A 47,829-nucleotide genomic window follows, 5' to 3' on the forward strand; every position below is an offset into this window, starting at 1 on the left:
GCGCAGGCTGTCTCCCGAGCACCGAGCCGTGCTGGTGCACCTGTACCTGTACGACCGCAGCGTCCAGGAGACCGCGGGCATCCTCGGAGTACCGGCCGGCACGGTGAAGAGCCGCCAGCACAACGCCCTGCGCAAGTTGCGCGCGGTCGCCCGGCCCGAGGTGCGGTGACCGTTCGCGATCTCCGTACGGCCGGGCGGCAGCTCCGCGCCGGCATCTCCGACGGAGATGCCGGCGCGGAACCGGTTGGGCCTCTGCGGAAGGTCCGCTGAGGGTCCTGTCAACGCTTGACGTCGTAGACGCGGTTGGTGAGGGTTTCGACGGCGAGTGCCCAACTGCTGAGACCCACCTCGGCGGCGATGTCCTTCAGGGCGTCCTGGCCCGGGTGATTGCCGAGCGCGTGGGGACCGCCCTGCGCCATGGCTGCCGGCAGACAGAGAACCGCGGAGGTGGAGGCGAAGGACCTGCCGATCGGGTGGATGTTCTCCCCGGGCTCGGCCGATACGTTCGGCTCGACGACCAGACAGCTCCCGTCGTCGGCGAGGGCCGCCTCGGCGCGCCGGAGTGCCGCACCGGGATCGCCGAGGTCATGGAGGCAGTCGAAGAACGTGACGAGGTCGTAGTCGCCGCCGGGGAAGTCGTGCGCGGCGGCGACGTCGAACGTCACGCGATCGCCGAGGCCTGCCTCCTCGGCCAGCTCCCGGGCTGCTTCGATGGAGGGCGCATGGGTGTCGAAGCCATGGAAGCGCGACTGCGGGAACGCCTTGGCCATGAGTACGGTCGAGTGGCCGAAGCCGCACCCCACATCGGCGACCGACGCGCCCCGCCGAAGCTTGGTTTCGACGCCGTCCATGGCCGGCAGCCACTCCTGGACGAGAGCCGATTCGTATCCGGGCTTGAAGAAAGCAGCGACGCCCTCCGAGAGTTCCGGTCCGTAATCCTGCCAACTCACACCGCCACCGTTCCGGTAAGCGCTCGCAATCGCCTCTTCGGCGCCGTAGAGGGCTTTCAGCATGGTGAATCCGCCGCCGACATAGGTCGGCACAGAGGAATCGGCCAGCACGGCCGCATGCTCGTCCGGCAGAAGATAGGTGTCCGTCTCGGGGTCGTGCAGCACGTAGGCACCGGCGACCTGCGCGGCCAGCCACTCCCGGACGTATCGCTCGACGAGTCCCGCCCTCTGGGCCACTTCCCCCGAGGTGAGGGCCCCTGCCCCCGACATCGCCTGGTACAGGCCGAGGCGGACACCCAGCGACGTCGACAGCCCGGCGAACGCCGCCGCGTTGTCGGCGACCACCCGCTCGAGGAATTCCATGACGCGATTCTCATCCGACATGTGCGACCTGCCTTTCCCTAGTGATCTGACTCTTCTGTAACGAAGGAAGGAGGGCGATCGGTTCACTCGGCTTTTGAGGGCTGCGGCGGCCTGTGTGAGCGGATTACGAATTTGCGGTGGCACTGTGCGTGCATGCTGCACCGTGTTGCGGAAAGCGGCGATCGGGCAGACCGCAGAAGGTGGGTCCAGGTGCGCGCTTCTATCGCCGTCCGCCGAGGGGCGGCGCTTGGACCGCACTTGACATGCACTGCCTATCTTGACATGCAGCTGCTCGGCTGCATATGGAGGCTCGGGGATGGACGAGGTGTTCAAGGCGCTGGCGGACGCGAGCCGGCGCCGGTTGCTGGACAGCCTCAACAATCGCAACGGACAGACCCTGTCGGAGATGTGCGTGGGTCTGTCCATGGCCCGGCAGTCGGTCAGCAAGCACCTGGCCGTCCTGGAGGGTGCCCATCTGGTCACCACGGTCAGGAGCGGCCGGGAGAAGTTGCACTACCTCAACGCCGAGCCGATCAACGCCATCGCGGACCGGTGGATCAGCCGCTACGACCGTGCGCGTGTGCACGCGCTCGCCGACCTGAAACAAGCACTGGAGACACCACCCATGGGTGACACCGAATTCCTCTACACCACCTACATCAAGACGACGCCGGACAAGCTCTGGCGGGGTCTGACCGATCCCGCTTTCACACGTCGCTATTGGGGCGTGGAGATCGTCAGCGACTGGAAGGCCGGCTCGCCCATGACCTGGGTCGGTCAGGGGCCGGCGGACGCGGACCCCGAGCAGGTCGTCCTGGAATCGGATCCCTACCGGCGGCTCTCCTACACCTGGCACACCTTCACCTCCGACTGGGCCCGGGCGGCCGGCGTGGAGGACGAGACCTTGGCCAGGATCACCGCGGAACCGAGGTCCCGCGTCACCTTCGACATCGAGCCCCTCGGCGCGATGGTCGAACTCACCGTGCGCCACGACGGTTTCGAACCCGGCAGCACCGTGCTGCAGATGCTGCAGAGCGGGTGGCCGGCCGTCATCTCCAGCCTCAAGAGCCTGCTCGAGACCGGAAGCGAACTTCCCGGGCCGGCCCCCGCGGAGCCGGAGCAGGAGCCGGAGCACGAGGACACGGACGCGGCGAGCTGACGTCCACCCCGCCGCGGCGCGCCCCGGACCGACTTACGTCGCGGGCCAGGTGCCCAGAGCGCGGGCCAGCCGGTCGCTCTGCTCCCGGGTGATGCCCTGGGCGATGCGGATGCCGCACCGCGGGCTCATGGGCTCGTCGCACTGCAGGATTCCCCGGAAGGGCTCCTGGCTGCCCGAGAGCGGGGACGGGGCGAGGGGCGTCCACTCGACCGGCTCCCACAAGGGGTGGTCGGTGAGGAGGGATTCGGCGAGTCCCCGGCTCGGGAGGATGCCCACGTGGCTCAGCGCCTTGCCGACGTGGTCCGCGGCGTCCTCGGGTGTGTCCTGGTCGCCGAGTGCGGGGAGCAGGAGGAGCAGGCGGGCGTGCTCGTCGTGGATCCCGGGGGCGTCGTGGTCGGGCCTACGGGCGATGTGGTGGAGTTCCCGCCAGGAGAGCCCCGGGCCGGCGTGGTGGCCGCCGACGGAGGCCAAGTGGCCGCGCCGTCCCCATGCGGGATGGGTGATGAAGTACTCCGTTCCCGGGTCGTCGGGGATGTTGACGCCCAGGACCGTCGCCGTGTGGCCGCCGGTGAAGGGGATCCGGAAGACGGGCCAGCGATCCTCGTCGTTCAGGGCGTCGTAGGCCGCGTCGGCATCGGCCCCGTCGACGTTGAAGTACGACAGCTCCGGGTCGTAGTCCTCGGTCTGACTCAGCCACAGGAGGTAGGCCGCCCAGAAGCCGGGCAGCGCCAGCAGTTCCTCCCCGGCGACGACGGGGGCCTTCTCGAATCCATCTATCAGCACCGGACCAGGTTCTCATCCGCCGTGCCGCACCGACGGACCGTGGGGCGACACAGCCGTGAACGGACGGGGGCGGGGGAGAGGCCGGCGGGCGCCGATGTCCCGTGGCCGTCACAGAAGGGCAACCACCTGTCGCCGAGGACGGGGATGCCGGTCAGCAGGGACGCATCATGGTGCCGGTGGGGAACGACAAGGGGGGCGGGGAGCAGTGGAGTTCACGGTCGAGCGAACGCTGAGAAGACGCGGGAGGCTGTGGGTCGGCTGGGGCATCGCCCTGGCGACGGGCGCGCTCGTGTGGCTGTTCGCCTCCCGCAGCGCCGACCCCGGTCAGGCGCTCCTGGGAGTCCTTTCGGTACCGGTCACCGGGTACGGGTGGATGCAACTGCGCCGGGTGCGACGGCCGTTCCGGCTGCGCATCGACGCCCACGGGCTCACGTTGCACGACGCCGCGCTGTCCTGGGAGCAGGTCCACGCGGTCTCCCTGTGGCACGAGAAGGCGGCCGACAGCGACACCACGCCGCCCCCGCCGCGCCTGCTGCTGTGGACGGTGCCGGGGGTCACGCTGCCGCGCGTACAGGACCGGAGCCTGGACGCCTGGAACCGCTACACCCTGGTGAACTGCGCGGACCTGGACCAGCATGTCGGGCAGCTCACCGCTGCCCTCGCCGAACACGCCGGCGACCGCTTCGAGACGGCACCGCGCGCGGTACGACCGCCGATCCCGGTGACCGTCTCCGGACCCGAACTGAGCGTCCCCGGCGGGGAGCGGAGGTTCACGGCCGACCTGGGCGACGGCCGGCGGACGCGTGTCCGGACGGCGTGGGCGCTGGCGTTCAGCGCGCTGTTCGTGTCGGTCTACCTGTACGTGATCCTCAACCACGACCGGATCGACGGCGACTCGGGAATCGGGATCCCCATCACGGTGTCGATGCTCGGCACGCTCGTCTGCTGGATCCAGGTGCGCTTCGCGTACGTCCGCTGGCGCAAGCCGATGGAACTGCGGATAGGTGCCACCGGCATCGGAATGCGCGAGGTGGCAGGCGAGGAGCGGTTCTTCCGGTGGACCCAGATCGCCACCGTCACGGTCGGCCGGCGGCCGTACGGCGCCGACTCCCACCCCGCGCTGACGGTGTGGGTGCTGCCGGGCGCGCATGCCTCCGCTCACCCCGAGCACTTGATCGACGGTCACCGGGCCTACGTCCTGGACCGGATCGACCGCCTGCCGGGTGGCGCGGAGGCGGTCGTACCCGTGCTGCGGGCGTACGCGGGGGAGCGGTACACCGAGACGGCCTGATCGCCCGGCGGGACCGAAGAAGTCGTCGCCGCGCTGAAGGACACCGTCCCGGCGATCAGCCCTGGGACTCCTTCCGTGCGAGGTCGGTGACGTAGGCCGCCAGGTTGCCCAGGGTCTGTCGACCGCCCTCGATCGCGTGGTACTTCTCGACCGCCTCGTCGCGCAGTTCCCTGGTGGGGAACACCGTGCGCATCACGATCCGGGTCGCCGCGCCGTCCGGTGCGAAGGTCAGGAACGACTCGAAGGCGTTCGGGTCGTCGCGGTACTCACCGTGCAGCAGCGCGATCCGCTCGGGCGGGGTGATCCGCTGCCAGCGGATCCACTCGGGGTAGTCGGTCCCGTCCGGCCCGTGCAGGGTGAAGTCCCACTTCCCGCCCTCACGGAACTCGAAGGACCGCGTGGTGGTGGAGAACCCTTCCGGACCCCACCAGCGAGACAGGTGCCGGACGTCGGTGAACGCCTCGAACACCGGCTCCCGCGGGGCGTCGATGACCCGCGAGATGACGATCTCCCGGTCGGCCGTCTCCTGCTCCGCGGGCGTTTCCTGTCCTGACGCTGCCATCGGTCATTCCTCCTGCTGTGTCTGCTTGAGGTCCTGCACGTAGGTGTCCAGCCGGTCGAAACTCTCGTTCCAGAACCGCTCGAATCCGCCGACCCACTCACGGACCGGGCGCAGCCCGTCCGCGTCCAGGCCGTACAGGCGCTGCTTGCCCGCCTCGCGGACCCGCACCAGCCCCACCTCGCGGAGCACCCGCAGGTGCTTGGACGCCTGCGGCTGGCTCATGCCCAGTTCCCGGGCCAGCTCGGTCACCGGCCGCTCACCCGTCCGCAGCAGCGCCAGGATGTCCCGGCGCTGCGGCTCGGCGATCGCGTTGAACGCGTCCGACGTCGTCGCAGCTCGTGCCATGACCGCCATCGTATGCCTATATCGGCATGCGTCAAGGCCGGGAGTACGGGTGATGTTCCGGGCTGCCCGAAGATCGAACGGCGCTTTCGGGGGATGCCTCAGGACATGAGGAAATGCTCGGGTCGCGGCGGTCTCTCACGGCGCGGGCTGCTCGGTGCCCTCGCGGCCCTCGCCCCCGTCGCTGCCGCCCCGGTCGTGTCGGTGCCCGGCACGGCCGCCGCGGCAGCGGAGCCGTACGCGGGTCTGGGGGAGGAGGCGGTGGCCGCGTTCCGCGGTGCCTGGGACGCGTACCGGCGGCTGGCCTGGGGCCGGGACGAGCTGCGGCCGCTCAGTGGCCGCGGCGCGGACTTCTTCGCCCCGGGTCACACCTTCGGCCTGACGATCGTGGAGGCCCTCGACACGCTGTACCTGATGGAGCTGGACGAGGAGCTGGCCACGGCCGTGCGGTGGGTGAAGGACGAGCTCACGCTCGACCAGGACGTCTCCGTCCAGGTCTTCGAGACGGTCATCCGGATGGTCGGCGGGCTGCTGTCGGGGCACCTCGCGACCGGGGACCCCGCGCTGCTCGACCTCGCCCGTGACCTCGCGGACCGGCTGATGCCGGCCTTCTCCCGATCGCCGACGGGCGCGCCCTACCGGTACGTCAACCTCGCCACGGGTGCGGTGAGCGGCCGGGTGAACTTCGTCGCCGAGATTGGCAGCTGCGTCACCGAGTTCGGCGAGCTGTCCCGGCTCACCGGCGACCGCTCCTACTACGAGGCGGCCAAGGAGGCGCTGCGGGCCGTCTGCGAACGCCGCTCACGGCTGGACCTGGTGGGCACCGCCCTCGACGTCGAGACCGGCGTGTGGACCGGGACGACCGCCACCCTCAATCCGCCGGTCGACTCCTTCTTCGAGTACCTGTGGCACGGCTGGAAGCTGTACGGCGACCAGGAACTGCACCACTGGTACACGAAGCTCACCGCCGGGGTCTTCAGGTACCTCGCCGACCGGGGGACAGGGCGGCTGTGGTTCCGGCAGGCGGAGATGAACACAGGCCGCGCCACCGGCAGGCTCGAGTCCGAGCTGACCGCCTTCTACGCCGGACTGCTGGCCCGCAGCGGCCGTGTCGCCGACGGCGAGAGCTACCACGACAGCTGGACGGCCGTCCTCGACACCTACCGCCTGCCGCCGGACCTCGTCGCCTACCGGACGCTGCGCGCGACCGACCCGTCCTATCCGCTGCGCCCCGAGTACGCCGACGCCTGTCTGTCGTTGTGGCTGATCACCGGGAAGGAGCTGTACCGCGCACGCGCCCGCGAGATGTTCCGCCGTCAGGAGCGGTATTGCAAGGTCGCCAACGGGTACACGGTCGTCCGCGACGTGACGGCGAACCCGGTGAAGCTGGGGGACCTCACTCCGGCGTACTGGTTCAGCGAGAACGCCAAGTACTACTACCTGCTGTTCGCTGAGGCGCGGCGCTTCGACTACGGCTCCGCCTATCTGACGACGGAGGGCAATGTGCTGCGCGGGCTGCTGGACCCCGCTCCCGCGCCGGGCAACGGGGGCGCCGTCGGGAAGTGACCTTGCCGTCGAGTGGCCGGGAAGGCAGTGGCAGGGCAAGGTGGGCGGCACGTGAGCCGGCCGTCGGCGTGACCTGGCGGCCGGGCCGAGAGCGGGAAGGGGTTGGCGTCGCTGTGATCGACACGGACGAGCTGGTCAGGCGGAATGCCGGGTTCTCCGACACCGGGGCATTCGCCGGTCTCAAGCTCTCTCCGAGCGGCAGTCTGCAGGTCATCGGATGCGTCGATCCTCGTGTCGACCCGTCCGACGTGCTCGGGCTCGAGCTCGGCGAGGCAGCCGTGATCCGCAACGTCGGAGGGCGGGTCACGCCTGCGACGCTCCGGACGATGGGGATGCTGTCGAAGGTCGTGCAGGCCCGGACCGGCGCCACCGGACGGCGCGTCATCCACTATGCCGGTCATGCACCACACCGACTGCGGGATCACGGACCTGGTCCCCTTCCCCGAGCTGCTGGCCGACTACTTCGAAGTGCCGGCCGCAGAGCTGGACGCCAAGGCGGTCACCGACCCGGTCGCCGCGGTCCGGGTCGACGTGGAACTCCTCAAGCAGCGGATCCAGGCCAGAGCGTTCGTGTCAGGGCTCGTGTACGACGTGGCCACCGGGCTCATCGACGTCGTCGTCCCGACCGCGCAAGTGGAGTGACCCACCACGCGGCGACCGCGTCCGGCGTGGTCGTGCGGCGTGCGCCGGAATCCTCCTCGTCGTGCCGGGCGGGTGCTGAGCGGTGACGACGTCCCGCGGGTGACACGAGGCGGGCTGAGCAGGCCGCCCTGCCATGCGGCCCACGACCATGCAGGTCCGGATGAGCCTGCCCGGATCATCAACCGTACGACGGGCCTCAAGCCTGTCCGCTCGGCGTGTTTGGAACGCCGCCCGTCGATGCGCGATCGTGTCTCTCCCGCGGGACGTTGCGGCGACCCATCTTCCGAGAGGCACGGCATGAAGCGCATCATCGCTGGATTGTGGCGGATGATTCGGGGGCCCCTGCAGTGGCGGATCATGTGGTTGACGAACAGCACGTACATGGTCGGCGTCACTGGCGTCGTCCGCGACGCCGAGGGTCGCGTGCTGCTGCTGCGCCACCGGCTGTGGCCCGAAGACCGCCAGTGGGGCCTGCCCACCGGCTACGCCAAAGCGGGTGAGGACTTCCGCGACACGGTCGCCCGCGAGGTCCGTGAGGAGACCGGCCTCGAAGTCGAGGCCGGCGAGTTGGTCCACCTCAAGAGCGGATTCAAGCTGCGGGTGGAAGTGGCGTACGACGCGAGGCTCGTCGGCGGCACCTTGACGATCGACTCGTTCGAGGTCCTCGAGGCCAGGTGGGCGACGCCGAACGACCTGCCGGCGGGGTTGCAGGAGTCGCACCGCATCCTGATCCAGGGCGGGCCCGGCGCCTGACCCGCCGCGCCGGTCCACCACGTGTCGGCGGGCTCCGGTCGCAGCGTCCGGCTCCCGCACCCGGTCGTCAGCGGTCCTGGGAGAGTTCCAGGAGTTCGGCGAAGGTTCCGCCGGCGTGGAGGAGTTCGTCGTACCGTCCCTGTTCGGTGATGCGGCCGTGCTCCATCACGACGATGTGGTCGGCGATCCTGGTGTTCTCCAGACGGTGCGTGACGACGATCGTGATGCGGTCGGCGGCGATGGCCTTGATCTGCTCAAAGACCTGGTGCTCGCCGCGCGGGTCCATCTGGGAGGTCGGCTCGTCCAGGATCAGCAGCCCCGGGCGCCGGTACAGGGCCCTTGAGCAGGCGATGCGCTGCCACTGCCCGCCGGAGAGCTCCGTGCCGCCGAAGACGTCGCGGGCCAGGAGGGTGTCCAGGCCCGCGGGGAGGTCCTCGACGGCCTCGCGCAGACCGACCGCGTCGATGGCCTCCCACACGGGGGTGTCGTCGTGGGTGCGGGGCTGGCCCAGGGTGACGTTCTCGCGGACCCGCAGCGGCCACTGGGCGAAGATCTGCGGCACCAGGCCGGTGTTCGCCCACACCGTGGCGGGGTCCACGTCGGCCAGGTCGGCGCCGTTCCACGTGACCTTGCCCTTGTCCGGCAGGTAGATTCCGGTGAGCAGCCGGGTGAGCGTGGACTTCCCCGAGCCGTTCGCGCCGACGATCGCGAGGATCTGGCCGCGCCGCAGGGAGAGGGAGACACCGTCCACGGCGGGCTTGTCCTTGCCCGGGTACTGGTAGACGACCTCGTCGAGCCGGATCTCCTCGGTCGGCGCGGCGTGCACGCGCGGGCCGCGCCTCGGGGCGCGGGCGGCGGCGTCGTCGAGGAAGGCCTGCAGGTCGCCCAGGTACAAGCTGGTGTGGAAGACCGCGGCGCCGTTGACGACCACCTGGGAGAGCGCGGCGAGCGTGGTCTGCACGGCGATGACAGCGGTTGCTGCGACCGCGAGTTCGATGCGGCCGGACACGGCCAGCCACGCCAGCGCGCCCCAGGTCGCGACGAAGAAGACGCCGCCGGCCAGCGCGGTGAGCAGGGCGATCCGCAGGGTACGCGGTGCGGCGGCCAGGGAACGCCGGTCACACCGGTCGGACAGGGCCCGGTACCAGTGGATGAGGTAGCCGGTCATCGAGTTGGCGCGGACCTCGTCGCCGTACTTCGACTCGGTCGCCCACCAGCGCATCATGCCGCGCACGTTGCGGTCGGCGATGTTGGCGTAGTGGATCTCGTAGTCGACCCGGGCGGTGAGCACCGCGCCGACACCGGCCGGCAGCACGGCCAGCAGGAGCGGGGGCAGCATCAGCGGGTTCAGCACCGACAGCACGCCGCCCGAGGTGACCATGCGGATCAACGCCGACAGGAACCGCTGGGCGTCGGTGACCATGACGTGCGTGCGGATCACCCCCATCTCGGCTGCCTCGTGCCGGTCCGAGAACCCGTCCTCCGCGTACGCCGCCGCCTCCACCCGGCACACCGCCTCGACCAGCGCGGAGTCCGTCTCGGTGGTCAGCCGCGGAGTGATCCGCCGTTCGGCGTACGTGGCCACCGCCCCCGCCGCGCGGCCGAGCGCGGCGGCGAGCGCCACGACCAACAGCGCCGGAAGGGCCCCGCGCAGCCGTTCGCCGGCAGTGCCGTCCCCGAGGACGGGTTCCATGGCGCGAGCGGTGGCGGCCAGCAGTACGGCGGCCGCGAGACCGGTGACCGCCTGGCAGCCGACAAGGAGCTGCACGGCCCGCCGGTCGGTCCGCCACGACAACCGGGCGATCCGGGTGAGGACGGCCGGGATCTGTGCGCACATCCGCCGGAAGGAGACCTCGGCGAGCGGATTGACGGAGTACTGCCCGCTGTAGGTGATCTGTGCGGGCGGTGGTGGAGACGGCGCGGTGTGCTGCTGCTCGTTCGTGTCGGCCGAGGTCAACGTGGTTCCCCCCAAAGGGTCGTCCGGCGTGGTCGTGAGGCTCAACGAGCCCGCCCGGATATCGAACTGGTGTATTTCGGTCGCCTCCGGAACCCCGGGACAGGGCGCGTGTCGGAGCGTGGCGGATGCACTGACCCGTCTCCTGCAACAGGACTACGCGGAACCAGGATTGGCCGAATCGCCGACGGTGCCCGGGCGGTCACGGCCGCCGGTGCGGGGAAGGCTGCGGTTGCCGGTGGCCGCCACTGACCCGATCACTCGATCAGGTGAAGGGCGGGATCCGTGCGGAAGCGGCAAGCCGGCCGACGGCAAAGTGTGGTCTCCGGGATGAGTTCCTCATGTTGCCCGGGCCTGAGCCGGTGGCCGGGCGGCTCCGGTCAAGGCCTCGAACGCCGCTGCCGGCCCCTTGTGGACCACGGAGAGTGGCGGACTGTGAAGAGTGGTACTGGTGTCTCCGACTTCTACTGCAACCAGGCGCTGTCAGGGAAGGTGCAGGTGGAGAAGGTCGCGGAGACGGATCGCGCTCTCGCCTTCCACCACACCAACCCGTCCTGTCCGGTGCACATCGTGGTGACCCCGAAGGAGCACGTGCCGTCGCTGACCGATCTGGGTAACTCCGGCGAGGACCTGCTGACCGAGGTCGTCCACCTGGTGCGCACGGTGGCCGCCCGGGTCGAACAAGAGCATGGATCGTGCTCGGTGACCACGAACGTGGGGCTGTACCAGGAGTCCAAGCACCTGCACTGGCACGTGACCTTCCGCGGCGAGACCGACGAACAGGTGCTCGCCACCTACGGACACCACGACGACTGAATCCTTGCCCGACGGCGCGAAAGGAGCGCTCGGGTACGGGCGGGCGCGATGCGTTGAGCCTGGGTGTGGCGCGATGGTCCACAGCACGTCGGCTTCCGGCCGGCGGCCTGCGGCCGGACGTCTACGAGGGGTGTCAGGGGCGGGCGTTAGGGTGCGTGGCCGTGGACGCTTCTGATCTTGATCACCGGGCCCGGACGCGGTCGGGTTGCATCCCGCCGGAGCTCGTGTCGCGGTTGCGCGAGCGCGGCCGTGTCGATGTGGTGGAGCAGCAGGCCGGGCGCGGGGAGTGGTTCTGTGCGCTGGCGTGGGCGCGGTCGCTGGGTGAACAGGGGGGCGGCAGGACGAGGCGCTGGAGGTGCTCGCCCCGTACCTGGCCACCGGCTGGTGGACGGCCGTCGTGGCCGTGGCCGAGTTGCTGGAGGGCTGGGGCCGGGGCGCGGAGGCGATGGAGATCGCGCGGGTCCGCATGGTGGCCGGGCACCCGATGGCGCTGGAGTTCTACGCGCGCTTGCTCGCTCGCCACGGCCGCGCCGACGAGGCGTTCGCTCTGCTGCGTCCGCACCTCGGCGAGCTGTCCCTTGCCGTGGCGATGGTCGACGTCGCCTGCTCTGCCGGCCGCGACGAGGAAGCCGCCGCGCTGCTCGCCGCCCTCACCCGGCACGAGTGTTCCGACTTGCCGTGGTGCTGCCGGGGCCTCGACCGTGACACGGTGAACGGGCTGATCGCCACGATCCGCGAGCGCCAGGGCCGCATCGACGAGGCGATCGCCCTCCTGCGCACCGGCAGCACCACGCGCCTCAACAACCGCGAGCAACTGGCCGCGTTGCTGGCGCGGCGGGGCCGGCTCGACGAGCTGCGGGCGGCGGCCGGGGCCGATGACTCGGGGTTACGCCGCACGGCAGCTCGCTGGGTTCCTGGAGGACATCGGCGACGTGGAGGGGGCGATCGCGGCGTACCGCAACGCTGACCCCGTGGCCGGTGGCCCGAACCGCGCTTTCGACCTCGCGCGGCTTCTGGTACGGCACGGCCGGGGCAGCGAAGCGATCGACGTGATGCGCGTCCAGGCCGACGCCCACAGCGGGGACGACTGGATCCTCCACGCCCTGGCCGGCCTGTATCTCGACCACGGGCGCCCGGAGGACGGCTTGGCGCACCTCGATAACCTGGCCGCCGCCCGCGGGGGCGAGGAGGAGTGGGACCTGTACTGGATGCGGCTGCCGCTGATCGCCGCCCGCGACGGCGTCGACGAAGCGGTCGCACAGGCCGGCTCCCACCCCGAGGGCCCCACCTCGTACGCGGCGCCGCACATCGCCGAGCTGCTCGCCGGCGCCGGCCGCACCGAGGAGGCTGTCGCCGTCCTCGAACCGCACGCCTCCACGAACCGCCATGACCTGGCCGGGTACCTCATCGACCTCGGCCGCATCGAGGACGCCTTGGCCGTCCTCCAACGGCGCGACCCCCCGCTGCCTGGGCCGACGGGCGGCCCCTGGTAAGACGACCCCCCGTTCTGAGGCCGCAGTGCGCGGCCGCAGGTCGATGAGGGGCAGAGCTCACGTGTTGTAGCCGCCGTGGGCGACCAGCACCGTTCCTACCTAGTGATCGATTCCAGGTTGTCGCAACAAAGATTGTTACGGCAGTCGTCGTAACTGTACTGGTTACGATCGTGTTGTCGAACGTAGGGTGTCCCCGTCGAGAGGAGGGGCCCATGAGCGCCAACAGCAGGTTGACGATCGCGGCCCACGCGCTGGCCTGGATCGGCCTCTACCAGCGCCAGGGCAACGACGTCGCCACCTCCGAGCAGATCGCGACCAGCGCCAACACCAATCCCGTGGTGATCAGGCGCCTGCTGGGCGAGCTGCGCCGAGCCGGTCTCGTGGAGTCCCGGCGGGGAGTGGGTGCGGGCTGGGCGCTCGCACGCGATCTGGGGTCGATCAACCTGCTCGATGTGTACGAGGCTGTGGAGCCCGGGCCCCTTTTCGCGCTGCACCGAGCCACCCCGGACCACGAATGCGTCGTCGGCAACGGCATCCAGCCGGCGATGCGAAGCGTCTACGACGGGATCGAGGAGACCGTGCGACGGGAGCTCTCCCGCGTCTCACTCGAGGACGTGCTGCGGGACGTCCTTGCCGCGCCCCGCTAGCGGCGGCGGCGCGACCTCACAGCCCGCACCGGCACAGGCCCAGGGGCCGCGAGCCATTGATGTCCGGCCCCGGGGCGGTGGCGTGGGCGCCCGCGTGGGCGTACGAACGTGTGCGCTATCGTGCCGCGAGGGCTCGGACAGGGTTCGTAGGGGGCCGTATCCGGCGAGCCGTGCGGGCGACACGGCCGGACCGACCTCACCCGTACGCCATCTCAGGGGGAAAGCCACCGTGCGACGAAGCCTCATCCTGTCCGCCGCGATCTCGACGATGCTCGGTGCCTCGTTCCTCGGGGCGACCGGGCCCGCTCACGGTGCCACCCCCGAACTTCGCGTACTCCGCGCCTACGGCGACTCCCGGCACCCGGGCGTCCTGCATGTCCGCACCTACTCGGACAGCCCGATCACCAAAGTCACCACCCACTTCTTCCTCGTGGGCAGTCCGGAGGGGACGCCGGAGGCCGGTTCTGTCGACGTCTTCAGCCCGGTCGGGGAGCCGGCCGAGAAGACCGCCGACTGGGAGACCCCGGTGCACCTGCCGGAACACGGCATGTACCGGATGACCGTCGACCTCGAGGACGCCTCCGGCGCCAAAGCCACGGGTCTCGTCGCCAGCCCCCAGGGGGTGATCCACTACCGGACGATGATGAGGATCCCCGATCTCACCGTCGCGCCGGCTGCCCCGGACTACTCCCACCAGCAGGTCACGGTCTCGGGCACGCTCTACGCCGAACCGCCCGGCGAGCCGGACGTGTCCGTCCCCGCCGGTGGCGAGGCGGTCGACATCGACACCGGCCATGGAGTGATCACCGCGACCACGGGCGCGGACGGACGGTTCTCCGCCGACTACGTCCCCGTCGCCCACGTCAGCGCGGTGTTCGCCCGGCACCGCTCCTCAGCCGCCGACCCCTACACGATCAACGCGGCGACGCCGTTGACGGACATCACCACGGTGCAGTCCAACACCAGGGTGTCGGTGAACACCCATACGCTGAACCTCGCCCAGGGCGCCACCGGCACCGTCACCGGTCTCGCGGAGATCCAGACGCCCCTCGGCTGGCGGCCACTGCCCGGCGCGTGGATCTCGGGCACGAACGCCCAGGGCGGGACGGAGATCGGCGGCGCCTTCACCGACAGCCAGGGCCGCTACACCTTGAAGGTGCCATCGAACACCCCCGCCCCCGCCGGCGAGGTCGTCCTCGGCGGCGCTGACGACCCGTTCGCGGCGAAGTCGACGCAGCCCCTGACCGTCCACGTGGCTTTCGCGACCGTCCTCAACGTCAAAGCCGGCCTGGACAACCGGTCCCGGCTCCACGTGGACGGCTCGGTGAAGTTCCAGGACAGCCGTGGGCACTGGCCCGCCAAAACGGCCGTCACGCTCGAGTACTCCAAGGACGGGAAGACCGGCTGGAAGGCCGTCGCCACCCTCCCGGTGACGATCCGCCACAACGAGCCCGGCGTCGCCGAGACCTTCACCCACACCCGCACGGCACCCGCCGACGGCTACTGGCGCACCCGATTCCAGGGCAGCCCCGATCTGGCGGCCGCGGTCACCAAGGGCGTGCACCTCTCCCGGAGCGCCACCCGGATCACCGGGTTCAACGCCTCGCCGGAACCTGTGCGCAAGGGCGACCACATCAAGGTGGGAGGCACCGTCCAGTACCGGAGCGGCACTACGTGGAAGGCGCTTCGCGACCTCCCGGTGTCCCTGTACTTCAAGCCCCGCGGCGCGAAGAGCTACCGGTACGTGCACGCCCTGGGCGTCGACGGAAAGGGCCGCTTCTTCAACCTGGAACGGGCAACCCAGGACGGTACCTGGGCGGTGACCTTCGACGACGCGACCGGGACGGGCTACCTCCTCAGCAACACGGCCGCCGACTTCGTCGACGTCCACCCGTAGTCAGGGCGCCTGTCGCGACCATGTTCTCCCGTCGGCGAGGATCGCGCGGGGAACGACCGCAGCCGTTCCCCGCCGATGCGCTCACAGTGCCTCCCCCCTCATTCAAGGGCGGCACGTCCCCGCCATAGGATCGCGTAGTGATGCAGCATGCAATGCTCCGCAAACTGGACAGAGTCATCGACTGGGCAGGGTTGATCCCGGCAGGGCTGCTGCTCTTCGTCGGCATACGGGACTACCGTGACGGCGGATCCTTGGGATGGCCGCTCCTCGGTGCCTCGCTCGTCCTGGTCAGCGTCTGGACGATCTACCGCGGGATGTCGCACGGTGGCGGAGGCAAAGCCACCGAGTCGCCCGAAGGCCAACGATGAGGAGCAGCGCGGCTCGTCGACTGACTGTCCGACTGCGCTATGACGACCCTGTACCCATGCGGACGCCCAGCGACGGCGGCGACCGATGCTTCGGGATGAATGGACCGCTCCATTAGGGTGCTCCACATGACCGGCGATCTTCCCGCCTGCCCCGAGTGCGGACAGCTCATGAAGTTCGGCGGCCTGGTGCTCTCCCAGCGGGAGGACGACGGCCGGCGGGTCTGCCGGTCACTGTGGAAGTGCCCCGAACGGCACGTCTGGTGGGGATGGGCCGACCGGACGGACGAGCCGTTGGAGATCTGCCCGGTGCCGCAGTTGTTCCGCTGACATCCAACGACGACATCAACCGCCGGAGCGGACGACGGAGTTCACGCGAGAGCCATTCCGGGAATGCGCCGGCGGATGGCCTCCATCTCGGCCTCGTCGGACACGCCCTGCCAGTCGTACCGGGGCGTGTAAGGGGCCTCCAGGGCGCGTACCTCGGTGTCGGTGAGTTCGATGTCGAGGGAGGCCACGGCCTGGTCGATCTGTCCGGTCGCACCAGCGCCGACCAGTGGCGCGGTGACGACCGGCCGGCGTCGCAGCCAGGCCAGCGCGACCTGGGCGCGGCTGACGCCGTGGGCGTCCGCGACCTGTCCGACCGCGTCGATGATCGCGTGGTTGGATGCCTCCTGTTCCGGCGAGTAGAGCAGATCCGCGTAGGCGCCGTCCGTCTCGGAGCGCGCCGTCGAGCGGGCGTCGTCCCACGCGCGGGTGAGGCGGCCGCGGGCCAGAGGCGACCAGATGATCGTGCCGACGCCCTCGTCCAGGCACAACGGGATCATCTCCCGCTCCTCCTCGCGGGCGAGGAGGTTGTAGTGGTTCTGCATCGACACGAACCGCGCCCAGCCGTGCTGCTTCTGCAGGTTCAACGCCTTCGCGAACTCCCAGGCATGCATGGACGAGGCGCCGAGATAGCGCACCTTGCCCGCCTTGACCAGGTCGCTGAGGGCTTCGAGGGTCTCCTCCAGCGGCGTAGCGTGGTCGTTGCGATGCACCTGGTACAGGTCGATGTAGTCGGTTCCCAGGCGGCGCAGCGAATGGTCGACCTCGGTCATGATCGCCTTGCGCGACAGCCCCCGCCCGTTCGGCCCCAGCCGCATCGGATGGCGCAGTTTCGTGGCGATCACCACGGCATCGCGGTCGGCGAAGTCCTTGAGCGCTCGGCCGAGGATCTCCTCACTGGAACCGTTGGAGTACATGTTCGCGGTGTCGAAGAAGTTGATCCCCGCCTCGAGCGCGTGCCTGATGAGCGGGCGCGCGTCCTGCTCGCCCTTCGACCAGACGGGGTGACCGCGGTCGGGCTCGCCGTAGCTCATCGCACCGATCGCGATGGGGGACACGTCGAGACCGGTGGTGCCGAACTTGATGTAGCGCATGACGCTCCTTAGAGTATGTGGAGAACTCTCCATTTAACGTAGTGGAGAACTCTCCACTTAGCAATGTGAGGTCCCATGGCCCGTTCGGACGCCCGCGAGAACAGGGCGCGCATCCTGGCCGCCGCACGCGATGCGCTCGCGGCGGACGGCAGCACGTCCATGAACCAGATCGGCCGGAGCGCGGGGGTCGGCGCGGGCACCCTGTACCGCAACTTCCCCACACGCGAGTCGCTCGTCCTGGCCGTCTACCAGGACGAGGTGGCACGCATCGTCGACACCGTCCCCGACCTGCTCGCCGCGATGCCGCCGCTGGAAGCGCTCCGCCACTGGACTACCGACCTCGTCGAGGCCATGCGCAAGAAGCACGGCCTCGGCGACGCCCTGAGCCCGGGCGCCCACCAGACGATCAGCGAGCAGAGCTACGGTCCGGTCATCGCCGCGATCTCCGCACTCCTCGACGCCGGCAAGAAGGACGAGAGCATCCGCCAGGACGCCGACCCGGCCGATTTCCTCCAACTCACCGGCGCGTTGTGGCGTGCCGCGTCCAGCCCCGAGGACCGGGCACCCCACATGCTCGCGCTCATCCTCGACGGACTCCGCACGCGCCGGTAGACGACCCGCACGCGCCGCCTTGCAGGCAGTCGGCACCCCGGACTGTGGCGCCCTTCAACCGGTCGGCGACGCTCGCGCGCGAACCGTTCCGGTTATCAGCAGTGGTGTGAGGACTTGCCGGCCGGGGTCAGCCCGTGGCCGTGGTGCGTGCGCTTGCCGACGTTCAGGCCGGGGAAGATGCCCACGCGCCTGGTCACTTCGGGCCGTAGTGCAGCTGGAGGAAAGCCTCCATCGCCGCGTCGACGCCGTCGTGGTCACCGGTGGCGAGCAGGTCGAGCAGCAGGCCGCGGACGGTGGCGAGTCCCAGTCTGGCGCGGGTACGGGCCAGGGCGGGGTCGGTGCCCGTGGCGATCTCGGCGGCCGCTAGGGGCTCCAGCCAGTCGCTGACGAGCCCTTCGAGGGCGGGAACGGCTTCGGGCCGGCCCCGCAGTGCCTGTACGTAGATCTCGAAGAAGAGCTGCTCCTGATGGGCGAGCCGGGGGTCCGTCAGCTGTTGCCAGAGCAGACGCGCGGCGTCGATGGGCGGGAGGCCGGGTTGCAGGTGCAGCCGTGACAGCAGATCACGCTGGCGCTGCTCCGAGGTGCGGACGATCTCGACGAGGAGGTGTTCCTTGGAACCGAAGCATGCCGCGAGGGTACCGAACGAACCAGATCTTTACATCGAACGCATCCTCGCCCCGCCTGGTCGCCGGCTCCGCCCGCCTGTGACTCACTGACCTTGGCTGATCATGTCGTTGGTGCTATGCCGTATTCATGAGCACTGGGCGAGGGGCCGGTGACTTTCACGGGTGCGGGAGCAGAGGCGTCTGACGGCGGGCCAATTTTTCGAACAGGGTGGCCGGTCGGATGCGGAGATCGCCCGCCTGCTGGGGGTGAGCGCGCAGGCGGTGCACAACTGGCACCACGCCTGGAACCAGGGCGGTTCGGAGGCCCTGCTCGGGCACGGGATCGCCGGCGCGCAGTGCGCTCTGGACGAGAACCAGCGCCAGGAGTTGAGGGAACTGCTGCGGGCCGGCGCCAAGGACTACAGCTTCGCCACGGACGGCTGGACCCTGGCCCGGGTCCGCCGCGTGATCATCGAACGGTTCTCGGTGGTCTACGGCTCCCTGTCTGGAGTTAGCCGGCTGCTGCACCACATGGGCTTCACCCCGCAAGTGCCTGCCCGCCAGGCCGCCGAGCGGGACGCGGACGCGATCCAGGAGTGGGTGGAGACCCAGTGGCCGGAGATCGCAAAAGGGGGGCCTCCGGAGCCTGGTTCTGTTTCCAGGACGAGGCCGGAACCTCGCTGACCGGCGCCGTTGTCCGCACCTGGGCACCGGCCGGGCAGACCCCGGTGCTGACGGTCGTCAAGGGCCGCCAGCCGAAACTGTTCATGGCCGCGCTGGCCTGTTACCGCCCAGGCGAGCCCCCACGGCTGATCTACCGGACCCGCACCGGCTGGTACCGCGACCGCGACCTGATCCCGCTGCTCGACCAGGCCCACCAGGCCCTCGGCGCCCCGATCGTGCTGATCTGGGACAACCTGGCCGGACACCACAGCCGCTGGATGCGACGCTCGATCGACGGCCGCGACTGGCTGACCGTCCACTACCTGCCCGCCTACGCCCCCGACCTCAACCCCGTCGAACAGGTCTGGGCCCACCTCAAACGCACCGCCCTGGCCAACCTCGCCGCCCTCAACCTCGACGAACTCACCCACGCCGTTCGAACAGGACTCCGCCACATCCAGCACCGTCCCGCCCTGCTGACCGCCTTCCTCGCCCACACCGGACTCGAAATCCACCCAACATCAACCCGATCAGCAAAGCTCGGTCAGTCCCGAACGAAGCGCGCGGACTCGTTCCGTCACAAGTCGGTCCCGCTGAAGGGGTTGCGCTGCAGCCGCCCCTGGAAGGTACGTACCAGGAACTCCACGATGCCGCAGTCGTAGCGTGTCCACGCCGCTTCATCGGGACCGTGGTGTCTGCGTCGGACGACGACGGACCAGTCGTCCGGCTCGCCGGCGGTGGTCCAGAACGCGCCGTCGCCGTCGGGGGTGCCACCCCACAGGAGCAAGCCGCCCTTCACCAGGTACTCCGGGTAGATGCCCTGCACGCCTTCTTCCTGGTGGGCCTGATCCGGACAGACCCCGGGGCCCCTTCCGATCTCGGCGGCACGGACCGGCGGCATGATCACGAGGTAGTCGGAGATATCGCCCGTCCGTACGTCTCCATGAGCCACAGATAGTCAGTGGGCAACCCGGTCCCATAGCCCTGGACGATCTCCTGCGGACTCAGGAGTTCGGCCCACTTCCCGGCGGGCGGCTCGAGGAGCCGTACCAGCTCGTCCCTCAGTGACATCGACGCCCCCACTCCTCGCGCGACACCCGGTCACGTCGCCACCGGCTCCATCCCGGGGCCTGCCCAACCTACCCAACGGGCTGTGGCGGGCCGCTCGCGGCTGTGGTGACCGGAGCCCTGCCGGTCGCCGACGTGGGCGGCCGGTGCGCACGGCCTTGCGAGGGCCGCGGGCCCGGTGCCCGGGCTGGTGTGCGTGGCTGTCCGGGGACGGTACCCGGGCCCCGGGTATGGGGCAGGGCTGCGTGTCAGTGCATGTCCAGTCCGCCGTTGACCACGGCGGTGGTGCCGGTCATGAAGGCGTTGACCTCGGAGGCATAGAAGGCGACGGCCTGGGCGACGTCCGCGGGCCGTGCGAGCCGGCCGAGGGGGGTGGCTTCCACCTGCCGCTGCTTGAGCCTGTCGTCCAGGACGTCCGCGGAGATACGGGTGTCCTCCACGGGGCCGGGTGCGACGACATTGACGGTGACGCCCCGCGGTCCCAACTCCTGGGCGAGGTAGCGGGCGAACTGTTCCAGCGCGGCCTTGGCCGTGCCGAGTGCGATCATGCCCTCCCGGGGCCGGCGGCTGAGGCCGGTGCCGAGGTAGACGATGCGTCCCCACCCTTGTCCTGTCATCGCCGGCAGGACGGCCTTGGTGACGGTGAACGCGGCGTGCATCTCGGCGTCGATCTTGCCGCCCAGTTCCTCCCACGTCATGTCCTGGAACGACCTGACCGCATAGGGGATGAGCGCGTTGTGCACCAGCACGTCGATGCCGCCCCATGCCGCCTGCACCTGCTCCGTCAAACCCGCGACGGCCGCTTCCTCGCGCACGTCGGCCTGCACGGCCATGGCCTGGCCGCCCGTGGCTGTAATGTCCGCCACGACCTCCTCGGCACCCTTGGCGCTGTGGAGGTAGTCGACCACGACGCGCATCCCGCGTGCGGCCAGGAGGCGCGCGGTGGCTGCGCCGATCCCGCTGCTGGCGCCCGTCACCAACGCCACCCTCGCGTTCGCTGAAATCATGGCCCGGTTCCTCCTGGTGGTCGCGGCCTTAGGGGTCACAGCGCTGGGATGTTCACGGCCGACGGCGGGGCGGCTGTGCGGCGGTCCGGTGGATCGCCGCCTGGGAGCACGGGTGCCGGCGGTCGGCGGCGGTCGGTTCGCCGCAGTCCGGTCCGGTTCGCCCTCCATCTGCTGCATCATCCACTGACGTAGCATCACATCGTCGGACCCCGGGGCGAGCTGAGCCGCGCCGATCAACCCGAGCCCGCGTCGGGCGCGATGAGGGGCCGTCGGGTCCACGCGCCGTGCAGATGTCCTGCGCACCCTGGGTCGCCGGTACCCCGCGCGATGTGAACCCTGCTCCGTTGCCCCACCCTCACCCCTGCGCCAGGGCATCCGCTGTGACCGGCGAAGCACGAGCCGGTCCGCCGCTACCCGCTCGCCGCCCCGCATTACGCCGCGCAGCCACCACGCAACGGCGAGTGCACGCCCGCCCCGGTACGGCCGTGACGGCTCGCGAGCGCCGGGGGGTGGGTCTTGACGGAGGTGCGACCCCTGCCTAGAGTCGTTCATAATCCCGATGTGAGTTCGAGATAATGAACAGAACGGTCGTGTGATGGTCCAGACGCAAGCTTTGGCGGGGACGCGGGTGATCGACGCGGCCACGATGGTGGCGGGTCCGCTGGGGGCGTCGATCCTGGCGGACTTCGGCGCCGACGTCGTCAAGGTGGAGCCCGTCGCGGGGGACGAGTCCCGGACGTTCGGGCCCGGTCGTGACGGCATGAGCGGGGTGTACTCCGGGGTCAACCGCAACAAGCGGGCGATCGCGCTCGATCTGCGGACCGACGAGGGCCGGGAGCTCTTCCACGAGCTGTGCGCGGGCGCGGACGTGCTGATCGAGAACATGCTGCCCGGGGTGCGCGAGCGGTTCGGCCTGACTCCCGAGGACCTCCGGGAGCGGCACCCCCACCTGATCTGCCTCAGTGTCAGCGGCTACGGCGAGAGCGGGCCGCTGGCCGGGCGACCGGCGCTGGATCCCGTGGCCCAGGCCCTCACCGGGCTGATGCAGGCCACGGGTGAAGCCCAGGGGCTCCCCATCAAGGCCGGTCCGCCGATCGCCGACAGTGCGTCCGGTTTCCTGGTCGCCGTCGCGGCGCTGGTCGCGTTGTTGGCCAAGCAGCGCACCGGAGCCGGCCAGCACGGGGCGGTGTCGCTCGTCGGCTCACTGTTCCACTTGCAATCGCCCTGGCTGGGCCAGTACCTGCTGGCCGATCACGTGCAGTCGCGCGTCGGCAACGCCAGCAACTTCTACGCTCCGTACAACGCCTACCGGACCCGCGACGGCGGGACGGTGCACGTGGTGGCCTTCAACGATCGTCACTTCGACCGGTTGGCGCGGGCCGCGGACGCCGAGCAGCTCCTCGACGACGCAAGGTTCGCCGATGCCGCCGGCAGGCTCTCCCACCGTGAGGAGCTCGACGCGGCGCTGGCCCCCTGGTTCGCCGGGCGCGACCGCGACGACATCGTCGAGGTGCTCACCGAACAGGACGTCATCTGCGCCCCTGTCCTGACGTACGACGAGGCCGTGGCCCATCCCCAGATCCGTGCGCTGGACCTGGTGGTCGACGTCACGCACGAAACCCTGGGCCCGCTGCGGGTGCCGGGCGTCCCCATCAAGCTGTCGGCGACCCCCGGTCGGGTGGAACGGCCGCCGACGTCGCTGGGCGAGCACACCGCCGAGCTGCTGAAAGAGCTCGGGCACGACGACGAGGACATCGCGGGGCTGCTGGCCGCCCGCGTCGTCCGCTGATTCAGCCACTTCCCCGAAGGAGCAGCACATGAAGGTTGGCATCAGGATCCCCGGCGCCGGTCCCTGGGCCGGACCGGACGCGATCAGCGAGGTCTCCCGGTACGCGGAGAAGATCGGGTTCGACTCGCTGTTCATGACCGACCACGTGGCCCTGCCCACCAAGGTGGACACGCCGTACCCCTACACCGAGGACGGCAAGTTCCTCTGGGCGCCCGAGACGCCGTACCTGGACTGTCTGACGGCATTGACCTGGGCGGCGGCGGCGACGGAGACCGTCGAGCTCGGCACGTCCTGCCTGATCCTCCCGTGGCGGCCGCTGGTGCAGACGTCGAAGACGCTGGTGAGCATCGACGTCCTGTCGAAGGGCCGGCTGTCCGTCGCCATCGGCGTCGGATGGATGAAGGAGCAGTTCGCGGCCCTGGATGCGCCCTTCAAGGACCGGGGGCGTCGCGTGACCGAGATGGTCAACGCGATGCGGCAGATGTGGTCCGACGACGAAGTCGACTTCGACGGCGAGTTCTACAACCTGCACGACTTCAAGATGTACCCCAAGCCCGTACGCGGCACCATCCCGATCTGGTTCGCCGGGTACAGCGAGGCGTCGTTCCGGCGGATAGCCGCCATCGGCGACGGCTGGCACCCGCTGGCGATCGGTCCCGAGGAGTACGCCGCCCACCTCGCCACCCTCCGTGCGTACGTGGAGCGGGCCGGCCGGGACATGAGCGAGATCACCCTGACGGCGCGCCCGCTGCGCAAGGCCCCTTACAACGCCGAGACCATCGAGGCCTACGCCGACCTGGGTGTCACCCACTTCGTCTGCGACACCTCGTTCGAGCACGCGACGCTCGAGTCCGCGATGGAGGAGCTCCAGGCCCTCGCGGAGGCCGTCCTGCCGACCGCTCATCGCCTTCCCTGACGCCCGAGCGAAAGCGACATCGATCATGCGTGCCCTGACCCCCAATGTTCCGCTGGTCATCGGTGACCGGCTCACAGACGCCTCGACCGGGGCGACCTTCGACACCGTCAACCCCGCCGACGGCAGCCGCATCGCGGCGGTGGCCGAGGCCACCGTGGACGACGTCGGCCGCGCCGTCGAAGCCGCGCGCAAAGGTGCCAAGGCCTGGCAGCGGCTCCGGCCGTCCCAGCGCACCCGCCTGATGCTGCGCCTGGCGGCACTGGTCGAGACGCACAAGGACGAGCTCGCCGAACTGCAGACGCGCGACATGGGCAAGCCCATCCGCGAGTCGCGCTCCATCGACCTGCCCATCATGGTCGAGACCCTGGAGTACTTCGCCGGTCTGGTCACGAAGATCGAGGGGAGGACCACCCCGGCTCCCGGCCGCTTCCTCAACTACACGCTGCGAGAGCCGATCGGCGTGGTCGGCGCGATCACGCCGTGGAACTTCCCCGCCGTGCAGTCGGTCTGGAAGATCGCGCCGGCACTGGCGACGGGCAACGCCATCGTCCTCAAGCCCGCCCAGCTGGCGCCCCTGGTCTCGGTCGCCCTGGGGGAGCTGGCCCTCGAGGCCGGTATCCCGCCCGGGGTCGTCAACGTCCTGCCAGGCCGGGGCTCGGTGGCAGGGAACGCGCTCGTCCAGCACCCGCTCGTCGGCAAGATCACCTTCACCGGGTCCACCGAGGTCGGCCAGGAGATCGGCCGCATGGCCGCCGAACGGCTCATCACCACCTCGCTGGAGCTCGGCGGGAAGTCCGCCCTGGTCGCCTTCGCCGACGCCTCCCCGAAGGCGGTCGCCGACGTGGCCTTCCAGGCCATGTACGGCAACCAGGGCGAGACGTGTACCGCCCCCAGCCGGCTGCTGGTCGAACGGCCGGTCTACGACGAGGTCGTCGAACTGCTCAGAGCCCGGGTCGAGTCGGCCAAGGTCGGTGACCCCCTCGACCCGGAGACGGAGATCGGTCCCCTCATCAGCGCCCAGCACCGCCGCTCGGTCCACTCCTACGTCACCTCCGGTGTCGAAGAGGGCGCGCTCCTGCTGGCGGGAAGCGCGGAACACCCCGATGACGAGCCCGGCCGCGGCTTCTTCTACCAGCCCGCGTTGTTCACCGACGTGACGCCGGACATGCGGATAGCCCGCGACGAGATCTTCGGACCCGTCCTCGCGGTGCTGCCGTTCGAGGGTGAGGACCAGGCGCTCTCGATGGCGAACGACACGATGTACGGCCTTGCCGCCGGGATCTTCACCCGCGACGTCGGAAGGGCGCTGCGGTTCGCCGGGTCCCTGGACGCCGGCAACGTCTGGATCAACAGCTGGGGCGTGCTCAACCCCGCCTCCCCGTACCGCGGCTTCCGCGACAGCGGACACGGCAGCGATCTGGGACAGAGCGCGATCGAGAGCTTCACGAAGGAGAAGAGCGTATGGGCGCGCCTCGACTAGCGCCGGACTCCGCGGGCGTTCCGACCGTCTCACGACTGCGGGAGCTGCGCGGCGTACCACGGTGGTCACCCGCGCCGGACTACTCGATCACCCACGACGCGCTCTTCGCGCAGGATCCGGACGCCGTGGCCCTCCTCACGGCCGGACCACGCGCGCAGGCACGGATCACCTTCGGCGAGGTCCAGCGCGCCGCGCTGCGGATCGGGGGCGTCCTGCGCGCACACGGCGTGCGGCCTGGTGATCGCGTGGCCATGTACCTCGACCCCTCACCCGCCGCCGCGGAGGTCGTCTTCGGGGTGCTGGCCGCGGGGGCCGTGCTGCTTCCGATCCCGCGACTCCTGACCGGCACCTCCGTCGCGCACCGCCTCGGCGACTCGGGCGCGAAGGTGCTCGTCTCCGACGGTGCGGGGCTCAACCGGCTGAGGGCGACCGGATGCGCGGTCGAGGACCTCGTCGTCCTGACCGTCGACGGTGCCGAGGGCCGCGACATCGGTGAAGAGCCGGTCGACGCTCCCTTGGGCGCCCCCTGCCCCGCTGGCCCGACGCGGCCGGCCCTGCTGCTGTACACCTCCGGGACCAGCGGTCCGCCCAAGGGCATCGTCCACGGTCACCAGGTGCTGCTCGGCCACGCGGGAGTGGACTGCGCGTTCGAGTTCTTCGAGGCGGGGGACGTCTACTACGGAACAGCCGACTGGGGATGGATCGGCGGCCTCCTGCTGGGCCTCCTGGTCCCGTGGTCCTTCGGCGTCCCGGTGGTCGCGCACCGACAGGCGCGCTTCGACCCGGATGCCACGCTCGACCTCTTCGCGCGGTGCGGCGTCACCACCGCGTTCCTGCCGCCGTCGGTCCTGCGCCTCCTCCAGGCCAACGACCGGGCCCCGGAACGCCGGTTGCGTGCCGTCGTCACCGGCGGTGAGCCGGCCGGGCGTTCCGAGATGGCCTGGGCCCGGCGGCATCTGGCCCGAGCCGTCAACAAGGCGTACGGGCAGACCGAGGCCAACGCGCTCATCGGTGACTCGGGGGTCCTCGGCTCGGTCGACGACGACACGATGGGGGCCCCCTATCCCGGCCACCGGATCGCGCTCCTCGACGACAGCGGCCGGGAGGTCGGCCCGGGCCAGGTGGGTGAGATCGCCGTGGGACTGCCGGATCCCGTCGCCCTGCTGGGGGTGTGGGACGCGGGGTCGGAACGACCGCTGCCGCCCGCGGTCCCCTGGCACCGGACGGGCGATCTGGCGCGGCGCGCGTACGGGCGGCGACTGGAATACCTCGGCCGTGCCGACGACGTCATCAAGAGCCGCGGTTACCGGATCGGACCGTCGGAGATCGAGGACGCCGTCCTGAAGCACGCCCTCGTCGCCGAAGCGGCCGCGGTCGGAGTGCCGGACGACGAACTCGGCCAACACGTGAAGGTCTTCCTCCGACTCGTGGACGGCGGACCCGCCGAGTTCGGAGCCTCGCTCCGCGCCGAGCTGTGCGACCTGGTGGCGGCGTCGGTCGGGCCGCATGCCAGACCCCGGGAGTTCGAGTTGGTGGCGGCCCTGCCGAGGACCGAGACCGGGAAGCTGCTCAGGCGCCGGCTCACCTCACCCTCGCACTGACACACGACCACCCGTCCGGGAGACGGTCGCATCCGGAGCCCGGCCACACATCACACACCCCGAGAGGAACCATCATGCGAAGGTTCTGGCACGTCGGCATCAACGTCACCGACATGGACCGTTCGATCGACTTCTACCGGCGCATCGGCTTCCGGGTCGTGCAGGACAAGGAGGTCGAGGACGCCAACCTGGCGCGGGCCTTCATGGTCGAGGGAGCCGGCAAGCTGCGCTTCGCGCACCTGCGGCTGAACGACTCCCCGGACGAGGCGCTGCTGGACGTCATCGAATGGCGCGACATCGACGCGGGCGGCCGGGCGACCACCGATCTCGTCCACCCCGGACTGTGCCGCTTCTCGATCCTGACCGACGACATCCAGGCCGAGTACGACCGCCTGAACGCACTGGGCGTCGAATTCCTGCACACGCCGCAGACCGTGATGGGCCCGGACGGTGTCAACGGCTGGAAGCTGCTGTTCGCCCGCGACCCCGACGGCACCCTGTTCCACTTCGTAGAGCTGGTGGGGGATGCCGCTACGGTCGGATGAAACACCCTGACCGGAAGGTAGGAAGACGTGGCGAACGGCCCATCCCAGCAGCACGGCACGCCCCGGGACGACGATGCGGGCGAGCAGGGCGGAGTCCTCGTGCCGGCGGTGTCGCGCACCGTACGTGTGCTGGACACCCTGGTCCAGAACGCCGGCGGCGCCACGCTCACCGAGCTCGCCAACCGCTGCGGGCTCGCCAAGAGCACGGCGTCCAACCTCATCCGGACGATGGTGACCGAAGGCCTGATCAGCTACGACCCCGAGACCCGGCGGTACAACCTCGGGCCGTTGCTCATCGAGTACGGCATCGCGGCGGTCGCCCGCACCACGCCGGTCACCGAGGCACGGCCGTACATGGAACGACTTGCTGAGCGGACCCGCCTGGCCTGCCTCGCGATCCAGCCGATGCCCGACGGGCACTTCACCGCGATCGCCAAGATGGAGAGCCGCAAGGCGATCAAGACCACCATCGAGATCGGCTCCCGCTTCGGCCGGGACGCGCCGCTGCTCAGCCGGATCACCGCCGCGTGGCACCCGGGCACGGACACCGCCGAGGTGGTAGGTGGCCCGGGACCCGAGGAGATCCGCGCCCGTGGCTTCGGCGCCGTCTTCGGCGAGTACCGGCCCGAGCTCAACGTCGTGGGATTCCCCGTCTTCGACCGTGACGGGTACCCCTGTCTCCTGATCACCCTGCTCGGCATCGGCGCGGACCTCACTCCGCACGACGTCGAGGAGCTCGCCCCCGACCTGGTGGCGGCCGCCCGGGCCATCACCGCCCGCAGCGGAGGACAGGTCCCGGCCGACTACCCCGCCGTCGGTACGGAGGAAGTCGCCGGCTGAGCACCGCCTGAATTCCGCTCGGCCCCGCCTGCCCGGCGCAGTCGCGCCGGGCCGCCCGACCCTGCCCTGATGCCGATCGTTCGCGTCCGGACCGGGGTGCCTTTTCACCCGAGAGGAGTACAAGAACGTGGGACATCACACCATCGCTGTCGTGGGAGGCACCGGCCCACAGGGCAAGGGCCTGGCCCTGCGCTTCGCCCGTGCCGGACACCGGGTCGTCGTCGGATCCCGCTCGGCCGAACGTGCGGAGGACGCGGCGGTCCTGATCCGGCACCGCGCCGGGACGACCGTCGACGTACGCGGTCTCGACAACCACGCCGCCGTCGCGGCGGCCGACGTCGTCCTGCTCGCCGTACCGTGGGCCGGCCACGGTGAACTGGTCGCGGACCTGGCGGCGGAGCTCGCCGGAAAGCTGGTGATCAGCTGCGTCAACCCACTCGGTTTCGACAGGCAGGGCCCCTACGGGCTGGCCGTCGACGAGGGCAGTGCCGCGGAACAGGCCCAGCAGATGGTTCCCGACGCATGTGTCGTGGGCGCCTTCCACCACCTGTCAGCGGTGACACTGTGGGACGAGGACGGGTTGCTCGACCACGAGGACGTCCTGGTCTGCGGTGACGACCAGGCCACGAAGGACCGGGTGGCCGCGCTGGCCGCGACGATCACGGGACGGCCCGGCATCGACGCCGGACCGCTCCGCAACGCGCGACAGCTCGAACCGCTCACCGCCGTTCTCATCGGCATCAACCGCCGCTACAAGGCACGCTCCGGCCTCGCGGTGTCCGGGATTCCGGCGTGATCATCGAACTGCGCGAGTACCTCGCGCTGCCCGGCCGGGAGGAAGAACTGCACCGCCGTTTCGCGGAGGAGACCCTCGGCCTCTTCGAGGAGGCCGGCCTGGACCTCCGCGGATTCTGGCACGTCGTCGGAGAGCGGCGGCGGATCGTCTACGCCTGCGCGTTCGAGGACGTCGCGGCGGCGGTCACGCACTGGGACACCTTCAGGGCCGATCCGCGGTGGATCGCACTGAAGGAACGGACCGAAGCGCAGGGGCCGCTGATCGAGGAAATCGTGAGCACCTACCTCGTCGAGCCCGAATACGCGACCTCCCGCCGTGTGCCTCCGGCGGTTTCGACCCTCTTCTGACACATCACCCCGACGGCACCGTCGGCCGTCCGGCCACCCCCTCCAGCAGGGCGCGCGAACCGGGCGATGCGCAACGATCTTTGAAGGTGAACGTTCATGCACACCATCGATCTCGCCTACGTGGGGAGTGGCCCGCACGAGGAACTGGTCAGCCACATCGCCGACCAGCACGACTACTACGCCGAGGAGGGTGTCCACGTCGCATTGCGCGACGCCTACGTCTGGCATCCGGAGAGGTTGCGACGCGGCGCGACCATAGGACTCGGCCGGACCCTGCTGTCCCGGCTCGTCGACGGCATTCCCTGGGTCGCGCTCAGCGTGAACACCCAGCGGCCGCAGTTCTGGTTCCTCGCCCGCCCCGGCATGACGTCCCTGGCCGACCTCGCGGGCCGGCGGCTGGCGATACACCCCCCGCACACCGGACCCGGCTGCTTCACCCGCATCGTCCTCCGGCAGGCCGGTCTCGACCCCGACCGCGACGTCCACACCATCATCCGGTCTCCCGGCGACTACAGCATGGACCTGCGCCTGCTCCGGGAAGGAGCCATCGATGCCGCCGTGGTCGGTGACACCATGGCGGCGGAGGCAGTGGCGGCGGAGAACGGCTGGAACGTACTCGCCTTCGTCGGCGACCACTTTCACATCCCCACCGTCGGCGTGGCCGTCGACCCCACCCACGTCCACCCGGACGACCCGGCCGTCCAGGCCGTCGTGCGAGCCCATCGGCGGGCCCTGCAGGTGATCCGCAATGACCCCGACACCACGCTGCGACACCTTCGGAGCTTCCTCAGCGGACAAACCGACGACGAGATCCGAGCCCACTACGAGAAGTTCATCGCGCCCCATTTCACCTTCGACGGCCAGGCCGACCTCGCCGTCGGCGCGGATGCCATCACCGCGGTCGCCACCGAACTCGGCGTCCCGGCGACCTTCACCGCGGCCGAGTTCTACCGCACCACTCCGTAGGGGCGTGCCGAGGTTCCGACTTCGCGCCGTGCAACGGGCAGTCGTAGCACCGCAGTCTCCGAAACATCACAGAGGGGCAGTCCTGTGCAAGAGTTCCTGGTGGAGGTCACGACCAACATCCCTGACGGAACCGATCCCGCCGAGGTCGACCGCCGTCGCGCCGCGGAAGCGGCCCGGGCCGCGGAGCTCATCGCCGCCGGCCATCTGGTGCGGATCTGGCGCCCGGTGGGTGAGATGCGCAGCATCGCGCTGTGGCGTGCCGCCGACGAGGCCGAACTGTACGAGAGGGTCCTCGACACGCTGCCGTTGTGGCCGTGGATGACGTCGGTCGTCACCGTCCTCCAGTCGCACCCGAACGACCCAGGCGGAACGGGCGCCACCGATGGAACCCGAGGGCGCTGACAGCGCCCTCCCGCAGGACCGCCCGTCGTCCAGTGAGCCCGGCGACGCGGCTTCCCGCCGTGCGCCGCCGGCGGCTCCGGCACCTTCCGGTCCCCTTCTCGCCGTAACCCCGTTGGCCCTTCCGGACGGAATCCGGGGTCTTGACCGGAGTAGCTCCGAAATCTACCTTGTTCCATATCGTGGACGCAGTTCAGTAAAATGAATCGAGGGTCGATGATCAAGGGCATTCAGCTGCACGCCTGGGCAGCCGGACCGAGCATGGTCGAGGTCGCCCAGGTAGCCGCCCGCGCCTTCGAGACGATCTGGGTCACCGACCAGATGCAGTCGCGGGGCGTGAGCGCCGTCCTGGGCGCGATCGCGGCCCGGACGGAGGCCGGCGTCGGCACGGCGGTCACCTTCCCATTCGGGCGCAACCCCCTGGAACAGGCATCGACGATGGCCACGCTGGCGGAGTTCATGCCCGCCGGACGCCAGGTCAGCATGGGGATCGGCACCGGCGGCGGCCTGGTGAGCGCGCTGATGGACCGGTCGAATCCGGTAGGCCGCGTCGCGGAGCTGATCGGGATCTGCCGGGCTCTCTGGCGCGGCGAGGCCGTCCGGATGGGCGACTTCCCGGTGACCTGCAAGGACCTGGGTCTGCACGACGACGCGCATATGTCCCTGGACTGGGTGAAGGACCCCGCGGTGCGGGTGGTCGTCGCCGGTACGGGGCCTCGCATACTCGAGATGGCCGGCGAGCTCGCCGACGGGGTGATCTGCGCGAGCAACTTCCCGGCGCACAGTCTGGCCGCGTTCCGCAGCGGCCAGTTCGGCTCGGTGAGCAACCTCGACCTGCTCGAACGCGGCCGGGAACGCAGCACCCACCGTGACTTCACCCGCATCTACGGCGTGAACATCTCCGTGTCGGCGGACCGTGACGGCGCCAAGGCCGCAGCACGCAGGCAGGCCGCGCTGATCGTCGGCCAGCAGCCGCACGAGAACCTGCAGCGGGTCGGCTTCGAACAGCCGGACTACGCGGCGACCCGGGCGGCCGTGAAGGCGGGCCACGGCCTCCGCGCCGCCGCGGAACTGCTGCCCCAGGAGATAGCCGACCAGCTGATCATCTCCGGGACGCCCGGCGACTGCATCGAGGCGCTCAGCGAGCTGCTGGAGTACGCCCGCGGCGCCGGCTTCACCGAGGCGTACGTCGGGGCCCCCGTGGGCCCCGACCCGGCGGAGGCCGTCGAGCTGCTGACCTCCAAGGTCCTCCCGGAGGTGCTGTGAACCCCGGCACGGACCGGACGCCGGCGCTGTGCCCGATGCAGCGCGACGGCGTCGTGGCCACGGTGACGCTCAACCGCCCCGCCGCACGCAACGCGCTCAACCTCCCGCTGCTCCTGCAACTGGTCGAGGCGCTCGAGGACGCCCGCGAGCAGGGCGCGGGCGTCCTGATACTCAGGGCGACGGGCCCTGCCTTCTGCGCGGGTGCGGACGTGCGTGCCGACGACGGCACCGCGATCGGACAGCCGGGTCTGCGCCGGCGGTTGATCGAGCAGGCCTGCGACCTCATCGAGGCGTTCCCGGCCTCGGTCGCCGCGGTGCAGGGTCCGGCCGTCGGCGGGGGATGGGCACTGGCCGCGGCTGCGGTGGTCACCGTCGCGGCGCCGGAGGCGGCCTTCCGCTTCCCGGAGCTACGGCTGGGCTTCCTCCCCCCTGCCGCGACCGTCCGGCGGATGCGCGAGGCCGCCGGCCCCGCCCTCGCCTTCCGGCTGCTGGCCGCCGACGAACGCTTCACCGCGGACGAGCTGGCCCGGCTGGGACTGGTCGACGTCACCGCCGCCCCGGACCTCGACCGCCGCGCGCGCGAACTCGCCGACCAGTTCGCCGCCGCACCGGCCGACCTCCTGCACAAGCTCCGGGTGGAGCTCGCCGGCTGACGTGCCGTACGCCGGGGGCAGCGCCCCACCACGTGAACCAGAAAAGGACGATCATGCGCCAAAGTCCCTTCACCGACACTGAAGAACAAGCCCAACTGCGGTCGACGGCCCGCGCGTTCATCTCTCGCCACGCCCCGGAACGCGACGTGCGCGTCTGGGACGAGGAGGGCTCCTATCCCGAACAGCTCTACCGCGAGATCGCGAAGCTCGGCTGGTGCGACCTGGCCGCCGACGCGGACGAACCCGTCGAAGACGTCGCCGGACTGCTCGTCGCCCTGTGCGAGGAGGTCGGCCGGGCCAGTTCCGACCTCGTTGCCCTGCTGAACCTCAACGTCAGCGGGATCCGCGACCTGAACCGCTGGGGCACCCCTGAACAGCGGCAGACCTACGTGACGCCGGTACTCAGCGGCGACGGCCGGTTCTCGATCGCGGTGAGCGAGCCCGACGTCGGGTCGGACGCCGCGAGCGTCGCCACCCGGGCCGAGCGCGGCGACGGCGGCTGGGTGCTCAACGGCCAGAAGACCTACTGTGAGGGCGCCGGACTGCCCGGCACCGTCATGGAGATGCTCGTCAAGGTCGGCGACAGCGGCCGCAAGCGCGACGACCTCGCCGTCTTCCTGGTGCCCGCCGACCACCCGGCGGTCGAGATCCGCCGCATGCCCGCACTCGGCCGCAACATCAGCGGCATCTACGAAGTGTTCCTGCGCGACGTCCACCTGCCCGACTCCGCACTGCTCGGACGGCCGGGACAGGGCTGGCAGATCCTCAAGGAGCGCCTCGTACTGGAACGGATCATGATCAGCTCCGGCTTCCTCGGCAGCGTCGGATCGGTGCTCGACATGACCGTCACCTACGCCAACGAACGCGCCCAGTTCGGCCGCACCATCTCCTCGTACCAGGGCGTGACCCTCCCACTCGCGGAGATGTTCGTCCGGCTGGACGCCGCCCGGTGCGCGGTGCGGCGCTCGGCCGGCCTCTTCGACGCGGGCCTCGCCTGCGAAGTGGAGAGCACCATGGCCAAGTTCCTGGCCGGGCAGATCTACGCCGAGGCGTCCGCGCTGGCCATGCAGATCCAGGGCGCCTACGGGTACGTCCGTGACCACACCCTGCCGATGCACCACTCCGACGGCATCATCGCCCGGGTGGTCGCCGGTCCGCCCGCCGTCCAGCTCGACGTCGTCGCCCGCTCCATGGGACTGCGAGCCGGCTGATGCGCGACGATCACCACCCGAAGGACCCGCGATGAACCCCGCATCCGTGCGCCGCGCGCTGGCGAGAGCCCAGGCAGGCAAGAACATCGACCGCGAAGAGGCCATCGCCCTCCTCGCAGCGCGAGGCGACGACCTCACCCGGCTGTGCGAGGTCGCGGCCGCCGTTCGCTCGGCAGGCCTGAAGGACGCGGGACGACCCGACGTCGTGACGTACAGCAAGAAGGTCTTCGTGCCGCTCACCCGGCTGTGCCGGGACCGGTGCCACTACTGCACGTTCGCCACCACACCCGGGCGGCTCGACGCGCCCTTCCTCACCCCTGACCAGGTACTCGACATCGCCCGCGAGGGCGCCCGACTGGGCTGCAAAGAAGCCCTCTTCACCCTCGGTGACCGCCCGGAAGACCGGTGGCAGGCGGCGCGTTCCTGGCTCGAATCCCGCGGCTACGAGGACACCCTGTCCTACGTCCGCGCCATGGCGATCCTCGTACTCGAGGAGACCGGGCTGATCCCGCACCTCAACCCCGGTGTGATGACCTGGGCGGAGCTGCAGAGGCTCAAGCCCGTCGCCGGATCCATGGGACTGATGCTCGAGACCACCGCCCGCTCGCTGTGGGCCGAGCCGGGCGGCTGCCACCACGGCTCGCCCGACAAGGACCCGGCGGTGCGCCTCCGCGTCATCGAGGACGCCTCGCGGAGCGGCATCCCCTTCACCACCGGGATCCTGGTCGGCATCGGCGAGAGCCCAGCGGACCGCATCGACTCCCTCCTGGAGATCCGCCGGATCGCCCGGCAGTACGGCGCCGTCCAGGAGGTGATCGTCCAGAACTTCCGGGCCAAGCCCGACACGGCGATGCGAGCGGCCCCGGACACCGGGCTGGAGGAGTACCTCGCCGTCATCGCGGTGGCACGTATCCTCCTCGGCCCCCGAATGCGGCTCCAAGCCCCGCCCAACCTCTCGGACCCCGGGGAGCTGCGCCTGCTGCTGGCAGCCGGCGTGGACGACTGGGGCGGGGTCTCGCCCCTCACCCCGGACCACGTCAACCCCGAGCGGCCCTGGCCGCAGCTGGCGAGGCTGAAGGAACTGACCGCGGAGGCCGGGTTCGACCTCCGCGAACGGCTCGCGGTACAGCCGGAGTACCTGCGTGCCGGCGGCAACTGGGCGGACGCCAGAATCAGGCCGCACCTTCAGGCCCTGACAGATCCCGCCACGGGCCTCGCGGCCGATGTGTCCCCGTCGGGCCTGACCTGGCAGGAGATGGCCGAGGCGGAGTCCACCGGCCGCACCGACCTTCACGTCGCGATCGACCGGGAAGGCCGGCGGACGACCGCGCGCGGCGACTTCGACCACGCCTTCGGCGACTGGCAGGTGCTCGCGGACCAGCTGAAAGGCAGGTCGGCGCCACCCGGGACCACCACCCCCGAGCGACTGGGCTCGGACGTGGCCGCTGCCCTGCGCGCGGCCGAGCGCGACCCGGCGGGCCTCACCCGCGACCAGGCACTCGCGCTGGCGTACGCCGACGGCCGCGCGCTCGACGCCCTGTGCCTGCTCGCCGACCAGGTCCGGCGGACGGCGGTCGGTGACGTCGTCACCTACGTGGTCAACCGCAACGTGAACTTCAGCAACGTCTGCTACGTCGGCTGCCGGTTCTGCGCCTTCGCGCAGCGGGCCACCGACGCCGACGCCTACCGCCTCTCCCTCGACGAGGTGGGCGACCGCGTCGAGCAGGCGTGGACGGTGGGAGCGACGGAGATCTGCATGCAAGGGGGCATCGACCCCGGTCTGCCCAGCACCGTCCACCTCGACCTGGCCCGCGAGGTGAAGCGGCGCTCCCCGCAGATGCACCTCCACGCCTTCTCCCCGATGGAAATCATCAGCGGCGCCTCCCGCATGGGCATCACGGTCGCCGAATGGCTGGGCGAAGCACGCGCAGCCGGCCTCGATTCGGTGCCCGGCACAGCCGCCGAGATCCTCGACGACGAGGTCAGATGGGTGCTCACCAAGGGCAAACTCCCGGCGGGAGAGTGGATCCGGGTCATCAGGACCGCGCACGAACTCGGCATCCCGACCACAGCAACGATGATGTACGGCCATGTCGACGAGCCGCGTCACTGGGTCGACCACATGCGGACGTTGGTCGAGCTGCAGAAGGAGACCGGCGGGTTCACGGAGTTCGTACCGCTGCCCTTCGTGCACCAGAGCTCGCCCATCTACCTGGCGGGCATCGCCCGCCCGGGCCCGTCACGCCGCGACAACCGTGCCGTCCACGCACTCGCACGGCTCCTCATGCACGGCTCCATCGACAACATCGCCTGCTCCTGGGTGAAGCTCGCTCCGGAGCAATGCGCCGACATGTTGCGCGGCGGGGCCAACGACCTCGGCGGCACGCTGATGGAGGAGACGATCAGCCGGATGGCCGGTTCGGCCAACGGGTCGATGCGGACGATCGCCGGAATCAGGGAACTGGCGGCTGCTGCGGGCCGGCCCGCCCGGCAACGCACCACCACCTACGACGAGGTCACCGCTGAACGTGCGCAGGCCGCGCTCGGATTCGACACCGAAGTGCACCGCGCCGTGCCCCTGAGCGTCGGGTTCGTGCGGTGAGGCGGTGGGACTGGGTCGTCGTCATCCCCCAGAAGGACCTCCGTCTGGCCAAGAGCCGCCTCCAACTGGGTCCCCGCGCCCGGCGGAGCGTGGCGCGCGCCCTGCTCCGCGACACCGTGACGGCCGCGCGGGCGGCACCCGGGGTCGGCGAGGTCGTCGTCGTGCTCGACCGCGTCCAGGACTTCCACACCGTCGAAGACCTCGGTGTGCGGGCCGTCCTGGCCGACGGCCCCGGGCTCAACGAAGCCATCCGGCAAGGCGAACAGACGGCACGAGCGCTCCACCCCCGCTGCGGCGTGGCCTCCCTTCCGGCGGACCTCCCTTTCATCGAACCCGCCGTCCTCGCCCGTGCCCTGACCCACGCGCGGGCACACGACCGGGCGTTCGTCGCCGACGCGGAGTGCCGCGGCACCACCCTGCTCGCGGCGAGCCCGGGACAGGCCCTGCAACCGTCGTACGGCACCGGGTCGCGAGCGGCCCACCGTCGCTCCGGCGCTTTCGAACTCACCGCACCCGACCTCGCGGCACTGCGATTCGACGTCGACCACCTCGACCATCTGCTGCTCGTGGCCACGCTCGTGAACGACTCACACCCCCACCTATCCGACGCGCTCGGCCGACTCCCCCTGGACACGTACAGGTCCACGCCGTCCGCACACACCATTCCTGGAGGACATCGATGGGTCTGCTGAAAGACCGCGCCGCCGTCGTCACCGGAGGCGCCCAGGGCATCGGGCTCGCGACGGTCGAGACCTTCCTGCGCGAGGGTGCGCGAGTCGTCATCGCCGACCGCGACACCGAAGCCGCGCGCAATGCCGCTGAACGTCTCGACGCGGGTGACAGGGTTGTCACGGCAGCCTGCGACGTCACTGCCGCGGCGGACGTCCAGAGCGCCGTGGACCTGTGCGTCTCGACGTTCGGCGGGCTCGACGTGATGGTCAACAACGCGGGCATCACCCGTGACGCGACCATGCGGACGATGACCGAGGACCAGTTCGAGCAGGTCGTCGCCGTACACCTCAAGGGCTGCTGGAACGGCACTCGCCTGGCCGCCGCCGTCATGCGGGAACAGCGCTCCGGCGCCATCGTGAACCTGTCCTCCATCTCCGGCAAGGTCGGCTTCGTCGGCCAGACCAACTACTCGGCGGCCAAGGCCGGCATCGTCGGGCTCACCAAGGCGGCGGCCAAGGAGATGGCCCACCACGGGGTACGGGTGAACGCCATCGCGCCGGGTCTGATCCGCTCGCCGATGACCGAGGCGATGCCGACCCACATCTGGGACGCGAAACTCGCCGAGATCCCGATGCGGCGCGCCGGTGAGGCATCAGAGGTGTCCTCGGTGGCACTGTTCCTCGCCTCGGACCTTGCGTCGTATCTGACGGGGACGGTCATCGAAGTGACCGGCGGCCGGCACATGTGATCAGCCGCGGCCAGGGCTCCTGGGCCCCGTGGACCAGGTGAGCCTGGTCCGCGCGCAGGGGCCGCGTGCGATTCAAGCTGGTGCTTCGAGCGGGGGTCGAGCCGGCCCGCCCGGCGAGGCAGAGGGGCGGATTACCGTCAGGGGGCCGAGCGCCACTCGGGAAGGTCCTCAAAGTGCACGTCGTAGCGGTGCTGTTCGGGGAGGAGCGACGCGAATTCCGCCTCGCCGCGACTGATGGCGGCCAGCCGCTCGAAGTAGCCGAACCGCTCGATACCAGGACTGAGCACGACCACCACGTCGGCCACCTCACCCTCCGCTGCCCCGAAGACATGCGCAAGGCCCGGCGGTACGACGACGAGCCCGCCCTTTCCCACCGTCGTCAGTGTGTCGCCGAGACGGAACAGCATCGCCCCGCCCAGCACGTAGAAGAGCTCGTGGGAGAGTTTGTGGTGGTGCGGGGGACCTCCGTCGGCGCCGGTTGCGAGGGTGAGCCTGCTGGCGCTGACCGCACCCCCGTCGGCGAGCAGCTCGAACGCGCCGTCAGCGGGCGATGCTGCGGCCGCCTCACCGGGTTGCACCATTAGCGCAGGGAGCATGGGCTTCATAGTGACTCGAAGTGGGTGGAGGCCGCAGCCGAGTTTCAGGCCGCGATTGAGGAGTCCGGCCTTGAGGCCGAACACGGCTCATACGAGGTGGGCCGTGCAATCCGACGGGCTGCCTACGGCGACGACTATGCCGGCGGATACACGGCCTCGCCAGCTGGGCTGATTGGCGAGGCCGCCCATCCAGAGTGCGCCGCCTTCTTCTTCGCCGCACCCGGGGCGAGCAGCACCTCAGTCGAGGGGCATCGCCTTAGCGCAGACCCGATCAGGGAGAGCATTTCCCCGCACGCAGCGGCGTGTCGGGAGGCGCGATGGCGGTGACACGGGTGAGTCCGGCCCACCATTCGGCGCCGTCCTCGACGCATCCCGCCAGGACGCCCTCGCGCACCGCCACAGGAGCTTCATGCGCACGGTCCGTGGTCCCCGGTCGCGGGAACGCTGGGCTGGCGATGTCCTGGCTTTGCCGAACGCTCCTCTTGGATGGAGGGCGGAGCGGCCCCGGCGTGGTCAGCGTTCGGCGGGGCCGCGTTGCGAGCCCGCCCGGTTGTAAGCACCCCCGCGAACGACCGGGCGGGCAGCTATGGGCCTTTAGGGGCTTTGCTCCGCGTGGGCGGGGATCATGAGGTTCCATCCGATGCCAGAGCACTGTTTCGGGACCGGGGGGAAGGTGTGACCTCGAACGTCGGTGCTGGTGAAACGGTGGCCCTGGCCGCAGGTGCACTCGTAGATCCCGATGACCGGTACCTTCTCGCCGGGGCGGTGCATGCGGGTCATCTCGTCCATGATGACCTCCTCGGGGCCCGGGGCGATCAATGCGTCAGCCGGAATCCCCTTGCTCCTTCTTTAGATCTTCCTGTCCCCGCTCGCGAGTCCCGCGCTGTTCGGCACCGGAAGACGTGTATTCCTCTTGCGGAGGCACAGTCTCGTCCTCAGTCACGTCTTCCCCCAGTGGCGACTTCTTCTCGTGTTCGTTCCCACTTGGCTTCATCGCTCCTCCTCGGCTGACGAGCGGCACCTGGGGGAAGTCTTCGTTCATGCGGCTCCGCCAGTGAAATGCCGCTTTCCCTTTTTGGCGGCCGCCCGGCCGGAGCCTCGTGTGGAGTGAGGGCCCGACCTCTGGAGCGCCGACCGCCCGGGGCAGATTTCCGCACTCTCTGGGCAGCCGTTAGCACGGCCGGCTCAGAGTGCGGTGGCTCCGCGGGGTCGCCTTACCTGCCGGAAGCCGCCCAAACCCCTGGCCCGCGATCCTCATGCGCGTCCAAGCCCCGCGGCACGATGACACGCGGTCTGAAGCGGACCAGACCGTCGGAGAGGTCAACGCGCATGCAGCTTCCCTCGTCGGCGCGCGCCTCGACTGACGCGATCGACCTCGTCGACGAGGCCAGCGAGGACGTCGCCAACGTTGGCCATTAAGACGTGTTTCCGCAGGTCAACATGGCTTAGATCAAGCTCCGCCACGTATCGGTTCCTGCTTGCCCTGGCCGACCGCCGTAGCCTCGACGGGCCGGCCAGGAAAGAGGACCTCCCGTCGCAGCAGAGCTGCCAGAGTTCTAGGGGGCCCGCGCTGCGCCCGCCCGGCCGCAGCTTTGCCCCGCACAACCGGGCGGGCAGCTCATGGGCCGTTGAGTTGGACGTTCAGGCGGCCACCTTCTCCTGCACCTTGTCCTTCAGGTGATGGATGTCGCTTTCCTGGAGGGTGCCGTCCGCCTGCTCGTACTGGCTGAGGGCCAGGCCCAAGCCGAAGAAAGTTGGTGCCCACTCTCCTACGTAGATCCCCCAGCGGTCGGCGCGAGCCAGGCCTACGCCAGGTTCCGCGGTGAGGCTGGTGGCCCAAGCGGCGATGGACAGGCCGATGGACGCCATACCTGCCAGGTACGCGTGCTCGCTGCGTATGCCCATGCCGTGCATCTTTTGAATGATCATGATGGGCTCCTCGGGTGGAACGATTCTGCGCCCCAAGGGCCCTACTTGCCTTGAATCATCACAGTAAACGCGTCTTTGAAACCCTCCCGTAGGCGACGGTCCGGGCAGTGCACGTGTTCCGCGTCACCACCGCTGCCACCCCCGGAGCATCACGTCGGCTGCCCAGGGCCGAACGGCGCCCGATGCGCGATAGGGACCGGTTACGAGTCCGTCGAGCCGGGGTGACAGCGGAGGCACGGCGTCACATTTGGCATGCGGAACCCGGTCTCGACCTCGCCCGGGGTGAGCCAGCTGCCGACAGCATCCGGGCAGTCGCTGCAATGCACGACACCGCGGAGCGTCCCGCCCTTCGGTACGTGCTGGAGGCGGAAGCCGACGCCGCCGGACGCCAAGGAATGCTCGCGCTTCGCTGGCACAGGTTCGGCAAGGTCGGCTGACTCTTCTTCGCTCTCGCGGATCTTGGCGTCCACAGCGTCAAGCTGCAGTTTCAGGTAAAGACGGATCACCCTTAGCCGATCCACATCCGGAGGCAGCTCGCACACACGCATCCACCCTCCAGCAGTGTTCACAGCCCCTGTGTGCGCCGAACACATACAGCGACCATCTCTCGCAGGCTCCCGACTCGCTCCGCGAGCAGCTCGCGCTGGATCTGCGCCCCATTTCCAATCTGCAGCAGCCGGGCGAGTGCCTTTTGGGCAAGAATGAGGTCGCCACTGTCCTCCAGGGCATCCCTTACGTGGTCGAACAGTGCATGGACGACAGTCGCTGCTGGGGCGGGCTCCATCGTGAAGGGATGGACGAGTTGTCCGCCCAGGCCCTCCCGTCCCGCCCGCCAGGCGGACAGCGCAGTAGCGCCACCCGGTGATCGATTGGCGGTTCCCCCGCCCGCCACTGGCGAGCTGCCGTCTCTGCTAGGGCACGCACCATCGCGGCCTGAAGAACGGCGGCGGCCGGGTCAAGGCAGACATCTGCCACCCGGATCTCCACGGTGGGGTACGTACGGGAAAGCCGCGCATGAAAGTAGATCATTCCTTCGTCTCTCAGGGCGCCGGTTGTCAACATGGCCTTGACCAGCGAGTGGTACTGCACTGCGGACCCAAAGGTTTCCACTGGGCCGGCTGACGGCCATCGTCCCCACACGCGGCTGCGGTAACTCGCGTACCCGGTGTCCTGCGCCTGCCAAATTGGGGAATTGGCACTCATGGCAAGCAGCACAGGTAGCCACGGCCGTATCCGGTCGAGGATGGCCACGCCTTCCTCGTCGGAGTCCACGGACACATGTACGTGGCAGCCGCAAGTCAGCTGCTCGTCGGCGGTGAGCCCGTAATGCTCCCGCATCCACTGGTACCGCTTGCCAGCGCTCATGCTCGGACTCACCGGCAGGGGCGAGGTTGCTAGTGCGGCGACCGTGGCCCCCAGTTCATCGGCGTACCGGGCCGCGGCAGCACGCCACCGGATGATCTCGGTGGCCAGGTCCCGCATCTGAGTCTGCGGATGGGTCGCAAACTCTAGTTGCTGGAGCTGCAGTTCTGCCTTGAAGACCTCTGCTGTCGCTGCGGAGTCATGGCGGGCCGACTGCAATATCGCAGAGGACAGCGCACGGGGGCGGCCCGATTCGGCATCCAGCAGCAGGAGTTCTTCCTCTACTCCGACACTGCGCACGCCCATCACCCCGCCAGAACATCGTCACGAGGTCGGGCCGTCCGCCCAGTCCCATTCGACCTATCGGCTGCCGTGTCGTGTGTCAACGCTTCGCACGGACTGCCCCCCGCTATGATGACGTTGTTGGAGCGCGGCAAGGCCAGAAAGACGATTGGTGAGCAGCGCGGTCGGCTGCCCGAAGGCGATTGAATTTCGGTGGTGCCGGCGAGCGTCCGGTAGTCGGCGGTGCGGCCGCGTGGCCGATGGCTGAACGCTGTGCTCAAACTTGGCTCGCAGGCCAGCCGGTCTCTGCTACTTCCCGAGCGCGCGCTGAAGTTCCGCCTTGTTCATGTGGGAGCGGCCGTCGACGTTGCGGCGTTTGGCCTCCGCATAGAGCTGGTCGCGGGTCGGCCCTTGCGAACCCTTGCCGGACCGCTGGCCGCCACGGCGCCCTGAGGACATGTCCTCGGTGGAGCTGTGCCTGGCGCTCTTGGACTCGCCAGCGCGAGCCCGCTCCTTGTTGGCGGTGCGCGCCGCGATTTCTTCGGCTCGCTTCTCGCTCTCGCCGCGTTGCTTGGCACTGTCCTTGATGTGCTCGTACTGCCGTTCGCGTTTGCGGCTCGATCCTGCAGGCATCTCGTTCACCCCTAGGTGATCACTTTGAGGCCATTGATGATCTGCTACCCGTCATCGTCACTGATATTTCCGGAAAGTGCAGTGATCCCTGCCCGCAGCCGCTGTGAGGTTTAGGGCGGGCGCGGGCGCCTGCATGGGAGGGCTCTGGAACGTGCTTGCTGCGCGTTACTCCGCACGCGTGAGCGCATCGACGCCATGATGTCCAAGACGGACGAACCCGACCGCCAGGTGGCCTGCAACCGGGTGGCGGGCGTCGTGGTGACCGGTAACGAGGACGGCGCCCACCACGTGATCAGCGAGAGCTCCGGGGCGCTCGCCGATCCGAGTTACACCATCCCGGGCCGGGCGTGGACGTACTGGCACCTGGGCCTGGCGCTGGCACGACTACCTCGACGACGAGCGCGGTCACGATTGGTGGCACAGGAAGGGCCGCGCCATGGCCGCGAACCTGTACGGCGTGGCCCGCGGGCCCTGGCGGCCACGCCTCTCAACGCGCCGCTGGGGTGATCGCGGGCGTCACGGGACCATGAGAACCTTGATGTCGCCGTCGGCCTTCTTCTGGAACAACCGCATGCGGCGCAAAGTCGTCGTCACTGGCCCGGAGCAGCAGCCCGTGCGGGGAATTGCCGCGACTCGCACGCTGTCGGTATGCGCGGGATCTGCACCGGACAAGTGGGCTCATCGGACTGGTCGCCTTTCCCCGTTCACCTGCACTCCGGGGCTGCCGAGGAAGGCAAGGGCTTCCACCAGGTCCACGAAAGCGCGGCTCAATGATCGGGCGCCGGAGGGTCTGTGAGTGCGAGGGCATCGTGCAGCGAGCGGGAGTGGACATCCCGGTGCCGGGTAGCCGACCGGCACGGGTACGCCAACCCGTTCCGCGCAGGAGGCTCGATGCCACGACGGCGGTACGCGATTACTGCGGTGGTCACGGTACTGGCTGCCACGGTGACCTCATGTGGCACCTTTGCCGAACGCGAAGACGCCGCTTCCACAACGGTCACGCGCTTCGAGCAGGCACTTGCGGCCCAGCAGGCCGCCGAAATATGCGCCGCACTCGCCCCCGCCACCCGCGAGGAGCTGGAGCAGTCAGCCAAGGAGCCGTGCCTCCAGGCGGTCACGCAGAGTGATGTCCCTGCGGCCGGTGGTGTGCACGCAGTGGACGTCTACGGCGGACAGGCGCGGGTCGTACTCGAGCACGACACCGTCTTTCTTGCCCACTTCCCCACCGGGTGGAAAATCAGCGCCGCCGGATGCACATCGCAGCCCGGGCAGCCCTACCAGTGCGAGATCAAGGGCAGGTGAGACCACTGAGAACGCTGTTCGCGAGTACCTTGCTGATCATCGCAGGCGGCTTGGCGTACTTCATGGCCTTGGGGCTGATGCACCGATGAAGGACCCTGTGTCCCCTCAGGCCGAGCGTCCACCGACGCAGCGGCGTGTACCGCGCTTCCTGCGCAACAACAGTCTGGGCCTGGCCTTCATGACAGCCTTCCTGCTCGCCCTGGCAGGCCAGGCAATCGCCGGCCACGCCCAGTTCAACAACCAGCTCCTCACCGACGGCCTGGCGCCCGTCAGCTTCGGCGCCTACCTGACGACCTCGGACTTTGCCGTGGACGTAACGGAAAACTGGCAGTCTGAGTACCTGCAGTTCTTCCTCTACATCGTCGCCACCGTGTGGCTGCTGCAACGAGGGTCCCCAGAGTCCAAGGAACTCGACAAGCCCGGCACCGAGTCCGACAAGGACCAGATGGTGGGTGAGCACGCCCGCCGCGACTCGCCCCGCTGGGCGTCCACCACTGACTGGCGCGGCATCGTCTACTCCCGCTCCCTCGGGTTGGTCATGGCAGTGATTTTCCTTCTGTCCTGGCTGGCCCAGTCCATCACCGGCGTGGCCGCCTACAACGAGACACAGCTACGCGATCTGCAAGCTCCAACCACTTGGGCCGCCTATCTCTCCTCCGCGGATTTCTGGAGCCGCACGTTGCAGAACTGGCAATCCGAGCTCCTGGCCGTCGGATCCATGGCGATCCTCGCGATCTATCTCAGGCAACGCGGTTCCCCCGAGTCCAAGCCCGTTGGCTCGCCACACACCGCGACCGGCGTCGAGGGATGAGCAGCGCAACCCACGGACTGGCACTAGCTCCGTGGGTCTCCCTCGGTCGTGTGCCGCCGGAACGGTACCTCCCATTACGCTCATCCCCCCGCGCCACGCTGTCGGCGACATGTCGGGGCGCCCGACCGGAAAGGCGGCGCTCTTGATTGGGACGGCAGCCCTGCGAGGCCTCGACCGGCGTGTCACCCGCGATCTGGCATCGTGGAACCCGGTGTGGGCGCGGCGCCTGCTGCCGGCAATAGAAGCAGCGGCGGGCTATAGCAAGCTGTGGTTTGCTGCGCCGCCGCGATGGCCTGCTGTGGCGGACAGCGAGGTCACGCTGCAGCAACTTCGGGCCTATCAGCTCTTGCGGTAGCGCAGCTCCTGTCCAACGCCGGCAAACAGCTCACCAACCGGCCCCGGCCACCCAAACAGTGGATTTCTCATGAGGAGGAAGAGGACCGGCCCGGCAGTTCGTCCTTCCCGTCCGGACACACCGCCGCGGCGGTCGGCTTCGCCGCCGTCTGGCCCATTTGGCCGGCCATGAGCGGGGCCTGTGCCGTACCAGCACTGCTGGTCGGCCTGGCACGCGTCCACAGCGGCGCGCATCACCTCAGCGACGTCACTGCGGGAGCAGCGATCGGAGCCGTGGGGGCTTCACTCCTCAGCAGCGCGTTGGGCCTTCTCGCGAGCGAAGTGCAGCAGATCGGAGAGGGCGAGAGCGGTCAGGGTGCTGGCCGAGAGACGGGTGGCACTCGGGGCGAACACGAGGCCGGCTGCGAGGCCGGTGGAGATCCACAGTCCAACGCAAAATGGGCAAGTCAGGGCTTCGCCCAATGCTTTGCGGACGCCGCTGCCGCGCACCTCTTCGGTCAGCTCGGAGGGGCCGGAGGTTCCTTCGTACCGGGTGAAGGGTGCGCGTAGAGGGCTGGTCACCGCGTCTTTGGTCACCAGCCGCGACAGACGATGCGTGGCTCCTGCGCACAGGGCTACGTCCCAGGGAGTCAGCGTGGGGATTGCGCGGTCCGTGAACCTGGCCAACCCTGCGACCGCGCCGACAGCGGCGACGTATGTGCTCAACAGGCCGACGAACGCCCCGAGCGGGCGCTCAGCCTCGCCCGCATACTGCTGTGCTGTCTCATCCGCTGCTTCGCGGATCCGCTGTACCGCTTCACGTGCGGACATGATCGCGCCATCCTTCAAAGGCCTGCGATGCCGACGATGCCGCACCAGAACGACAGGTGAGCGCGGCTTCGGCCGGTCTTTTGCACGGCTGGGTTTGAGTGTGGCCCCGCGTGGTCGCCTTACCTGCCGAGGGCTGCCGAAACCATCCCCACCAATGGCATCGCATCTTTGAGGCACGGTGCACACAGCCAGCCGCGAGCGCCCAGTGCCACAGCACAGGGATCCGCCACCCTTGTGTGGCGGCCAGGAGAGCCGAACCCTGCCTCTCGCATGGCTGGGGTCCGGCTCTGGCTGAGGGGCCTGGGGTGGCAGCTCCGATTGGCTCGGCTTGCCTCCTTTGCCGAGCGAGCCGCACCTTCTTCACCCGCTAGGTATCGGGCAGGGCATTCTCGGACTCGGCCGAGCCGTGCGGCCACATCCTGTGGTTCAGCTCAGGTGTCGTCCTGGTGGCGGCTCTTGTCGGGTGAGGCGGAACTCTGCTTGGTATCGGCGAGCTCTGGCTCGGGCGGTGCATCCGGTTCGCCGGTGACGCGCTCAAGAGGGCTGTCGCTGACTTGTGCTGCTTCGCGTTCCCTGTCGTTCGGCTGCTTCATGAGACGTTCCAAGTCTTTCTGTATTACCGGCTGCTGACAGCTGAGACATCCGGGGCTGATGATCCCCCGATCACCGTGCTGGCCCGCCTGTCTGCTGGGAGCCGCTCCAGCCGCCAGTCTGGTTTTTGGCTACGCCCTGGTTCCGGTCGAGGCGGCTGCCGGGACGCATCGACGCCGCTGCGAGCGCGAGGATGAGGCCAATGACGCCGACGATCACGTTGTTGGTGACGGTGCGGGTTGTGCTGACGTCGCCAGCGACGCACCAGGGCGAAATGATCACCCAGAGGGCGATGATGGCGGCTGCCCAGGCCTTGGAGTGGGTGCGGTCGAAGCCTCGTCCTACGCCACCCATGAACAGGGCGTAGGCGATGCCTGCGATGAGCGTACTGACCGTGATCGACGACAGGCCGTTGAAGCCCACGATCCACGGTGAAGCAGCCAGGTAAGTGCCGGTGACCAGTCCCATGGCCTCCGTCGCCTGGCCGCGGTTGGTAGCGGTCGCCCGCTCGTAATCGTCCCGAAGTTCCAGCAGATCAGGATGCTGCTCGATACCAGGTCGCGTATGAGTCATCCGGACCATCTCCCGTCAGGTCTTCCTGATAGCGACTACCCGCGGCCGTCGAATGGCCGCCGAGGGGCCCAGTGGGGAGGGGGCCCCGATCTACAAGGGCGCCGATCACCGAGGGGCGAAAGCCCTTCGGGGCGGCACCGCGGGCAGGAGTGCGGCGCTCCGCGTGTTCGCCTTACCGCTCGGAAGCCGCCGAAACCCCGTGTCCTCACCTCGCATCGCCGCAGTTCAACGGTGCGCCTGCTTTGGAACTCGGCGAGGTTCCCCGCTGCGAGGCCGGCCGGAGCTGCGAGCCGTGCTGGAACACGGCCCCATGGCCAATGGGCGCTACAGGGCTCTGGGAGTGGCCCTCCGGAGATCCTGCGGCGCGTCGGCCGCGAGACAGCTGGAGCAGGAATACGCTCACACCGCTGTCTGCGGCCACCTCTGCGGACACGGCCCAAGGGCCCCGCTGGCGACACGGGGCCCTTGTCCATACGGTGGGTGGTGCTGTCCTGGCCGAACAACACGACGGTGCACCCACGCCCGCCGCTACATGAGCCGCGACCTCTGTCGGCGACGGTTGAAATGAGGTTCTGGATCACTTTCCGTGCTGGGGCCACGGAGGGTCACCGAAACCGCGATCATGAACGGCCATGGGTGATGTGGTCCTGGCCGACCTGTGGTGCCACCAGGTCGAGGGTGTGCTGATCGAAGACGCGCTGCTGGACGGCGAGTTCGTGATCGTACGGGCTCGCGCTGTCGCGGACCAGGCGGGGTGTCCTGGCTGCGGTGTGGCATCGAGCCGTGTGCACAGTGG

General features: G+C 69.6%; 51 protein-coding genes and 2 pseudogenes (1 of these 53 running past the window's edge). 36 read left to right on the forward strand and 17 right to left on the reverse strand.

Going from position 1 to position 47,829, the window contains the following annotated elements; translation table 11 throughout:
* Positions 1-169, forward strand: partial view of a sigma-70 family RNA polymerase sigma factor gene (locus ACFZAU_RS25100; protein WP_500554047.1) — the 3' portion only. The gene continues 350 nt to the left of window position 1, outside the view; 169 of the gene's 519 nt are visible here — the last part of the coding sequence; its start codon lies beyond the left edge, outside the window; it ends in the stop codon at positions 167-169.
* 109 nt (positions 170-278) lie between these two features.
* Here the strand turns inward: ACFZAU_RS25100 and ACFZAU_RS25105 are convergent, their stop codons facing one another.
* The gene (locus ACFZAU_RS25105) at positions 279-1,313 is read right to left on the reverse strand and encodes a class I SAM-dependent methyltransferase (RefSeq protein WP_500554048.1); all 1,035 of its coding nucleotides are present in this window, start codon (positions 1,311-1,313) and stop codon (positions 279-281) included.
* 316 nt (positions 1,314-1,629) lie between these two features.
* Here ACFZAU_RS25105 and ACFZAU_RS25110 point away from each other — a divergent pair, with 316 nt between their 5' ends.
* The gene (locus ACFZAU_RS25110; RefSeq protein WP_500554049.1) at positions 1,630-2,472 is read left to right on the forward strand and encodes an ArsR/SmtB family transcription factor; all 843 of its coding nucleotides are present in this window, start codon (positions 1,630-1,632) and stop codon (positions 2,470-2,472) included.
* Positions 2,473-2,505: 33 nt separating this feature from the next.
* On the opposite strand, the gene ACFZAU_RS25115 is transcribed toward ACFZAU_RS25110, so the two are convergent.
* Positions 2,506-3,255, reverse strand: coding sequence for a hypothetical protein (locus ACFZAU_RS25115; RefSeq protein ID WP_500554050.1), 750 nt, complete (start codon positions 3,253-3,255; stop codon positions 2,506-2,508).
* A 205-nt stretch (positions 3,256-3,460) separates the two neighbouring features.
* Here ACFZAU_RS25115 and ACFZAU_RS25120 point away from each other — a divergent pair, with 205 nt between their 5' ends.
* Positions 3,461-4,546, forward strand: coding sequence for a hypothetical protein (locus ACFZAU_RS25120; RefSeq protein ID WP_500554051.1), 1,086 nt, complete (start codon positions 3,461-3,463; stop codon positions 4,544-4,546).
* Positions 4,547-4,601: 55 nt separating this feature from the next.
* On the opposite strand, the gene ACFZAU_RS25125 is transcribed toward ACFZAU_RS25120, so the two are convergent.
* Both ACFZAU_RS25125 and ACFZAU_RS25130 read right to left on the reverse strand, forming a co-directional pair.
* Complete coding sequence (locus ACFZAU_RS25125) at positions 4,602-5,108, reverse strand: SRPBCC family protein (RefSeq protein WP_500554052.1); 507 nt, start codon at positions 5,106-5,108, stop codon at positions 4,602-4,604.
* Between the two features lie 3 nt (positions 5,109-5,111).
* Positions 5,112-5,453, reverse strand: a complete 342-nt coding sequence (locus ACFZAU_RS25130) for an ArsR/SmtB family transcription factor (RefSeq protein ID WP_499601287.1) — start codon at positions 5,451-5,453, stop codon at positions 5,112-5,114.
* Positions 5,454-5,558: 105 nt separating this feature from the next.
* Here ACFZAU_RS25130 and ACFZAU_RS25135 point away from each other — a divergent pair, with 105 nt between their 5' ends.
* The 3 genes from ACFZAU_RS25135 to ACFZAU_RS25145 all read left to right on the forward strand — a co-directional run bounded on the left by ACFZAU_RS25135 (position 5,559) and on the right by ACFZAU_RS25145 (position 8,411).
* Positions 5,559-7,016 (forward strand): glycoside hydrolase family 47 protein, encoded by a 1,458-nt coding sequence (locus ACFZAU_RS25135; RefSeq protein ID WP_500554053.1) that lies wholly within the window; start codon positions 5,559-5,561, stop codon positions 7,014-7,016.
* A gap of 399 nt (positions 7,017-7,415) precedes the next feature.
* Complete coding sequence (locus ACFZAU_RS25140; protein WP_500554096.1) at positions 7,416-7,658, forward strand: carbonic anhydrase; 243 nt, start codon at positions 7,416-7,418, stop codon at positions 7,656-7,658.
* Positions 7,659-7,955: 297 nt separating this feature from the next.
* Positions 7,956-8,411, forward strand: a complete 456-nt coding sequence (locus tag ACFZAU_RS25145; RefSeq protein ID WP_500554054.1) for an NUDIX domain-containing protein — start codon at positions 7,956-7,958, stop codon at positions 8,409-8,411.
* A 67-nt stretch (positions 8,412-8,478) separates the two neighbouring features.
* Here the strand turns inward: ACFZAU_RS25145 and ACFZAU_RS25150 are convergent, their stop codons facing one another.
* Complete coding sequence (locus ACFZAU_RS25150; RefSeq protein WP_500554055.1) at positions 8,479-10,368, reverse strand: ABC transporter ATP-binding protein; 1,890 nt, start codon at positions 10,366-10,368, stop codon at positions 8,479-8,481.
* 432 nt (positions 10,369-10,800) lie between these two features.
* Here ACFZAU_RS25150 and ACFZAU_RS25155 point away from each other — a divergent pair, with 432 nt between their 5' ends.
* The 7 genes from ACFZAU_RS25155 (at position 10,801) to ACFZAU_RS25185 (ending at position 15,913) form a co-directional block, all read left to right on the forward strand.
* The gene (locus tag ACFZAU_RS25155) at positions 10,801-11,181 is read left to right on the forward strand and encodes an HIT family protein (RefSeq protein WP_500554056.1); all 381 of its coding nucleotides are present in this window, start codon (positions 10,801-10,803) and stop codon (positions 11,179-11,181) included.
* A 355-nt stretch (positions 11,182-11,536) separates the two neighbouring features.
* Positions 11,537-12,148 carry a hypothetical protein gene (locus tag ACFZAU_RS25160; protein ID WP_500554057.1) on the forward strand — a complete coding sequence of 204 codons (612 nt, stop codon included), beginning with the start codon at positions 11,537-11,539 and terminating at the stop codon, positions 12,146-12,148.
* A gap of 4 nt (positions 12,149-12,152) precedes the next feature.
* The gene (locus ACFZAU_RS25165) at positions 12,153-12,674 is read left to right on the forward strand and encodes a tetratricopeptide repeat protein (protein WP_500554058.1); all 522 of its coding nucleotides are present in this window, start codon (positions 12,153-12,155) and stop codon (positions 12,672-12,674) included.
* 212 nt (positions 12,675-12,886) lie between these two features.
* The gene (locus tag ACFZAU_RS25170) at positions 12,887-13,321 is read left to right on the forward strand and encodes an Rrf2 family transcriptional regulator (RefSeq protein ID WP_499601295.1); all 435 of its coding nucleotides are present in this window, start codon (positions 12,887-12,889) and stop codon (positions 13,319-13,321) included.
* Between the two features lie 229 nt (positions 13,322-13,550).
* Positions 13,551-15,218 carry a hypothetical protein gene (locus tag ACFZAU_RS25175; protein WP_500554059.1) on the forward strand — a complete coding sequence of 556 codons (1,668 nt, stop codon included), beginning with the start codon at positions 13,551-13,553 and terminating at the stop codon, positions 15,216-15,218.
* 140 nt (positions 15,219-15,358) lie between these two features.
* Entirely contained in the window at positions 15,359-15,586 is a 228-nt protein-coding gene (locus tag ACFZAU_RS25180) for a hypothetical protein (protein ID WP_500554094.1), read from the forward strand.
* Between the two features lie 126 nt (positions 15,587-15,712).
* On the forward strand, positions 15,713-15,913 hold the full coding sequence (locus tag ACFZAU_RS25185; protein ID WP_500554060.1) for a dehydrogenase: 201 nt from the start codon (positions 15,713-15,715) through the stop codon (positions 15,911-15,913).
* A gap of 41 nt (positions 15,914-15,954) precedes the next feature.
* On the opposite strand, the gene ACFZAU_RS25190 is transcribed toward ACFZAU_RS25185, so the two are convergent.
* The gene (locus ACFZAU_RS25190; RefSeq protein ID WP_500554061.1) at positions 15,955-17,004 is read right to left on the reverse strand and encodes an aldo/keto reductase; all 1,050 of its coding nucleotides are present in this window, start codon (positions 17,002-17,004) and stop codon (positions 15,955-15,957) included.
* Between the two features lie 75 nt (positions 17,005-17,079).
* Here ACFZAU_RS25190 and ACFZAU_RS25195 point away from each other — a divergent pair, with 75 nt between their 5' ends.
* The 3 genes from ACFZAU_RS25195 to ACFZAU_RS25205 all read left to right on the forward strand — a co-directional run bounded on the left by ACFZAU_RS25195 (position 17,080) and on the right by ACFZAU_RS25205 (position 19,546).
* The gene (locus ACFZAU_RS25195) at positions 17,080-17,616 is read left to right on the forward strand and encodes a TetR/AcrR family transcriptional regulator (RefSeq protein ID WP_500554062.1); all 537 of its coding nucleotides are present in this window, start codon (positions 17,080-17,082) and stop codon (positions 17,614-17,616) included.
* 788 nt (positions 17,617-18,404) lie between these two features.
* Positions 18,405-18,905, forward strand: coding sequence for a winged helix-turn-helix domain-containing protein (locus ACFZAU_RS25200; protein WP_500554063.1), 501 nt, complete (start codon positions 18,405-18,407; stop codon positions 18,903-18,905).
* Positions 18,833-19,546 (forward strand): IS630 family transposase, encoded by a 714-nt coding sequence (locus tag ACFZAU_RS25205; protein ID WP_500554064.1) that lies wholly within the window; start codon positions 18,833-18,835, stop codon positions 19,544-19,546. Before ACFZAU_RS25200 ends, ACFZAU_RS25205 begins: the two co-directional genes overlap by 73 nt.
* Before the next feature lie 241 nt (positions 19,547-19,787).
* On the opposite strand, the gene ACFZAU_RS25210 is transcribed toward ACFZAU_RS25205, so the two are convergent.
* Positions 19,788-19,955 carry a hypothetical protein gene (locus ACFZAU_RS25210; RefSeq protein WP_500554065.1) on the reverse strand — a complete coding sequence of 56 codons (168 nt, stop codon included), beginning with the start codon at positions 19,953-19,955 and terminating at the stop codon, positions 19,788-19,790.
* A 245-nt stretch (positions 19,956-20,200) separates the two neighbouring features.
* Positions 20,201-20,959: an SDR family NAD(P)-dependent oxidoreductase gene (locus tag ACFZAU_RS25215; protein ID WP_500554066.1), complete on the reverse strand. Its 759-nt coding sequence runs from the start codon at positions 20,957-20,959 to the stop codon at positions 20,201-20,203.
* Between the two features lie 595 nt (positions 20,960-21,554).
* Here ACFZAU_RS25215 and ACFZAU_RS25220 point away from each other — a divergent pair.
* The 16 genes from ACFZAU_RS25220 to fabG all read left to right on the forward strand — a co-directional run bounded on the left by ACFZAU_RS25220 (position 21,555) and on the right by fabG (position 37,790).
* Positions 21,555-22,748, forward strand: a complete 1,194-nt coding sequence (locus ACFZAU_RS25220) for a CaiB/BaiF CoA transferase family protein (RefSeq protein ID WP_500554067.1) — start codon at positions 21,555-21,557, stop codon at positions 22,746-22,748.
* 28 nt (positions 22,749-22,776) lie between these two features.
* Positions 22,777-23,664 (forward strand): TIGR03619 family F420-dependent LLM class oxidoreductase, encoded by an 888-nt coding sequence (locus ACFZAU_RS25225; protein ID WP_500554068.1) that lies wholly within the window; start codon positions 22,777-22,779, stop codon positions 23,662-23,664.
* Between the two features lie 25 nt (positions 23,665-23,689).
* The gene (locus ACFZAU_RS25230; protein WP_500554069.1) at positions 23,690-25,144 is read left to right on the forward strand and encodes an aldehyde dehydrogenase family protein; all 1,455 of its coding nucleotides are present in this window, start codon (positions 23,690-23,692) and stop codon (positions 25,142-25,144) included.
* Complete coding sequence (locus ACFZAU_RS25235) at positions 25,126-26,745, forward strand: AMP-binding protein (RefSeq protein WP_500554070.1); 1,620 nt, start codon at positions 25,126-25,128, stop codon at positions 26,743-26,745. The genes ACFZAU_RS25230 and ACFZAU_RS25235 overlap by 19 nt, the downstream gene beginning before the upstream one ends.
* A gap of 74 nt (positions 26,746-26,819) precedes the next feature.
* Entirely contained in the window at positions 26,820-27,290 is a 471-nt protein-coding gene (locus tag ACFZAU_RS25240) for a VOC family protein (RefSeq protein WP_500554071.1), read from the forward strand.
* 27 nt (positions 27,291-27,317) lie between these two features.
* Positions 27,318-28,130, forward strand: a complete 813-nt coding sequence (locus ACFZAU_RS25245) for an IclR family transcriptional regulator (RefSeq protein WP_500554072.1) — start codon at positions 27,318-27,320, stop codon at positions 28,128-28,130.
* 127 nt (positions 28,131-28,257) lie between these two features.
* The gene (gene npdG / locus ACFZAU_RS25250; RefSeq protein WP_500554073.1) at positions 28,258-28,926 is read left to right on the forward strand and encodes an NADPH-dependent F420 reductase; all 669 of its coding nucleotides are present in this window, start codon (positions 28,258-28,260) and stop codon (positions 28,924-28,926) included.
* The gene (locus tag ACFZAU_RS25255; protein ID WP_500554074.1) at positions 28,923-29,273 is read left to right on the forward strand and encodes an NIPSNAP family protein; all 351 of its coding nucleotides are present in this window, start codon (positions 28,923-28,925) and stop codon (positions 29,271-29,273) included. The genes npdG and ACFZAU_RS25255 overlap by 4 nt, the downstream gene beginning before the upstream one ends.
* 96 nt (positions 29,274-29,369) lie before the next feature.
* Positions 29,370-30,239: an ABC transporter substrate-binding protein gene (locus tag ACFZAU_RS25260; protein WP_500554075.1), complete on the forward strand. Its 870-nt coding sequence runs from the start codon at positions 29,370-29,372 to the stop codon at positions 30,237-30,239.
* 84 nt (positions 30,240-30,323) lie between these two features.
* Positions 30,324-30,641: a muconolactone Delta-isomerase family protein gene (locus tag ACFZAU_RS25265; protein WP_500554076.1), complete on the forward strand. Its 318-nt coding sequence runs from the start codon at positions 30,324-30,326 to the stop codon at positions 30,639-30,641.
* Positions 30,642-30,854: 213 nt separating this feature from the next.
* Complete coding sequence (locus ACFZAU_RS25270) at positions 30,855-31,904, forward strand: LLM class flavin-dependent oxidoreductase (RefSeq protein ID WP_500554077.1); 1,050 nt, start codon at positions 30,855-30,857, stop codon at positions 31,902-31,904.
* The gene (locus tag ACFZAU_RS25275; RefSeq protein ID WP_500554078.1) at positions 31,901-32,557 is read left to right on the forward strand and encodes an enoyl-CoA hydratase/isomerase family protein; all 657 of its coding nucleotides are present in this window, start codon (positions 31,901-31,903) and stop codon (positions 32,555-32,557) included. Before ACFZAU_RS25270 ends, ACFZAU_RS25275 begins: the two co-directional genes overlap by 4 nt.
* Before the next feature lie 53 nt (positions 32,558-32,610).
* Positions 32,611-33,768 carry an acyl-CoA dehydrogenase family protein gene (locus ACFZAU_RS25280; protein WP_500554079.1) on the forward strand — a complete coding sequence of 386 codons (1,158 nt, stop codon included), beginning with the start codon at positions 32,611-32,613 and terminating at the stop codon, positions 33,766-33,768.
* Complete coding sequence (locus ACFZAU_RS25285) at positions 33,653-36,370, forward strand: bifunctional FO biosynthesis protein CofGH (RefSeq protein ID WP_500554080.1); 2,718 nt, start codon at positions 33,653-33,655, stop codon at positions 36,368-36,370. The genes ACFZAU_RS25280 and ACFZAU_RS25285 overlap by 116 nt, the downstream gene beginning before the upstream one ends.
* Positions 36,367-37,062 (forward strand): 2-phospho-L-lactate guanylyltransferase, encoded by a 696-nt coding sequence (cofC, locus tag ACFZAU_RS25290; protein WP_500554081.1) that lies wholly within the window; start codon positions 36,367-36,369, stop codon positions 37,060-37,062. The genes ACFZAU_RS25285 and cofC overlap by 4 nt, the downstream gene beginning before the upstream one ends.
* On the forward strand, positions 37,050-37,790 hold the full coding sequence (gene fabG, locus ACFZAU_RS25295) for a 3-oxoacyl-ACP reductase FabG (RefSeq protein WP_500554082.1): 741 nt from the start codon (positions 37,050-37,052) through the stop codon (positions 37,788-37,790). The genes cofC and fabG overlap by 13 nt, the downstream gene beginning before the upstream one ends.
* A gap of 137 nt (positions 37,791-37,927) precedes the next feature.
* Here the strand turns inward: fabG and ACFZAU_RS25300 are convergent, their stop codons facing one another.
* The 6 genes and pseudogenes from ACFZAU_RS25300 to ACFZAU_RS25325 all read right to left on the reverse strand — a co-directional run bounded on the left by ACFZAU_RS25300 (position 37,928) and on the right by ACFZAU_RS25325 (position 42,592).
* A complete protein-coding gene (locus tag ACFZAU_RS25300; protein WP_500554083.1) occupies positions 37,928-38,386 on the reverse strand; it encodes a cupin domain-containing protein in 459 nt (152 codons plus the stop codon).
* 594 nt (positions 38,387-38,980) lie between these two features.
* A complete protein-coding gene (locus tag ACFZAU_RS25305; RefSeq protein ID WP_500554084.1) occupies positions 38,981-39,175 on the reverse strand; it encodes a hypothetical protein in 195 nt (64 codons plus the stop codon).
* 34 nt (positions 39,176-39,209) lie between these two features.
* On the reverse strand, positions 39,210-39,428 hold the full coding sequence (locus ACFZAU_RS25310; RefSeq protein WP_500554085.1) for a hypothetical protein: 219 nt from the start codon (positions 39,426-39,428) through the stop codon (positions 39,210-39,212).
* Between the two features lie 599 nt (positions 39,429-40,027).
* Positions 40,028-40,315 (reverse strand): hypothetical protein, encoded by a 288-nt coding sequence (locus ACFZAU_RS25315; RefSeq protein ID WP_361799924.1) that lies wholly within the window; start codon positions 40,313-40,315, stop codon positions 40,028-40,030.
* A gap of 565 nt (positions 40,316-40,880) precedes the next feature.
* Positions 40,881-41,983: pseudogene (locus tag ACFZAU_RS25320) on the reverse strand (glutamate--cysteine ligase).
* Between the two features lie 285 nt (positions 41,984-42,268).
* The gene (locus ACFZAU_RS25325; protein ID WP_500554095.1) at positions 42,269-42,592 is read right to left on the reverse strand and encodes a plasmid stabilization protein; all 324 of its coding nucleotides are present in this window, start codon (positions 42,590-42,592) and stop codon (positions 42,269-42,271) included.
* Positions 42,593-42,787: 195 nt separating this feature from the next.
* Here ACFZAU_RS25325 and ACFZAU_RS25330 point away from each other — a divergent pair, with 195 nt between their 5' ends.
* From ACFZAU_RS25330 to ACFZAU_RS25345, 4 genes and pseudogenes are all read left to right on the forward strand, one after another.
* Positions 42,788-43,099, forward strand: a complete 312-nt coding sequence (locus ACFZAU_RS25330) for a hypothetical protein (protein ID WP_500554086.1) — start codon at positions 42,788-42,790, stop codon at positions 43,097-43,099.
* Positions 43,100-43,513: 414 nt separating this feature from the next.
* Positions 43,514-43,894, forward strand: coding sequence for a hypothetical protein (locus ACFZAU_RS25335; RefSeq protein ID WP_500554087.1), 381 nt, complete (start codon positions 43,514-43,516; stop codon positions 43,892-43,894).
* A gap of 85 nt (positions 43,895-43,979) precedes the next feature.
* A complete protein-coding gene (locus ACFZAU_RS25340; RefSeq protein ID WP_500554088.1) occupies positions 43,980-44,705 on the forward strand; it encodes a DUF6766 family protein in 726 nt (241 codons plus the stop codon).
* 288 nt (positions 44,706-44,993) lie between these two features.
* Positions 44,994-45,290, forward strand: a pseudogene (locus ACFZAU_RS25345) (phosphatase PAP2 family protein); the annotation flags it as partial.
* A gap of 51 nt (positions 45,291-45,341) precedes the next feature.
* On the opposite strand, the gene ACFZAU_RS25350 reads toward ACFZAU_RS25345, so the two are convergent.
* The 3 genes from ACFZAU_RS25350 to ACFZAU_RS25360 form a co-directional block, all read right to left on the reverse strand.
* Positions 45,342-45,869, reverse strand: coding sequence for a DUF1360 domain-containing protein (locus ACFZAU_RS25350; protein ID WP_500554089.1), 528 nt, complete (start codon positions 45,867-45,869; stop codon positions 45,342-45,344).
* 431 nt (positions 45,870-46,300) lie between these two features.
* Positions 46,301-46,462 carry a hypothetical protein gene (locus ACFZAU_RS25355; protein ID WP_500554090.1) on the reverse strand — a complete coding sequence of 54 codons (162 nt, stop codon included), beginning with the start codon at positions 46,460-46,462 and terminating at the stop codon, positions 46,301-46,303.
* 70 nt (positions 46,463-46,532) lie between these two features.
* The gene (locus ACFZAU_RS25360; RefSeq protein WP_500554091.1) at positions 46,533-47,033 is read right to left on the reverse strand and encodes an SPW repeat protein; all 501 of its coding nucleotides are present in this window, start codon (positions 47,031-47,033) and stop codon (positions 46,533-46,535) included.
* Between the last annotated feature and the right edge of the window lie 796 nt (positions 47,034-47,829).

It is taken from the genome of Streptomyces sp. NPDC008238, from assembly GCF_042956445.1.
Classification (GTDB): domain Bacteria; phylum Actinomycetota; class Actinomycetes; order Streptomycetales; family Streptomycetaceae; genus Actinacidiphila.

Excerpts from the sequence above, each read along its gene's own strand:
- ACFZAU_RS25210 (WP_500554065.1), bottom strand. The coding sequence starts at position 19,955 with ATGTCACTGAGGGACGAGCTGGTACGGCTCCTCGAGCCGCCCGCCGGG.
- fabG (WP_500554082.1), top strand. The coding sequence starts at position 37,050 with ATGGGTCTGCTGAAAGACCGCGCCGCCGTCGTCACCGGAGGCGCCCAG.
- ACFZAU_RS25350 (WP_500554089.1), bottom strand. The coding sequence starts at position 45,869 with ATGTCCGCACGTGAAGCGGTACAGCGGATCCGCGAAGCAGCGGATGAG.
- ACFZAU_RS25280 (WP_500554079.1), top strand. The coding sequence starts at position 32,611 with ATGCGCCAAAGTCCCTTCACCGACACTGAAGAACAAGCCCAACTGCGG.
- ACFZAU_RS25360 (WP_500554091.1), bottom strand. The coding sequence starts at position 47,033 with ATGACTCATACGCGACCTGGTATCGAGCAGCATCCTGATCTGCTGGAA.
- ACFZAU_RS25270 (WP_500554077.1), top strand. The coding sequence starts at position 30,855 with ATGATCAAGGGCATTCAGCTGCACGCCTGGGCAGCCGGACCGAGCATG.
- ACFZAU_RS25180 (WP_500554094.1), top strand. The coding sequence starts at position 15,359 with ATGCAGCATGCAATGCTCCGCAAACTGGACAGAGTCATCGACTGGGCA.
- ACFZAU_RS25325 (WP_500554095.1), bottom strand. The coding sequence starts at position 42,592 with ATGCCTGCAGGATCGAGCCGCAAACGCGAACGGCAGTACGAGCACATC.
- ACFZAU_RS25110 (WP_500554049.1), top strand. The coding sequence starts at position 1,630 with ATGGACGAGGTGTTCAAGGCGCTGGCGGACGCGAGCCGGCGCCGGTTG.
- ACFZAU_RS25230 (WP_500554069.1), top strand. The coding sequence starts at position 23,690 with ATGCGTGCCCTGACCCCCAATGTTCCGCTGGTCATCGGTGACCGGCTC.
- ACFZAU_RS25315 (WP_361799924.1), bottom strand. The coding sequence starts at position 40,315 with ATGATCATTCAAAAGATGCACGGCATGGGCATACGCAGCGAGCACGCG.
- ACFZAU_RS25135 (WP_500554053.1), top strand. The coding sequence starts at position 5,559 with ATGAGGAAATGCTCGGGTCGCGGCGGTCTCTCACGGCGCGGGCTGCTC.
- ACFZAU_RS25145 (WP_500554054.1), top strand. The coding sequence starts at position 7,956 with ATGAAGCGCATCATCGCTGGATTGTGGCGGATGATTCGGGGGCCCCTG.
- ACFZAU_RS25305 (WP_500554084.1), bottom strand. The coding sequence starts at position 39,175 with ATGGACGAGATGACCCGCATGCACCGCCCCGGCGAGAAGGTACCGGTC.
- ACFZAU_RS25260 (WP_500554075.1), top strand. The coding sequence starts at position 29,370 with ATGCACACCATCGATCTCGCCTACGTGGGGAGTGGCCCGCACGAGGAA.
- ACFZAU_RS25355 (WP_500554090.1), bottom strand. The coding sequence starts at position 46,462 with ATGAAGCAGCCGAACGACAGGGAACGCGAAGCAGCACAAGTCAGCGAC.
- ACFZAU_RS25330 (WP_500554086.1), top strand. The coding sequence starts at position 42,788 with ATGATGTCCAAGACGGACGAACCCGACCGCCAGGTGGCCTGCAACCGG.
- ACFZAU_RS25140 (WP_500554096.1), top strand. The coding sequence starts at position 7,416 with ATGCACCACACCGACTGCGGGATCACGGACCTGGTCCCCTTCCCCGAG.
- ACFZAU_RS25235 (WP_500554070.1), top strand. The coding sequence starts at position 25,126 with ATGGGCGCGCCTCGACTAGCGCCGGACTCCGCGGGCGTTCCGACCGTC.
- ACFZAU_RS25225 (WP_500554068.1), top strand. The coding sequence starts at position 22,777 with ATGAAGGTTGGCATCAGGATCCCCGGCGCCGGTCCCTGGGCCGGACCG.
- ACFZAU_RS25170 (WP_499601295.1), top strand. The coding sequence starts at position 12,887 with ATGAGCGCCAACAGCAGGTTGACGATCGCGGCCCACGCGCTGGCCTGG.
- ACFZAU_RS25185 (WP_500554060.1), top strand. The coding sequence starts at position 15,713 with ATGACCGGCGATCTTCCCGCCTGCCCCGAGTGCGGACAGCTCATGAAG.
- ACFZAU_RS25310 (WP_500554085.1), bottom strand. The coding sequence starts at position 39,428 with ATGAACGAAGACTTCCCCCAGGTGCCGCTCGTCAGCCGAGGAGGAGCG.
- ACFZAU_RS25215 (WP_500554066.1), bottom strand. The coding sequence starts at position 20,959 with ATGATTTCAGCGAACGCGAGGGTGGCGTTGGTGACGGGCGCCAGCAGC.
- ACFZAU_RS25125 (WP_500554052.1), bottom strand. The coding sequence starts at position 5,108 with ATGGCAGCGTCAGGACAGGAAACGCCCGCGGAGCAGGAGACGGCCGAC.
- ACFZAU_RS25220 (WP_500554067.1), top strand. The coding sequence starts at position 21,555 with ATGGTCCAGACGCAAGCTTTGGCGGGGACGCGGGTGATCGACGCGGCC.
- ACFZAU_RS25300 (WP_500554083.1), bottom strand. The coding sequence starts at position 38,386 with ATGCTCCCTGCGCTAATGGTGCAACCCGGTGAGGCGGCCGCAGCATCG.
- ACFZAU_RS25195 (WP_500554062.1), top strand. The coding sequence starts at position 17,080 with ATGGCCCGTTCGGACGCCCGCGAGAACAGGGCGCGCATCCTGGCCGCC.
- ACFZAU_RS25240 (WP_500554071.1), top strand. The coding sequence starts at position 26,820 with ATGCGAAGGTTCTGGCACGTCGGCATCAACGTCACCGACATGGACCGT.
- ACFZAU_RS25105 (WP_500554048.1), bottom strand. The coding sequence starts at position 1,313 with ATGGAATTCCTCGAGCGGGTGGTCGCCGACAACGCGGCGGCGTTCGCC.
- ACFZAU_RS25130 (WP_499601287.1), bottom strand. The coding sequence starts at position 5,453 with ATGGCACGAGCTGCGACGACGTCGGACGCGTTCAACGCGATCGCCGAG.
- ACFZAU_RS25190 (WP_500554061.1), bottom strand. The coding sequence starts at position 17,004 with ATGCGCTACATCAAGTTCGGCACCACCGGTCTCGACGTGTCCCCCATC.
- ACFZAU_RS25340 (WP_500554088.1), top strand. The coding sequence starts at position 43,980 with ATGAAGGACCCTGTGTCCCCTCAGGCCGAGCGTCCACCGACGCAGCGG.